The sequence below is a fragment of the Streptosporangium sp. CA-135522 genome, from assembly GCF_050949235.1.
Classification (GTDB): domain Bacteria; phylum Actinomycetota; class Actinomycetes; order Streptosporangiales; family Streptosporangiaceae; genus Streptosporangium.
Genome location: NZ_CP192026.1, coordinates 6,852,001 through 6,907,619, shown reverse-complemented (window position 1 = coordinate 6,907,619; position 55,619 = coordinate 6,852,001). Strand labels below are relative to the sequence as shown.

At 70.4% G+C, this 55,619-nt stretch carries 53 protein-coding genes, 4 tRNA genes and 1 riboswitch (2 of these 58 only partly in view); of the genes, 27 read left to right on the top strand and 30 right to left on the bottom strand.

The genetic code is table 11. The features are described from left to right. Positions 1-153, bottom strand: partial view of an AAA family ATPase gene (locus ACQPYK_RS33005; RefSeq protein WP_433239618.1) — the 5' portion only. The gene continues 2,487 nt to the left of window position 1, outside the view; 153 of the gene's 2,640 nt are visible here — the first part of the coding sequence; it begins with the start codon at positions 151-153; its stop codon lies off the left edge, out of view. Positions 154-223: 70 nt separating this feature from the next. Here ACQPYK_RS33005 and ACQPYK_RS33000 point away from each other — a divergent pair, with 70 nt between their 5' ends. After that, positions 224-562: a nuclear transport factor 2 family protein gene (locus ACQPYK_RS33000; RefSeq protein ID WP_433239615.1), complete on the top strand. Its 339-nt coding sequence runs from the start codon at positions 224-226 to the stop codon at positions 560-562. A 14-nt stretch (positions 563-576) separates the two neighbouring features. Further along, the gene (locus ACQPYK_RS32995; protein WP_433239612.1) at positions 577-1,785 is read left to right on the top strand and encodes an FAD-dependent monooxygenase; all 1,209 of its coding nucleotides are present in this window, start codon (positions 577-579) and stop codon (positions 1,783-1,785) included. Positions 1,786-1,792: 7 nt separating this feature from the next. Here ACQPYK_RS32995 and ACQPYK_RS32990 read toward each other — a convergent pair whose 3' ends face one another. Then, positions 1,793-2,143: a hypothetical protein gene (locus ACQPYK_RS32990; RefSeq protein ID WP_433239609.1), complete on the bottom strand. Its 351-nt coding sequence runs from the start codon at positions 2,141-2,143 to the stop codon at positions 1,793-1,795. A 208-nt stretch (positions 2,144-2,351) separates the two neighbouring features. Between ACQPYK_RS32990 and ACQPYK_RS32985 the strand changes: the two genes are divergently transcribed. Further along, the gene (locus ACQPYK_RS32985) at positions 2,352-3,215 is read left to right on the top strand and encodes a glycerophosphodiester phosphodiesterase (protein ID WP_433239606.1); all 864 of its coding nucleotides are present in this window, start codon (positions 2,352-2,354) and stop codon (positions 3,213-3,215) included. Between the two features lie 288 nt (positions 3,216-3,503). Here the strand turns inward: ACQPYK_RS32985 and ACQPYK_RS32980 are convergent, their stop codons facing one another. Continuing rightward, entirely contained in the window at positions 3,504-4,046 is a 543-nt protein-coding gene (locus tag ACQPYK_RS32980; protein ID WP_433258982.1) for an HD domain-containing protein, read from the bottom strand. A gap of 258 nt (positions 4,047-4,304) precedes the next feature. Between ACQPYK_RS32980 and ACQPYK_RS32975 the strand changes: the two genes are divergently transcribed. From ACQPYK_RS32975 to ACQPYK_RS32955, 5 genes are all read left to right on the top strand, one after another. Further along, a complete protein-coding gene (locus ACQPYK_RS32975) occupies positions 4,305-4,433 on the top strand; it encodes a hypothetical protein (RefSeq protein WP_433239603.1) in 129 nt (42 codons plus the stop codon). Positions 4,434-4,537: 104 nt separating this feature from the next. Beyond that, positions 4,538-5,866 carry a YcaO-like family protein gene (locus ACQPYK_RS32970; RefSeq protein WP_433239600.1) on the top strand — a complete coding sequence of 443 codons (1,329 nt, stop codon included), beginning with the start codon at positions 4,538-4,540 and terminating at the stop codon, positions 5,864-5,866. Between the two features lie 351 nt (positions 5,867-6,217). Beyond that, entirely contained in the window at positions 6,218-8,224 is a 2,007-nt protein-coding gene (locus ACQPYK_RS32965) for an NACHT domain-containing protein (RefSeq protein WP_433239597.1), read from the top strand. Positions 8,225-8,393: 169 nt separating this feature from the next. Continuing rightward, complete coding sequence (locus ACQPYK_RS32960; RefSeq protein WP_433239594.1) at positions 8,394-8,750, top strand: DUF485 domain-containing protein; 357 nt, start codon at positions 8,394-8,396, stop codon at positions 8,748-8,750. Beyond that, on the top strand, positions 8,747-10,357 hold the full coding sequence (locus tag ACQPYK_RS32955; protein WP_433239591.1) for a solute symporter family protein: 1,611 nt from the start codon (positions 8,747-8,749) through the stop codon (positions 10,355-10,357). Before ACQPYK_RS32960 ends, ACQPYK_RS32955 begins: the two co-directional genes overlap by 4 nt. A 200-nt stretch (positions 10,358-10,557) precedes the next feature. Here ACQPYK_RS32955 and ACQPYK_RS32950 read toward each other — a convergent pair whose 3' ends face one another. Next, on the bottom strand, positions 10,558-11,481 hold the full coding sequence (locus tag ACQPYK_RS32950) for an aldo/keto reductase (RefSeq protein WP_433239588.1): 924 nt from the start codon (positions 11,479-11,481) through the stop codon (positions 10,558-10,560). 104 nt (positions 11,482-11,585) lie between these two features. Here ACQPYK_RS32950 and ACQPYK_RS32945 point away from each other — a divergent pair, with 104 nt between their 5' ends. After that, positions 11,586-12,626: an alpha/beta hydrolase gene (locus tag ACQPYK_RS32945; protein WP_433239585.1), complete on the top strand. Its 1,041-nt coding sequence runs from the start codon at positions 11,586-11,588 to the stop codon at positions 12,624-12,626. Positions 12,627-12,724: 98 nt separating this feature from the next. After that, on the top strand, positions 12,725-13,318 hold the full coding sequence (locus ACQPYK_RS32940; RefSeq protein ID WP_433239582.1) for a TetR/AcrR family transcriptional regulator: 594 nt from the start codon (positions 12,725-12,727) through the stop codon (positions 13,316-13,318). 60 nt (positions 13,319-13,378) lie between these two features. On the opposite strand, the gene ACQPYK_RS32935 is transcribed toward ACQPYK_RS32940, so the two are convergent. From ACQPYK_RS32935 to polX, 3 genes are all read right to left on the bottom strand, one after another. Continuing rightward, on the bottom strand, positions 13,379-14,869 hold the full coding sequence (locus ACQPYK_RS32935; RefSeq protein WP_433239579.1) for a WS/DGAT/MGAT family O-acyltransferase: 1,491 nt from the start codon (positions 14,867-14,869) through the stop codon (positions 13,379-13,381). 259 nt (positions 14,870-15,128) lie between these two features. Continuing rightward, entirely contained in the window at positions 15,129-16,337 is a 1,209-nt protein-coding gene (locus ACQPYK_RS32930) for a sulfite oxidase (RefSeq protein ID WP_433239576.1), read from the bottom strand. An 81-nt stretch (positions 16,338-16,418) separates the two neighbouring features. Further along, entirely contained in the window at positions 16,419-18,101 is a 1,683-nt protein-coding gene (gene polX, locus ACQPYK_RS32925; protein WP_433239573.1) for a DNA polymerase/3'-5' exonuclease PolX, read from the bottom strand. A 157-nt stretch (positions 18,102-18,258) separates the two neighbouring features. Here polX and ACQPYK_RS32920 point away from each other — a divergent pair, with 157 nt between their 5' ends. Next, complete coding sequence (locus tag ACQPYK_RS32920; protein ID WP_433239570.1) at positions 18,259-18,648, top strand: VOC family protein; 390 nt, start codon at positions 18,259-18,261, stop codon at positions 18,646-18,648. 151 nt (positions 18,649-18,799) lie between these two features. Here the strand turns inward: ACQPYK_RS32920 and ACQPYK_RS32915 are convergent, their stop codons facing one another. From ACQPYK_RS32915 to ACQPYK_RS32890, 6 genes are read right to left on the bottom strand one after another with little or no spacing between them, the layout of a single operon-like run. Continuing rightward, positions 18,800-19,546 carry a copper homeostasis protein CutC gene (locus ACQPYK_RS32915; protein ID WP_433239567.1) on the bottom strand — a complete coding sequence of 249 codons (747 nt, stop codon included), beginning with the start codon at positions 19,544-19,546 and terminating at the stop codon, positions 18,800-18,802. After that, positions 19,543-20,529: an asparaginase gene (locus tag ACQPYK_RS32910; RefSeq protein ID WP_433239564.1), complete on the bottom strand. Its 987-nt coding sequence runs from the start codon at positions 20,527-20,529 to the stop codon at positions 19,543-19,545. The genes ACQPYK_RS32915 and ACQPYK_RS32910 overlap by 4 nt, the downstream gene beginning before the upstream one ends. Next, a complete protein-coding gene (locus ACQPYK_RS32905) occupies positions 20,522-21,346 on the bottom strand; it encodes an amino acid ABC transporter permease (RefSeq protein WP_433239561.1) in 825 nt (274 codons plus the stop codon). The genes ACQPYK_RS32910 and ACQPYK_RS32905 overlap by 8 nt, the downstream gene beginning before the upstream one ends. Next, positions 21,343-21,987, bottom strand: coding sequence for an amino acid ABC transporter permease (locus ACQPYK_RS32900; protein WP_433239558.1), 645 nt, complete (start codon positions 21,985-21,987; stop codon positions 21,343-21,345). Before ACQPYK_RS32900 ends, ACQPYK_RS32905 begins: the two co-directional genes overlap by 4 nt. Beyond that, positions 21,987-22,913, bottom strand: coding sequence for a glutamate ABC transporter substrate-binding protein (locus ACQPYK_RS32895; protein ID WP_433239555.1), 927 nt, complete (start codon positions 22,911-22,913; stop codon positions 21,987-21,989). The genes ACQPYK_RS32900 and ACQPYK_RS32895 overlap by 1 nt, the downstream gene beginning before the upstream one ends. A gap of 21 nt (positions 22,914-22,934) precedes the next feature. Next, positions 22,935-23,663: an amino acid ABC transporter ATP-binding protein gene (locus ACQPYK_RS32890; RefSeq protein WP_433239552.1), complete on the bottom strand. Its 729-nt coding sequence runs from the start codon at positions 23,661-23,663 to the stop codon at positions 22,935-22,937. A gap of 104 nt (positions 23,664-23,767) precedes the next feature. On the opposite strand from ACQPYK_RS32890, the gene ACQPYK_RS32885 reads away from it, so the two are divergent. The 4 genes from ACQPYK_RS32885 to ACQPYK_RS32870 all read left to right on the top strand — a co-directional run bounded on the left by ACQPYK_RS32885 (position 23,768) and on the right by ACQPYK_RS32870 (position 26,704). After that, complete coding sequence (locus tag ACQPYK_RS32885; RefSeq protein ID WP_433239549.1) at positions 23,768-24,925, top strand: ROK family protein; 1,158 nt, start codon at positions 23,768-23,770, stop codon at positions 24,923-24,925. 129 nt (positions 24,926-25,054) lie between these two features. Next, positions 25,055-25,654, top strand: coding sequence for a sulfite oxidase-like oxidoreductase (locus tag ACQPYK_RS32880; protein WP_433258981.1), 600 nt, complete (start codon positions 25,055-25,057; stop codon positions 25,652-25,654). Beyond that, positions 25,624-26,382, top strand: a complete 759-nt coding sequence (locus ACQPYK_RS32875) for a ferredoxin reductase (RefSeq protein WP_433239546.1) — start codon at positions 25,624-25,626, stop codon at positions 26,380-26,382. Before ACQPYK_RS32880 ends, ACQPYK_RS32875 begins: the two co-directional genes overlap by 31 nt. Positions 26,383-26,431: 49 nt before the next feature. Continuing rightward, entirely contained in the window at positions 26,432-26,704 is a 273-nt protein-coding gene (locus ACQPYK_RS32870; RefSeq protein ID WP_433239543.1) for a DUF6510 family protein, read from the top strand. A gap of 70 nt (positions 26,705-26,774) precedes the next feature. On the opposite strand, the gene ACQPYK_RS32865 is transcribed toward ACQPYK_RS32870, so the two are convergent. After that, a complete protein-coding gene (locus ACQPYK_RS32865; RefSeq protein ID WP_433239540.1) occupies positions 26,775-27,749 on the bottom strand; it encodes an aldo/keto reductase in 975 nt (324 codons plus the stop codon). A gap of 57 nt (positions 27,750-27,806) precedes the next feature. Here ACQPYK_RS32865 and ACQPYK_RS32860 point away from each other — a divergent pair, with 57 nt between their 5' ends. After that, positions 27,807-28,745: an MBL fold metallo-hydrolase gene (locus ACQPYK_RS32860; RefSeq protein ID WP_433239537.1), complete on the top strand. Its 939-nt coding sequence runs from the start codon at positions 27,807-27,809 to the stop codon at positions 28,743-28,745. Here ACQPYK_RS32860 and ACQPYK_RS32855 read toward each other — a convergent pair. The 3 genes from ACQPYK_RS32855 to ACQPYK_RS32845 form a co-directional block, all read right to left on the bottom strand. Then, positions 28,711-29,517 carry a methyltransferase domain-containing protein gene (locus ACQPYK_RS32855; RefSeq protein WP_433239534.1) on the bottom strand — a complete coding sequence of 269 codons (807 nt, stop codon included), beginning with the start codon at positions 29,515-29,517 and terminating at the stop codon, positions 28,711-28,713. The genes ACQPYK_RS32860 and ACQPYK_RS32855 overlap by 35 nt on opposite strands. A gap of 239 nt (positions 29,518-29,756) precedes the next feature. Further along, the gene (locus ACQPYK_RS32850) at positions 29,757-31,652 is read right to left on the bottom strand and encodes a S9 family peptidase (RefSeq protein ID WP_433239532.1); all 1,896 of its coding nucleotides are present in this window, start codon (positions 31,650-31,652) and stop codon (positions 29,757-29,759) included. A gap of 128 nt (positions 31,653-31,780) precedes the next feature. Further along, the gene (locus ACQPYK_RS32845) at positions 31,781-32,542 is read right to left on the bottom strand and encodes an SDR family NAD(P)-dependent oxidoreductase (protein ID WP_433239529.1); all 762 of its coding nucleotides are present in this window, start codon (positions 32,540-32,542) and stop codon (positions 31,781-31,783) included. Between the two features lie 31 nt (positions 32,543-32,573). On the opposite strand from ACQPYK_RS32845, the gene ACQPYK_RS32840 reads away from it, so the two are divergent. After that, complete coding sequence (locus tag ACQPYK_RS32840) at positions 32,574-33,080, top strand: carboxymuconolactone decarboxylase family protein (RefSeq protein ID WP_433239526.1); 507 nt, start codon at positions 32,574-32,576, stop codon at positions 33,078-33,080. Positions 33,081-33,221: 141 nt separating this feature from the next. On the opposite strand, the gene ACQPYK_RS32835 is transcribed toward ACQPYK_RS32840, so the two are convergent. Beyond that, positions 33,222-34,283: a zinc-binding dehydrogenase gene (locus ACQPYK_RS32835; RefSeq protein ID WP_433239523.1), complete on the bottom strand. Its 1,062-nt coding sequence runs from the start codon at positions 34,281-34,283 to the stop codon at positions 33,222-33,224. 279 nt (positions 34,284-34,562) lie between these two features. Here ACQPYK_RS32835 and ACQPYK_RS32830 point away from each other — a divergent pair, with 279 nt between their 5' ends. Further along, positions 34,563-35,996: a glutamate--cysteine ligase gene (locus ACQPYK_RS32830; RefSeq protein WP_433239520.1), complete on the top strand. Its 1,434-nt coding sequence runs from the start codon at positions 34,563-34,565 to the stop codon at positions 35,994-35,996. Positions 35,997-36,088: 92 nt separating this feature from the next. Continuing rightward, positions 36,089-37,135 (top strand): hypothetical protein, encoded by a 1,047-nt coding sequence (locus ACQPYK_RS32825; protein WP_433239517.1) that lies wholly within the window; start codon positions 36,089-36,091, stop codon positions 37,133-37,135. Positions 37,136-37,238: 103 nt separating this feature from the next. On the opposite strand, the gene pcp is transcribed toward ACQPYK_RS32825, so the two are convergent. From pcp to ACQPYK_RS32800, 5 genes are all read right to left on the bottom strand, one after another. Continuing rightward, on the bottom strand, positions 37,239-37,859 hold the full coding sequence (pcp, locus tag ACQPYK_RS32820) for a pyroglutamyl-peptidase I (RefSeq protein WP_433239514.1): 621 nt from the start codon (positions 37,857-37,859) through the stop codon (positions 37,239-37,241). Next, positions 37,856-38,233, bottom strand: a complete 378-nt coding sequence (locus tag ACQPYK_RS32815; protein ID WP_433239511.1) for a thiol-disulfide oxidoreductase DCC family protein — start codon at positions 38,231-38,233, stop codon at positions 37,856-37,858. The genes pcp and ACQPYK_RS32815 overlap by 4 nt, the downstream gene beginning before the upstream one ends. Positions 38,234-38,403: 170 nt before the next feature. Beyond that, complete coding sequence (locus tag ACQPYK_RS32810) at positions 38,404-39,279, bottom strand: hypothetical protein (RefSeq protein WP_433239508.1); 876 nt, start codon at positions 39,277-39,279, stop codon at positions 38,404-38,406. Between the two features lie 189 nt (positions 39,280-39,468). Further along, on the bottom strand, positions 39,469-39,981 hold the full coding sequence (locus tag ACQPYK_RS32805) for a DUF1772 domain-containing protein (protein WP_433239505.1): 513 nt from the start codon (positions 39,979-39,981) through the stop codon (positions 39,469-39,471). Between the two features lie 6 nt (positions 39,982-39,987). Further along, positions 39,988-40,827: an NmrA family transcriptional regulator gene (locus ACQPYK_RS32800; RefSeq protein WP_433239503.1), complete on the bottom strand. Its 840-nt coding sequence runs from the start codon at positions 40,825-40,827 to the stop codon at positions 39,988-39,990. A gap of 170 nt (positions 40,828-40,997) precedes the next feature. Here ACQPYK_RS32800 and ACQPYK_RS32795 point away from each other — a divergent pair, with 170 nt between their 5' ends. Further along, positions 40,998-41,903 (top strand): LysR family transcriptional regulator, encoded by a 906-nt coding sequence (locus ACQPYK_RS32795; RefSeq protein ID WP_433239500.1) that lies wholly within the window; start codon positions 40,998-41,000, stop codon positions 41,901-41,903. Between the two features lie 80 nt (positions 41,904-41,983). Here the strand turns inward: ACQPYK_RS32795 and ACQPYK_RS32790 are convergent. The 5 genes from ACQPYK_RS32790 to ACQPYK_RS32770 form a co-directional block, all read right to left on the bottom strand. Beyond that, positions 41,984-42,058: transfer RNA gene (locus tag ACQPYK_RS32790), tRNA-Val, on the bottom strand. Between the two features lie 14 nt (positions 42,059-42,072). Then, positions 42,073-42,144, bottom strand: a tRNA-Gly gene (locus tag ACQPYK_RS32785). A gap of 77 nt (positions 42,145-42,221) precedes the next feature. Next, a tRNA-Cys gene (locus tag ACQPYK_RS32780) sits at positions 42,222-42,292 on the bottom strand. Positions 42,293-42,317: 25 nt separating this feature from the next. After that, positions 42,318-42,389, bottom strand: a tRNA-Gly gene (locus ACQPYK_RS32775). A gap of 38 nt (positions 42,390-42,427) precedes the next feature. Next, entirely contained in the window at positions 42,428-44,380 is a 1,953-nt protein-coding gene (locus tag ACQPYK_RS32770; protein ID WP_433239497.1) for an N-acetylmuramoyl-L-alanine amidase, read from the bottom strand. A gap of 154 nt (positions 44,381-44,534) precedes the next feature. On the opposite strand from ACQPYK_RS32770, the gene ACQPYK_RS32765 reads away from it, so the two are divergent. The 6 genes from ACQPYK_RS32765 to ACQPYK_RS32740 all read left to right on the top strand — a co-directional run bounded on the left by ACQPYK_RS32765 (position 44,535) and on the right by ACQPYK_RS32740 (position 52,658). After that, complete coding sequence (locus ACQPYK_RS32765) at positions 44,535-44,810, top strand: hypothetical protein (protein WP_433239494.1); 276 nt, start codon at positions 44,535-44,537, stop codon at positions 44,808-44,810. An 11-nt stretch (positions 44,811-44,821) separates the two neighbouring features. Next, on the top strand, positions 44,822-46,642 hold the full coding sequence (gene glmS, locus ACQPYK_RS32760) for a glutamine--fructose-6-phosphate transaminase (isomerizing) (protein ID WP_433239491.1): 1,821 nt from the start codon (positions 44,822-44,824) through the stop codon (positions 46,640-46,642). A gap of 141 nt (positions 46,643-46,783) precedes the next feature. After that, on the top strand, positions 46,784-47,812 hold the full coding sequence (locus tag ACQPYK_RS32755; protein WP_433239488.1) for a tripartite tricarboxylate transporter substrate-binding protein: 1,029 nt from the start codon (positions 46,784-46,786) through the stop codon (positions 47,810-47,812). Next, positions 47,811-48,012: riboswitch (cobalamin riboswitch) on the top strand. It overlaps the preceding gene by 2 nt. Positions 48,013-48,295: 283 nt before the next feature. After that, on the top strand, positions 48,296-50,491 hold the full coding sequence (locus ACQPYK_RS32750) for a ribonucleoside-diphosphate reductase subunit alpha (protein ID WP_433239485.1): 2,196 nt from the start codon (positions 48,296-48,298) through the stop codon (positions 50,489-50,491). Positions 50,492-50,516: 25 nt separating this feature from the next. Continuing rightward, positions 50,517-51,512 (top strand): ribonucleotide-diphosphate reductase subunit beta, encoded by a 996-nt coding sequence (locus ACQPYK_RS32745; protein ID WP_433239482.1) that lies wholly within the window; start codon positions 50,517-50,519, stop codon positions 51,510-51,512. A 60-nt stretch (positions 51,513-51,572) separates the two neighbouring features. Then, positions 51,573-52,658 carry a mechanosensitive ion channel family protein gene (locus ACQPYK_RS32740; RefSeq protein ID WP_433239479.1) on the top strand — a complete coding sequence of 362 codons (1,086 nt, stop codon included), beginning with the start codon at positions 51,573-51,575 and terminating at the stop codon, positions 52,656-52,658. A 125-nt stretch (positions 52,659-52,783) separates the two neighbouring features. Here ACQPYK_RS32740 and ACQPYK_RS32735 read toward each other — a convergent pair whose 3' ends face one another. Together ACQPYK_RS32735 and ACQPYK_RS32730 are read right to left on the bottom strand one after the other, a co-directional pair. Beyond that, positions 52,784-54,355 carry a pentapeptide repeat-containing protein gene (locus ACQPYK_RS32735; RefSeq protein ID WP_433239476.1) on the bottom strand — a complete coding sequence of 524 codons (1,572 nt, stop codon included), beginning with the start codon at positions 54,353-54,355 and terminating at the stop codon, positions 52,784-52,786. A gap of 10 nt (positions 54,356-54,365) precedes the next feature. Further along, positions 54,366-55,454 carry a DUF5685 family protein gene (locus tag ACQPYK_RS32730; RefSeq protein ID WP_433239473.1) on the bottom strand — a complete coding sequence of 363 codons (1,089 nt, stop codon included), beginning with the start codon at positions 55,452-55,454 and terminating at the stop codon, positions 54,366-54,368. Between the two features lie 68 nt (positions 55,455-55,522). Here ACQPYK_RS32730 and ACQPYK_RS32725 point away from each other — a divergent pair, with 68 nt between their 5' ends. After that, on the top strand, positions 55,523-55,619 hold the beginning of the coding sequence (locus ACQPYK_RS32725; RefSeq protein WP_433239470.1) for an enoyl-CoA hydratase/isomerase family protein. It continues 659 nt past the right edge of the window; 97 of the gene's 756 nt are visible here — the first part of the coding sequence; it begins with the start codon at positions 55,523-55,525; its stop codon lies off the right edge, out of view.

Here is a 55,619-nt window from a genome sequence, read left to right as displayed (position 1 = left end):
TATCCCCTCGGCGGCCGCGACGGCGTGGTCGAGCAGCGCGGTCTTCCCGATTCCCGGCTCACCGCGGACGATGAGCGCTCCGCCGCCACCCGCGACCGCGTCACCCAGCAGCCGCTCGATGACCGACTTTTCATACCCTCGCCCGCACAGCATGGCATTAAGTATCGATTACCCAATTGATGACTGATTCGCAGGTCCGGTGCGCTGCGTAGCGTCCTCTCCCATGAGGAACACCAGGGAGTTGGTGGAGCGCTACTTCGCCAGCTGGAACGAGAAGAATCCGGCCGCCCGCCGTGTCGCGATCGACGAGATCTGGGACGAGAACGCGACCTATCTCGATCCCATGGGGCTGGCCAAGGGTCGAGACGCCGTCGACACCACCATCGCCACCCTGCAGAGCCAGTTCCCCGACTTCGCCTTCAGCCTCGCCGGCACGGTCGACGCCCACCACAACGTGGCCAGGTTCTCCTGGGAGTTCGGGCCTGTGGCCGGATTCAGCGTCGCCGTGATCAATGACAACGACCAGATCACCGCCGTCTTCGGCTTCCTCGACAACCTCTGAAAGCAGGGATTCCCTTGAAGAACATCCTCATCTCCGGTGGCAGCATCGCCGGGCTGGCCCTGGCTCACTGGCTTCCCCGCCACGGTTTCTCCGTCACCGTAGTCGAGCGGGCACCCGCCCCCCGGCCAGGCGGCCACGCCGTGGACCTGCGCGGAGTGGCACGCGAGGTGGCCGAACGTATGGGGGTCATGCCGCAGATCCTCTCCGCGCGGGTGGACGAGCGTGGCCTGGCCTACGTCGACGAGAACGGCCGGCGGCAGGCCAGCATGCCGGTCGATCTGTTCGGCGGTGAAGGCGCCGTCGCGGAGATCGAGATCCTGCGCGGCGACCTGACCCAGATCCTGTACGGCACGGCCCAGCAGGGCGTGGAGTACCTCTTCGACGACTCCATCACCGCGCTCACCGAGTCAGGCGACGGCGTCGTGGTCTCCTTCGAACGCGCGGCGCAGCGCAGGTTCGACCTGGTGGTCGGCGCTGACGGGCTGCACTCCAACGTCCGCAGGCTGGCCTTCGGCCCCGAGCAGCAGTTCGTCAAGCACCTCGGCGCCTACACCGCCTACTTCTCCATCCCGGTCGACGACCTCACGCTCGGCCACTGGTTCCTGCTGCACAGCGCGCCAGGCGGCCGCCTAGCCGCCATCCGGCCTGATGGCAGGCGCAGTGCCAAGGCGATGTTCAGCTTCACCGCCACCGACCTGGTCTACGACCGGCGCGATGCCGCCCAGCAGCAGCAGATCCTCCGTGAACGGTTCGCCGATGTGGGATGGCACACCCCAAGCCTGCTCGCGGCGATGCCGCAGGCGCCCGACTTTTTCTTCGACACGATCAGCCAGGTGCGCATGGAGAGCTGGTCGCGCGGGCGTGTCGTGCTGCTCGGCGACGCGGGATACTGCGGATCACCGCTGTCGGGCAACGGCACCGCGATGGCGCTGGTCGGCGCGTACGTGCTGGCCGGTGAGCTGGCAGCGGCCGGGGGCGAGCACCGTACGGCTTTCGCCCGCTACGAGGAGGTGATGCGGCCCTACGTCGCCGAATGCCAGAAGCTGCCGCCAGGCGGGGTCGGCGGATTCCTTCCCCAGAGCCATATGGCCATCCGGATGCGCAACCTGTCGGTCAGGATGATGACCTCGCGCCCCCTTCGCGGTCTGATGGCCAAGGCCGCGCAGAAGGCGGACTCCATCACGCTCGCCGACTACGGCCACAGCCCGGCGATGCGGCCATGAGCAGCATTTATCCGATCATCGGGTACAAGGACGCACCAGCCTGATCGAGTGGCTCTGCCGTACTTTCGGCTTCGCCAGGCACACGGTCCTGCCCGGTGACAACGGCCTGATCGCGCACGCCGAGCTGACGCTGGGCGGCGACGGCGACGTCCACCGCTATCGCCGCGATCCGGGCACGCCGCGGCGTGCCGCACCGGCCGACGGAACACAGCGCGCACGTCGCCGCCACGCCGGTCCAGGGGACCTGGCCGATCACGGCGGCCACAAGGTGGCAGGCCAACGTGAACGTCAGGACGGTGAACGGCCGGTCACGGCGCCAGAGCAGCGTCGCCGAAGCGGCGGTGTCGAGCATCGGCACGGCGAGCGGGGGCGCCTTCGTCCCGGCTCGCGGTCTCTCCTCGCGGACCCTGACCGCGCCCCGGCCCGTGAATCGAGCGAGGACGGTGGCCGGCCCGCAACGAATGCTCACCTGCCCGGCATCAACGGGTTACCCGGCCATCAACCAGAGGTCACGCATGACCGTCAAGTTCGAGTCGTAGGTCGTCTCCCCGAACCCGAGGAACCCCATGCCGCGACGACTCGGCCTCATCATCACGACCACACTGGCGGCCCTGGCGGCGCTCGTCCCCACGGCGACCGCCGCACCGCCACCGCCACCGCCACCGCCGATCGCCAATGTCGCCCACCGCGGGGCGTCCGCGTACGCGCCGGAGAACACCATCGCGGCCTTCGAGACGGCACACGAGCGACACGCCGACATGTTCGAGCTCGATGTGCAGGAGACCAGGGATCACGAGCTGGTCCTGATGCACGATACGACGCTGGCCCGCACCACCGACGTCGAAAGGGTCTTCCCGGATCGAGCGCCCTGGCGGGTCGGTGACCTGACGCTCGCGGAGATCCGCCGGCTGGACGCGGGCTCATGGTTCTCCTCGAAGTACAAGGGTGAACCGGTGCCCACACTCGGAGAGACGCTGCGCACGATGGGCGGCAGTCGGCTCGGTCTCCTGCTGGAGATCAAGGCGCCCCAGCTCTACCAGGGCATCGAGGCCCGTGTCGCCGACGAGCTACGGCGCAACCCCTCGTGGTTGAATCCCGGCCGGCTGATCGTGCAGTCGTTCGACTGGGACTCGATGCGCGTCTTCCACCGGGCCATGCCCCAGGTCGAGATCGGCCTGCTCGGCACGCCGACGACCGCGCGACTTCCGGAGCTGGCGGACTTCGCCGGCCGGATCAACCCGCCATACGACGATCTCACCCCGGACTACGTCCGGCGCGTCCATGACCATCACATGGAGGTCTTCGCCTGGACCGTGGACGATCCGGAGATCATGCGCCGCCTGATCTCCTATCGGGTGGACGGCATCATCACCAACAGGCCCGACGTGCTGCACGCGCTCATCCACGCCTCGAAGCGGCGCGCCGCCTGATCGAACGCGAAAGTCGAAGCCGGTCTCGGCGTCCCTTCCCGGAAACCGGCCCGGTACGGCGGCGCGTCTGGTGGCGTGGTGCGTCCGCGGGCTGGAGCCCGTCGTGGCCGCCGGGCTCGCCACCGCCCCCGATGCGGGCATGCTCCTGCGGCGCCGGAGCCGACACCGGCAGAGTGCGGTGGAGGCCCCGGCGAGCTCGCCGGTGTCGAGGTGTCGGGGTCTTTCCCGGGGAGGCGCAACTCCAACCGACGTCTCCGGGGAGACGGGTCGATCGTCCGGCCCCGGTGCTCAGGTGGGCCGGTCTCCGTTGAGGACGTGCGCCACCCACTCTGACGAGCCGGTACGGAGCGCCTCGTCCGCCAGGCGTTTGGCCGAAGCGGTCTGCAGGGCGGCCAGTGAGCTGTCGATCCACGGTTGGACGTTCTGGTGGCCCTGCTCGCGGTATTCGACGGCCTGCAGGAGGCACTCCAGCTTGTCGGCGTCACGGGCACAACGGGCCTCCAGGCTGGTCTTGTCCTCGTATTCGGCGACGGCGCCGGCGATGGCGTCGGCGACGGGCGAGGGGAGGCCGCGCATCTGGTCGGCGGTGACCGCCTCGTTGGACGCGGCTTTGAGATAGAGCTTGGCGAGGTAAGGGATGTCGGTGATCCGCGTCTCCTGTGAGTCGTGGAACAGGCTCATGAACGCCGCTCGCTCGGGATCGCCGCCTTCCAAGGCCGCGATCGCGCTCGCGATGACCGCTGCCCGGAAGGAGTGGTCGGCGATGCTCTCGGGGTCCCGCACCCCGGCGACCAGCCAGCCCGTGCGCTTGTAACGTTTGAGCAGCCCCATCTCGTACAGCAGGCCCGTCAGATTGGCCAGTTCCTCCTCCACGGCATCCCCTCTCCCTCGGTGACCGGGCACGGAGCCCTCTCGGTAGCCGGGCACGGAGCTCTCGGTAGCCATGCACAGAGCGTAGAACATCGCTCCCCGCCCCCCTCGGAGCCGCGACGCCACACCGGCCACATCGGCCGAAATTTGTAATAGATAAACTATTTGCCGCGTTTGTCTGGTATGTGCCCAGGGCACTCGTGAGCGGAGGTGAGTTTCATGGGGAAGATCGTGGACTACGCAAAATCCGAGTCGCTGGACAGGGGCGGCCAAGAACTGACCGAAATCGAGCGAGAGCAGCTGAAAGAGCTGCTTCGTGATACGGGAGCCGGTCGCGACGGCAGGTGAGAGAAACCGGAGAGCGGGCATGGGGCGGAATTTCCCGTGCCCGTTCTTCCGCGCCGGCCCAGGCGGGTGAAAAGCGAAAGCAAGGAAACGGGTGACGGGACGGAGTGAATGATTCGGGGAGCGGGCCGGGCGCGGCGGAGCGGACCCGTGAGGCGCTGTTCGAGACGGAGCGCACGGTATCGCTGCCGGAGGCCGCGCGGCGGGTGACGGCGGCGCTGGCGCACCTGGGCCTGGAGCCGGAGCTGATCGATGTGGGCCGGGAGAGCGATCCGACCGCCTGGTCGTGCCGGATGCTCACCCGTGACGGAGCCGTGCCGCCGATGGCCCGGGGGATGGGCAAGGGGCGACGCGAGGAGGCCCGTACGGGAGCGTTGTTCGAAGCGCTGGAGCACTACCTCACCGGGCCGGCGTTTTTCGACCCCACGGCCGTGGAACTGGTCGATTCCACGCGGATCGCGGCCGGGCCGTTGCGGGAGGAGGCCTGCGCCGTGCTGCTGGCCCGGATGTCCGCCCGACGTCTGGCCTGTCACCGATATCTGCCGGTGGCGGGGGAGGGGCGGGGGGTGCCGGTGCCGCTGTTTCTGTCGGCGCCCTGGTACGTGGAGACCCACGCCGGCCGGTTGCGCGAACGGGTCGCGGACACCTGCGACTACGGCCCGCTGATGCGCTACAGCTGCAACAGCGGCTCTGCGATCGGCGTCACCGCCGCCGAGGCGCTGCTGCACGCCCTCAACGAGACCATCGAACGCGACGCCTTCTCCCTGCTCCTGGCGCAGGCCTTCCTCGGGGCGGGCGGTTTCCGGCCCACCGTGATCGACCCCGCCACGCTCCCGGACGAGCTGGCGCGCGCCTACGCGGCGGCCGAGCGGCTCACCGGCTCCACGGTGTATCTGCTGGACATCGTCAGCGATCTCGGAGTGCCCACCGCGCTCGCCTACACCGCCCCCACCCCCGGGCGTCCGCACCGGCGAGGCGCCGGTACCTCGCTCAGCCCCGCCCGAGCCGCCTGGCGCGCCCTCACCGAACTCCTCCAGACCACCCTGGGTGAAACCCTGACCGAGCCCGGCACCTCCTCACCCCGGGACGAGCTGGCGGGACTCGCCGCCCACCCCGCCCTGCACGCCTGCGGGCGGTTCGATCTCACCGAGCCCCTGCGCGACGCCCGCACCGTTCCCTTCATCCCGGCCGCCGGGGTGCCCGAACATCCCCGCGCCCAATTGCGCAGGCTGATCGCCGTCCTTGCCGCGCACGGCTACATGGCCTACCGGCGTACGGTGGCCACGCTTCCCGGAGAGATCACCGCCGTGCACACCGTCGTGCCGGGTCTGGAACGCTTCATGCTGATCACCGACGGCAACCTCGTCCTGCCCGGACCCCGGGGACGGGCCGCCGCCCGGGGCCGTGGAGACCGGGCCGCCGTATCTCCCGCCTGATGCGGCGGACCTGTCTCCCGTCCGATGCGGTGAACCTGCCGCGCCGTCTCCCGCCGCGCGTCCACGGGTTCGACCTGGGCGACGCCGCCGACTTGACCCGTGTGTGGATAAGAGCGCGACTCTTTCCTCCTGACGAATCCTTTATTTGTGTTCGTTTAGCTCTGTTTTGATGGCCTCCTGGCGCATGATGGTCTTATGGAAGGACGACATGGGAAATGGAGGCCTCACGCGATATCACCAAAGGATTCACTGATTCTGGGAATCTTTTTCTTGATGCTCGGAGGCTTGCTTCTGGCGTTGACGGAAAACGTGTGGAAGATTCCGGTCCTCGAAAATGAAACGATCAAGACGGTGCTTGACATCTCAACGATCGTGGCGACGGTGGTCGGCGTGATAACGCTGGCGAACTGGCTGTTGTGGGTGTCGCCCCGATGGCTGGGCAGAAGGCCTGGCGGTCCCTCGTCCGGCCCCACGAGTGCCGAGGTCGACAAGGCCAAGGACGTCCTCGCGGGCCTGGTGACCGAGCAGTGGAGCAACGAGACGACCTCGTGGTCGCTCACCGATCCGGAGCCCATTCAGGTGCCCTGGCGACTGACCGAACACGAAGAGTTGATGGACCACCCCCACCTGGTCGGCGGGAAGGCCCCGGCCCTCGCCTGTCTCAGCGGTTGCGCGACCGACCTGGTCGACGTCTTCCGCACGCTGCGGTACCGGCGCCTGGTCGTCCTCGGCGGACCGGGGGCGGGGAAGACGACGCTGGCCGCGCAACTGCTCCTGGAACTCACGAGAACACGCCGTCCCGAAGATCCCATCCCGGTGCTGCTGTCGGCGGCGCGCTGGGACACCAAGACGCACCCCTGGCTACAGGACTGGTTGACGGCATGCGTGGACATGGACTATCCCGCCCTGCGTGCCGAAGGGCTCGCCCCGGACATCCCGAGAACGCTGGCGGCCCGCAGCGAGGTGCTGCCCGTGCTGGACGGGCTGGACGAGCTGCCCGCGGCGGCGCGGCGCGACATTCTCCGAGCGCTGAACCAGTCGATGAGGGAGTCGGACCAGCTGATCCTGACCTGCCGTACGGAGCAGTTCGGGGAGTCCGTCGAGGCGGCCGGCGACGTCATCACCGCGGCGGCGGTCATTGAGCCATGCGGCCTTTCCGCCGCCACGGCCGCCGACTATCTGGAGGAGTGCCTTCCCCCGCACCCCCCGATCACCTGGACGCTGGTTTTGGACGCCATGCGAGCAAGCGCTCTTCCCGCCTTGGCCGAGGTCACCTCGACGCCTTTGGGGCTCTGGCAGGTCCGCGTCATCTACGTCGCCTCCGGCAACGATCCGGAACCACTGCTGACCCTCGGGCGGGGGGATCCGTTCGTGCTGCGGGCCCACCTGTACGACCAGCTCATTCCCGCCCTCATCAGCTCGCGTCCTCCCGTCGGCAACCCGTCCCAGCTCTTCCGGCCCCACCATTTCTGGAAGCCCGAGCACGTGCGTCAATGGCTGACCTATCTCTCCCTCCAGGAGATGCCCGACGGCCAAGACCGCGATCGCAAGGGCGCCGGTGGCGAGGAAGCCCACTACGTGGCCTGGTGGTATCTGGCGCGCCAGACTCCCACGCGCCTGATCCTGTGGGCCGCCGTCGTGTGCGGGCTCGCGGTCGGAATCCTGATCGGCAGCCTGACGGTGCCCGTGGCCGGGGTGGTCATAGGCCTCGCGTCGGCGTTCGTGGCCAGGTTCACGATCAAGTCGTGGTTCGAGGAGCCACCCGGCTACGCCGACTTCCAGCTTCGCGGAAGGGTTCTGCTCCTGGTGCACTGTCTCAAGGACGGAGTGATAGTCGGGCTCCTGGGCGCGCTGGTGGGCTGGCTGATGAGCGGCACGGTCGGGGACGCCGAGATCAGCGCCGCGCTCCAGGTCGGGCTCCTGTCCGGAATCGGATTCGAGTTCGCGATCGGCCTGCTGCGGTGGGTCGAGCTCCCCGCCCCCACCACCGCGGCGAGGTCTCCGCGCTCGACCTGGCAGGCCGACAGGAACCTCAACCTCATCCGGATGTTCAGCGGGCTCGTGATCGGGCTCCTGGGCGGGTACGTCGCGGCGAAGGCAGGGCTGGATCCCGTGGCCGCGCTCGTGAGCGGCCTACTGTTCGGGCTGCTGTTCGGGCTCATGCTGGGAAGTCATCACGCCTGGCTGGCCTACAGCCTGACGGTTCCCCGGCTGTACGCCGGCGGGCGGCTGCCGCTGCGGACGATGGCCTTCCTCGAGGACGCCTACCGCCTGGGCCTGCTGCGGACCGAGGGGCCGTTGTATCAGTTCCGCAACGCGGAGCTTCAGAAGTATCTGTCTCAACAGCCCCGGTCGTAGACCGTCGCGGGAAGGGCCGGCGAACCGACGGACCGGTGAACCGCTCATCGTATGGAACGGACCTTTCACCGCAAGGTCTGACCAACTGGCCGCGACCCGGCACCACCTGGGCGAAGAGTCCACTCGCGGGCCTCCTCGCGGGATACGGTCCCCTCCTACGTTATCCGTGATGCAGATCACATTCGTGGGAGGTCCCGTGACCACCAGGCAACATGACCAATCGATCCATGAACAGATCCAGGGTGAGGAAAGGTTCCAGGAGCTGAAGCGGCGTTTCCGGTCCTGGGTGTTCCCGATGACCGCCGCGTTCCTGGCGTGGTACCTGCTCTACGTGGTGTTGTCCGCCTGGGCGCGCGACTTCATGGGCACCAAGGTGTTCGGCAACGTCAACGTGGCACTGATCTTCGGTCTCCTCCAGTTCGTGTCGACGTTCCTGATCGCCTGGGCCTACTCCCGCTACGCCGACAACAAGCTCGACCCGCTGGCCGACGAGATCCGCCACGAGGCGGAGGGGAAGACCGAATGAGCCACCAGACGCTGTCCACGATCCTGTTCCTGCTCTTCGTGGCGGTGACGCTGGTCATCACCTTCTGGGCCAGCCGCAACACCAAAGACGCCACCGACTTCTACGCCGGAGGCCGCTCCTTCAGCGGCGCGCAGAACGGCCTGGCGATCGGCGGCGACTACATGTCGGCGGCGAGCTTCCTGGGCATCGCCGGGACCATCGCCCTGTCGGGGTACGACGGCTTCCTGTATTCGATCGGCTTCCTGGTCGCCTGGCTGGTGGCGCTGCTGCTGGTCGCCGAGCTGATGCGCAACTCCGGCAAGTTCACCATGGCCGACGTGCTGGCCTTCCGGATGAGCCCCCGTCCGGTCCGCACCGCCGCGGGCGTCTCCACCATCGTCGTGTCGATCTTCTACCTGCTGGCCCAGATGGTCGGCGCGGGCGCGCTCGTCGGACTGCTGCTCGGTGTCACCTCCCCTCTCGGCAAGGCGCTCACGATCGTCGGCGTCGGCCTGCTGATGATCATCTATGTGGTGGTCGGCGGCATGAAGGGCACCACCTGGGTGCAGATCGTCAAGGCCGTGCTGCTCATGGGCGGTGCGACCCTGATCACCCTGCTGGTGCTCGGTAAGTACGGCTTCAACATCTCCGCGCTGCTCGGCGAGGCCGCCACGCGAAGCGGCAAGGGCGACCAGTTCCTGATCTCGGGTCTGAAGTACGGCACCGCGGCCCAGGGCATCGCGGGCAAGATCGACCTGATCAGCCTGGGCCTGGCGCTGGTGCTCGGCACCGCGGGCCTGCCGCACATCCTGATCCGCTTCTACACCGTCCCCACCGCCAAGGACGCCCGAAAGTCGGTCCTGTGGGGCATCGGCATCATCGGCGCCTTCTACCTGCTCACCCTCGTGCTGGGCTTCGGCGCCGCGGCCCTGGTCGGCGGTAAGGCGATCGTGGCGCAGGACAAGGCGGGAAACACCGCCGCGCCGATGCTCGCCGAGGCGATCGGCCGGGCCATCTTCGGCGAGGTGGGCGGCACGATCCTGCTGGCGCTCATCGCCGCGGTGGCCTTCGCCACGATCCTGGCGGTCGTCGCGGGCCTGACGCTGGCCTCCTCCTCGAGCTTCGCCCACGACCTGTACGCCCACGTGTTCAAGCGCGGCGAAACCAGCGACAGCCAGGAGATCCTGGTCGCCCGGATCTCCTCCTTCGTCATCGGCGCGATCGCCATCGGACTCGGCATCCTGGCGCAGGGCCAGAACGTGGCCTTCCTGGTCGCGCTGGCCTTCGCGGTCGCCGCCTCCGGCAACCTGCCGGCGATCCTCTTCAGCCTGTTCTGGAAGCGTTTCAACACCGCCGGGGCGGTCTCGGCCATCTACGGCGGCCTGGTTTCCGCGCTGATCCTGGTGATCTTCTCGCCGGTCGTGTCGGGCAGTGCCACCTCGCTGTTCCCGAGCGCGCACTTCGCCTGGTTCCCGCTGAGCAACCCCGGCATCGTCTCGATCCCGCTCGGCTTCCTGGCCGGGTTCGTCGGAACCCGGCTCAGCAAGGAGTACAACGCGCAGAAGTACGCCGAGATCGAGGTCCGTTCCCTCACCGGCATCGGCGCCGAGAAGGCCGTCCAGCACTGAACCGGTCGACCGGCGCCGAATCGAACGCGCCGGTCGACCGGCATCGAAACGGAACAGGGTGATCAACCGGCACGGAACCGTGACGAGGGGTCCGGCCGCAACGCGGCCGGGCCCCTCGCCGTGCGGGCCGTAGGCGATCCGCACGAGGACGTCTCATCGCACGGCGGCCGACGGGAGGTCCCGGCCCGAAGGCGGAGAGCTCAGCGGGAGGCCTCGTCGAGCGTCGCCAGCTCGTCCTCGCTCAGGGTCAGCCCGGCGACCGCGAGCAGCGGCTTGAGCTGCTCGACGTTGCGGGCGCTGGCGATCGGCGCGGCCACCGTGGGCTGGGCGGCCAGCCAGGCGAGCGCGACGGCGGCCGGGGCGACGCCGTGGGTGGCGGCGGCCTTGCCCAGGGCGTCGAGCACCCGCGGGCCTCGCTCGGTCGCCAGGTATTTCGACGCCTGGCCCGCCCGGGGACTGTCCACCTCGACCCCCGGCTGGTATTTGCCGGTCAGGAATCCGCGGGCCAGGCCGTAGTACGGCGTGCTGGTCAGCCCGGCCGAGACGACCACGTCGCGCAGCGCGCCCTCGTAGCCGCGTTCCATCAGGTTGTAGGGCTGCTGCAGCACCCCGTAGCGGGCCAGGCCGTCCCGTTCGGAGATCGACAGCGCCTCGGCCAGCCGCTCGGGGCCGTAGTTGGAGGCGCCGATGTTGCGGATCTTGCCCTCGCGTACCAGGGAGTCGAACGTGCCGAGGGTCTCCTCCAGAGGCGTCTCGGCGTCGTCGATGTGCGCCCAGTACAAGTCGATGTGATCGGTCCGCAGCCGTCGCAGCGAGTCTTCGACGGCCGCGCGGATGTTGGCCGCGGACAGTCCGGGACGGCTGTCCAGCATGCCGACCTTGGTGGCCACCACGATCCGGTCGCGGTTGCGGCGAGCGGCCATCCACTCGCCGATGATGGTCTCCGACTCTCCACCGGAATGGCCGGGAACCCACTGGGAGTAGACGTCGGCGGTGTCGACGAAGTTGCCGCCCGCCTCGGCGTAGGCGTCCAGGACGGCGAACGAGGCGTCGCGGTCCGCGGTCCAGCCAAATACGTTGCCGCCCAGACAGAGTGGGAAGAGGTTCAGCTCGGAAAAACTCATGTTCGCCACTCTATTCCTCGATAATCGCGCACTTCCTCGGCATCCCCGGCGACGGCCGGAACGTTATTATGTGCGGCGTCAATAGGGATTGCGGGAGGCATCTGATGGCGCCCGGTTCACGGCTACGCGGACTCTTCATCGGTGCTGTGATCGCGGGCGGGCTGTTCGTCCTGGTCGTGGCCGCCACGATCGCCCTGCTCACCAACCAGCGCCACCCGACCCCCCGACCGGCCGACGTCACGGCCTCCGAATCCTCCGAACCCTCCGGGCGGCCGTCGAAGACCCCCGGGGGCCTCGAGGTCGTCAAGGAACAGCGGCTCGACGAACGCCGGATGGAGTTGACCCTCCGCTCCACGGCCATCGACGACGTCACCAAGGTCCGGCTGCTGCTGCCCGAGGGGTGGTCCAGGGAATCCGGTAAGAGCTGGCCGACGCTCTGGCTGCTCCACGGAGGCCTGGACGGCTACCAGGCGTGGTCGAAGTCGGACATCGCGGAGCTGACCGAGAAGGCGCAGGTCATCGTGGTGATGCCCGACGGAGGCAGGTGCGGCAGCTACTCCGACTGGTACAACGGCGGCGACGGCGGCCCGCCCCGATGGGCGACCTACCATCTGAAGGAACTGCTGCCCCTGCTGGAGAGGCGGTATGCGGCCAACGGAGAGCGGGCCGTCGCCGGATACTCCATGGGCGGGCAGGGGGCGATGCTCTATGCCGCGACCGGAGAGTTCAAGGCCGCGGCGTCCTTCAGCGGTGCGGTGCACACCCTCATGCCCGGGGTCGATCTGGCCGTCATGCTCGGCACCACGGCGGGCTGCTTCGGCACCGACTGGAAGCGGATCTGGGGCGACCCCCACGGTGACCGTGAGATCTGGCAGGCTCACGACCCCTACTACCTGGCGGCCAGGCTCCGCGGGGTCCGGCTCTACGTGGCCGCCGGCGACGGCGGGAAGAAGCGGGGCGAGATCTTCGGCGACATCACCGAGGAACTCGCGGACAAGGCCGCCAGAGCCTTCGCGGGCCGGCTCAAAGAGCTCGGTGTTCCCGTCGAGACCCACTTCTACAGCGGCCGTCACAACATGACCTACTGGAACAGGGAGCTCCGTCGCGCGCTGCCGATGCTGCTCGGCTCCATCGGCGCCGGATGAGTGCGCCGGATGAGGCCGACGCGAACAGCGCGGACGCCTACGGCACTCTTCCCGTCACGGCATGGGAATCCGGCTCGGAGAGGGGCTATCGTCAAGCTGTGGGCAGCCTCAGACAGCGCTCCGGCAGGTCAGGGCGGGCGCGCGACCCCTCAGATCCCGGCGCGCGCACGCGCATTCTCGACGCCGCCGAGGAACTGTTCGCCGGAGGCGGTTACGAAGCGACCCCGACGGCGGAAATCGCCCGGCTGGCCGACGTGCCCAAGGGGCTCGTCTTCCACTATTTTCCCAAGAAGATCGACGTGCTGGTCGCGCTGATCGACGAGCGCACGCTCGTGGAGGAGTCTCCCGAGGTGGAGGCCGTCCCCGGCGACGCGGTGGGAGCCCTGTCGCGGCTGGCCCGGCGCCTGCCGCTCAGCGCCTCCCCGGCGATGCGCCGCATCCTGTTCCGCGAGGCCGACACGCACGGTTCGGTCCGTGACCGGCTCGGCCGGCTGAACGGCGAGATCATCCGGCGGGCCCGGTTCGCGCTGGAGCTGGCGCTGCCCACGGCGCGCGGCGACGCCGCCCGGCTGGAGGTGGCCGCGGTCACCTTCGCCGCGGTGCTGCTCTACCAGGAGAACCTCTGCCAGCTCACCGGCCACCACATCGATCCCGACGCGGTCGCCGAGCTGATCGCCCACGCCCTGGGATGAGGTTCCCGGCCGCCCGGTGAGCGCCGAAAACCCCTTGAGGGTGGGTTCGCCGCCGTAGCCTCAGGCCGGGACCATCTCTGCCGGCCTGGGAGCCTGCGGGTCCGGAACCGGGCCGGCCGACGCCGTCAGCTCATCCATGGCCTCCTGCAGATGACCCATCAGCCGCCACACGTCTTCCATCCGGCCGGGGCAGGTCAGGACGCCGAAGTTCAGTGAGCCGTCGTAGGAGAAGCAGGTGATGTTGACCCCGCCGCTCACGTCGGTGAGCACCGACATCGGGTAGTAGGCGAGCACCCGGGCGCCGCACAGATACAGCGGGAGCTGCGGTCCCGGCACGTTGGAGATGATCAGGTTGATCGGCGGCAGCACGATCGAGGCCAGCCGGAAGAGCGCGGGGGTGGCGAGGGCGGCGACGGCGGCGGGCAGCACCGAGGACAGCTCGCTCAGCCATGTGGCGGGGGCGCCGGCGAAGCGCCGCTTGGCCGTGCGCATCGTCTGTCCCATGGTCCGCAGACGGTCGAGTGGGTCGTCGACGTCGGTCGGCATCGGGGCGACCATGACGGACAGCCGGTTGCCGACCCTGTCCTGGGTGTCCGACGCGCGGACCGCGACCGGGACGGCGGCGATCAGCGGCTGGTCCGGCAGGGCGCCGTGCTCGCGCAGCCAGGCACGCAGCGCCGAGGCGCACAGCGTCATGACCACGTCGTTGACGCTCATTCCGAAGGTGGTGGCGACCCGCTTGACGTCGGCGAGCGGGATCGAGCCGTAGGAGAAGCGCCGTCCGGCGCTGATCGGGCCGTTGAACGGCGTCCGCGGGGCGGACAGGGAGGGCATCTCCGGAAGCTCTCCGGAATCCCCCCGGATCATCCTGGTCGCGGCGGCCACCGTACGGGCGCCGGGAAGAGCCGCGGCCACCGGGATCGCGTCGAGGTCGGCCACCATCCTGGCCAGCGAGCGCAACGCTCTCGCCGGATGGGTCACCGACCGGGTCACGGCCGCGGCGAGCATCGTCGCCGGCCCCGGAACGGTGGTCGCCGGCGCGGACGCGGGCGGTCGGACCGCCCGCGGTTCGGGGGTGAGGTCCAGGAGGGCCGCCAGGGCGTCGGCGCCCGACACCCCGTCGATGGCGCAGTGGTGGACCTTGGCGTAGAGGGCGGCCCGGCCGCCGGTCAGCCCCTGGATGAGGTGCATCTCCCACAGCGGGCGGCTCCGGTCCAGCCGCCGCTCGTGGAGCCGGGCGATCTCCTCGGCCAGTTGCGCCTCGTCGCCGGGCAGCGGGAGGGTCACCTCGTGCACGTGATCGGCGACGTCGAGGTCGGTGGCCTCCGTCCAGTAAGGGTGGTCGAGGCCGAACGGCACGCCGGCCAGGCGCATGCTCAGTGCCGGGGCGAGGTGCAGCCGCCCGCGCAGCAGCTCGATCAGAGCCTGACGTGTGACCACACCCGCGGGCGCTCCAGCCGGGTCCAGGATCGCCACCCCGGCGACGTGAGCCGTCGTGGTCGCCGATTCGGCATGCAGGAATTGCGCGTCGAGTGCGGTCAGCTGGCGCATCGATCGGGCCTCCAGAGGAAAAGCGGGCAGGGACGGTCTGGCCATCATCGCTCCGGTTCGTTTCCACCTCGTTTCCACCGGGCGATCTGGGGAGTCTTTCAGATGAAATCCGATGAACCGGTCGTCGATTTTGGCCTGGAGCCTTACTCGATCATCGAATATGAGCGCTGTTCAGGGGAAATGTCCGGCGCCTTTCGGGCGGGTAAGAGTTGTGTATGAAATTTCTCTGTGATTGATGTGGTTCGTGAGTGGTTTTCGATTATCCGTTCACGACCGTCACGGGATGGTGCACGACGCCGTCGAACATGTAGCCGTAGTCGTTGTGCGGGGTCCGCATCGGCTGGACGGCCCCGGTCTCGTCGGTGGCCCGGGACAGCAGGGTGTGCGGGCCGGGTCGCCCCGGGTTCCAGGTGATGTGCCAGCGGGTCCAGGCCGGCACGACATGCGGGCCGCGCAGTTGGGCGCGATGCCAGGTCTCGCCGCCGTCGAAGCTCACCTCCACTCCGGCGATCCGGCCGTGGCCCGACCACGCCCGCCCGCGCAGCACGTGCGGGCGCCCGGCCGCCAGTGTGGCGTTCCACGGCAGCTCGAAGGCGCTTCTGACCCCCTGGACGGTCAGCGGGGCGCTGCCCTCCGGCGGGTAGGCCTCGCCGAACATCCGGTAGAACTCGGTGTTCCACGGTGAGGCGAGCGGTGAGGCGGAGACCTCGATGTCGCCCACCCACTTGATCGAGGCCAGGCCGATCCAGGAGGGGACGACCAGCCGTACCGGGTAGCCGTGATCGGGTGGGAGCGGCCGGTCGTTCATCTCGTAGGCGAGGATCACGTCGTCGAGTGCTTTGGACACCGGAATCGGGCGGCGCACCCGGCCGTGGTTCACCCCGTCGCTGACGTATTCGGGATCGAGGCCGCGCGGCATGACGTCGACGGCGTCGGGGGTCAGGCCGGCCCGCTCCAGCACCGTCGCCAGCGGCACCCCGCGCCAGCGGGCCACTCCGATACCGCCCAGCCGCCAAGGGGTGCCGGAGATCTCCTGGTCCTGCTGGGTGGCGAAGAAACTCCGGCCGTTGCCCGCGCACTCGATCGCCGCGTCCCGCGTCACCGCGGGCAGCGCGAGCAGCTCTTCGTAACCGAAGCTGCGGGGATTGCTCAGGCCGGTGCCGTGCAGTTCCAACCGCCAGGTCGCCGCATCGATGATCGGCGTCGAGGTGTGGTTGCGCACGAAGAAACGATCGTTGGGCACGTGGTAGCCGACGTCGCGCATCGCCTCCCAGCGCATCTCGGCGTTGGTTCCGTGCGCGATGAACGTCTCCGCCGGCAGCGGCTTGACGATCCCCGGAGAGGAGACTCCGGGGACCGGCTCCCCGCCGACGGCCGCGAGGCGGAGCCGGTCGCGCCTGCCCGGAGCGGGTTGCCCCGCGCGTGCGCGCCGGTGAACGGCCTCGTCGTTCAGGTCCTCGTACGGCATGCGGCACCTCTCCTTCGCTTACATCTATTTCCTACCAAAAAACCATGTAATTTACGAAGGGGGGTGACGCCTTTGTTACTGTCAGCGACCCAAAAAGGTTAGCAGCCTCTCCACCGGCCAGGCGTTGATCACGTCGTCGGCGGTGAGCCAGGCGCGCTGGGCGATGCCGACGCCGAATCGCTGGTTGTCCAGGTGGGGCACCGCGTGGGCGTCGCTGTCGATGGAGAACTTCACGCCGTGGTGGCGCGCCAGCCGTACCAGGTCGGCGGGCAGATCAGAGCGGTCGGGGAAGGAGTCGATCTCCATCGCGGTGCCGGTGCGGGCGGCGGCGCGGAACACCGCCTCCCAGTCGGCGTCGACCGGCTGGCGCCTGCCGATCCTGCGCGTGGTGGGGTGACCGATGATGTGCACGTGCGGATTTTCGCACGCGGTGATGAACCGACGGGTCATCTCCTCACGCGACTGGGTGAAGTGCGAGTGCACGCTCGCCACGCACACCTCGAAGCCCGCCAGCACCTCGGCAGGCCAGTCGACCGAGCCGTCGGGGGCGATGTTGAGCTCGGTGCCGTGCAGCAGCCGCATGTCCGGGTGCTGCGACTGGAGCCGGCGCAGCCGCTCGCGCTGCTCCAGGGCCTTGTCCAGGGTCATCCGCTGCATCGCCAGGTCGGGCGCGTGGTCGGTCACCGCGTAATAGGAATGGCCGCGCGCGCGGGCCGCCGCGACCATGTCCTCCAGCGAGGCGATGCCGTCGGTCAGGTCGGTGTGGGTGTGCAGGTCGCCGCGCAGGTCGTCGGTGGTGATGAGCGCGGGCAGCTCGCCTTTGAGGGCGGCGGCGATCTCCCCTCCGTCCTCGCGCAGCGTCGGGGGGATCCACGGCATGCCGAGCGCCCGGTAGACGTCCTCCTCGTGCTCGGCCGCGATCAGCCGCTCACCGTCGAACAGGCCGTATTCGGAGAGCTTCCAGCCCTTCTTCACCGTGATCTCGCGCAGGTGCACGTTGTGCTCCTTGGAACCGGTGAAATACTGCATCGCGGCGCCCCACGACTCGGCCGGGACCACGCGCAGGTCCACCTGGACGCCCTCGGTGGTCCGGATCGAGGTCTTCTTGTCGCCCGAGGCGATGACCTCCGCGACGTAGGGGCTGCCCTTGAAGTCGTCCATCAGGGAGGTGGGGCCGACCGCGAGGATGTCGATGTCGCCGATGGTGTCCTTCATCCGGCGCAGCGATCCGGCATAGGCGATCCGCTCGGCGGGCAGCGAGGCGACGATCCGCTCGGCCAGGTCCATGGCCACGCCGATGTGCACCCTGGCGCTGGTCTGCTCGAGCTGCTCGATGCCTCTGAGCAGGTTCTCCTCGGTCTTGGGGCCGAAGCCCTTCAGACCCTTGAGCCGCCCCTGCCCGATGGCCTCGGCGAGCGACTCGGGGGAGTCGATGCCGAGCTCCTGGTAGAGGAAGATCGCCTTCTTCGGCCCTAGCGACGCGATCCGGGTCAGCCTCCGCACCCCTTCGGGGACCTTTCCGCGCAGGTCGTCGAGCTGCCGGAAGCTTCCCCTCCCGAGGTATTCCTCCACCTTCTTGGCGATCGCCTCACCCACCCCCGGCACGCTCCGCACCGCCGTGGTCGCGATGTCCTCGGGGAAGCCCGCGATCGCCTTGGCGGCCTTCTGGTAACTGCGCACCCGGAAGGCGTCGCCACCGCTCATCGCGAACAGCTCGGCGTATTCCTCCAGGGCGGCCGCCACAGCGTCATTAGCTCGTGCCATGGGGCCAGCCTAGAAGATCGCACCGACGTTTCCGGCGCCTCCGGCCGACGGATCGGGGGCCGTCGGGCGTAGGCCGAAGGTCTGATGTCCTCACGCGGCCTCCGGCCGTAGTGTTCGAAGCGCGAGCCCACTCCGAAGACGACCACCGGGAGGTCCCGTGCCAGCGCAGCTCGACCACACGATCGTGCACAGCAGCGACCGTTTCGCCTCCGCCCGCTTCCTCACCGGCCTGCTCGGCGCACCCGAGCCCCGGGCCTACGGGCCGTTCGCCGCCGTCCCGCTCGCCAACGGCGTGACCGTCGACTACGCCGACTTCATCTCCTCCGACCGGATCATCGCCCAGCACCTGGCGTTCCTGGTCTCCGAGGACGAGTTCGACGAGATCTACGCCCGGATCACGGCGCGCGAGCTGCCCCACTGGGGAGGCCCGGGCCATGCCGAGCCCCAGCAGATCAATCATCACCACCACGGCCGGGGCGTATACGTCGACGACCCCGACGGGCACTCCCTCGAATTCCTCACCCACCCCTACATCATGGATGAGTGATCGCCCTCGTCCTCGTGGCCGGCGGCACCGGCCACGAGGACGCGGGTGAGCGTCGTCGGCGGTGGAGCGGCGCCGGTGGCCACCGGCGCCGCTCAGTCGTCAGGCTCAGTCGTCAGGCTCAGTCGTCAGGCTCAGTCGTCAGGCTCGGTCGTCAGGCTCCGGAGGCCGAGATCACTTCGGAGACCAGGCCGGCCGAGGTGACCAGCCGGGCGTACTCGGGCTGACGCAGCTCGCCGCCCATGAACGGGTGCGGATTGCGGTGGACGGCGGGGCTGGGCGCGTCCACCAGTGCGGCGAAGTGGATCTCCTTGACCCTCGTCGCCTCCACCACGCGGCTCACGTTGCGGGGCGTGATGCCGCCGCCGGGCATGATGATCACACCGTCGCCCGCGCGCTCGACCAGGGAGGCGATCAGCGGCGCGCCCTCCAGCGCGGTGGTGTCCTGGCCGGAGGTGAGCACCCGGTCGACGCCCAGCGAGGCGAGCGTGTCGAGGGCGGCGAACGGGTCGGCGGTCATGTCGAAGGCCCGGTGGAAGGTGACCGAGAGGTCCCCGGCCGCGCCGATGAGCCGCTTGGCCACCTCGGTGTCCACCTCGCCGGCCGGGGTCAGCACCCCGATCACCACGCCGTGGGCGCCCGCTTCCCGGGCGGTGACCGCATCGCGTTCCATGGCCGCGATCTCGTGGTCGTCATAGATGAAGTCACCGCCCCGGGGGCGGATGATCACGTGGACGCGGATCGACGAGACCGCCGCGAGGGTCGCCTCGACGGTGCCGAGGGTCGGGGTGAGGCCCCCTTCGAAGAGCGCCGAGCACAGCTCGACCCGGTGCGCTCCGGCCTGTTCGGCCGCCAGCGCGCCTGCCGTGCTGTCAATGCAGATTTCATATGTAAGGCTCATTTATCCCTCAAAGCGTGGATTTCGCCGACCGGGAGACCCCCGCCCAGCACCGGAACACTCGCGAACTCCTCGGCCGCCGCGACGTCGCCTCCCGCCGCCCGGAGCGTGGCCAGCGCGATCGCGGTCGTGGCCCGCGGGCTGCCGTCGATGACCTTGACCGCGGCCGCGTGCCCGTCGGCGAGCGCGACGACGAGCACGCCTTCGGCTCCGCCCTTCGCCACCGCCCCGGGCAGCGCCCGCATCAGGGAGGTGTTGACGTGGCCGGTCCCGCCGACGTATTCGGGATGCTCGCGCATCGCGTCGGCGACCAACCGCGGCGCCGTCCCCGCCGTGGCGAGAACCAGGCGCTGCACGGCCCGCGCCAGCCCGGCCAATGACAACCCGAACAGCGGCGCGCCGCAGCCGTCCACGGCGACGTGGGCCGCCTTCTCTCCCGACAGCTCCTCCACCACTTCCCGCACCCGCCGCTGCACCGGATGGCCGGCGTCGAGGTAGGAGTCGACCGGCCACCCCGAGACGGCGCAGGCGGCGAGCATCGCGGCGTGCTTGCCCGAGCAGTTCATCCGCTCGCGGGAGGCCGGCAGGCCGTCGCGGATCAGCGCGTGCCGGGTCGCCTCGTCCTCCGGCCAGTCGGCGGGGCAGCCGAGGGCCTCCAGCCCCAGGCCCGCCTCGCCGAGCATCTCGGCGACCAGCCGTACGTGGAAGTCCTCGCCCGTGTGGCTGCCGGCGGCGATGGCCAGGCGCGGGCCGCGCAGGTCCGCGCCGGACAGCAGGCACGCCAGCGCCTGGAACGGCTTGGCCGACGAGCGCGGCAGCACCGGGGCGTCCACCAGGCCGCGGGCGACGGCGACGCCGCCGTCGGGGGCCAAGGCCACGGCGCTGCCGTAGTGCACGCTCTCCACGAAACCCGAACGCACCACCTCGGCGAGCGGAACGAAACCGGGACCGGAGCGCTCCCCGGCGAGCTGGACGAGATCAGGCACGGGCGAGTCTCCTTCGCGGTCGGCGGGTACGCGGCTGGCGGGCTTCGAGAGTGCGGGCGAGCTTGGACAACGACGCGTTGACCACCAGGTAGATCACCGCGACGACGATGTAGGTCTGGATGAGCAGGCCGTTGTAGGTGGCCAGGACCTTGCCGCTGTAGAGCAGCTCGGCGTAGCTGACCACGAAGCCCAGCGAGGTGTCCTTCAGCAGGCCGACCGACTGGCTGACGATCGAGGGCAGCACGCGCCGGGCCGCCTGCGGAAGCACGATCATGCGCATGGTCTGACCGTGGGTGAGTCCGACGGCCAGACCCGCCTCGCTCTGGCCGCGCTCGACCGACAGGACTCCGGCCCGGAAGATCTCCGCGAACGCCGCCGCGTTCGAGACCGCCAGCGGCACCACGAGCTTCCAGAACAACGGCAGGTCGAGCCCGTAGCGCGGCAGGGCGAACAGCACGACGTAGACCAGCAGCAGTGCCGGGACGGTCCGCACGACCTCCACGTACACGGCGGCGGGCGCGCGCACCCACCGGCGCAGCGACAGCCGTCCGAGGGCCAGCGCCAGCCCGGCCGCCATCGCCAGCGCGGCCGAGACGACCGCGGCCAGCACGGTGGACCACAGCCCGCCGAACAGGTAGCGCCACATCGGCCACGTCGCGTACGGCTGCCAGCGGTCGGCGCCGAGCTGGCCGTTGGCGGCGAACTGGCGTACGGCCAGCACCAGCAGGGCCACGACCGCGACCGCCCCCACCACGGTCGCGATCCGGATCCTGCGGCGGGCACGCGGCCCGGGCTCGTCGAAGAGCAGGTCGCTCACCGGACCATCACCAGCCGTCGTTCGAGCCGCCCGGTGACGAATCCGGCACAGGCGGCGATCAGCGCGTAGGCCAGGCCCGCCCCGACGAAGATCGGGATGGGCTGGGCCTCCATGAGGTTCACCCGGTTGGCCGCGGCGGTCAGATCGACCACGCCGACCGCGGCCGCGAGCGAGGTGTTCATCGTCAGCGCGATGAAGATGTTGCCCAGCGGCTGGATCACCGTGCGCAGTGCCTGCGGCAGGATCACATGGCGCAGGGACTGGCCGAAGGTCAGCCCGAGCGCGCGGGCCGCCTCACCCTGCCCGGTGGAGACGGCGTTGACGCCCGAGCGCAGCGCCTCGGCGATGTAGGCGGCCTCGTAGAGCGCGATGACGACGATGGCCGTCGCCAGCAGGCCGGCCTTGATCCCGATCTCCGGCAGGCCGAAGACGGCCAGCACCAGCAGCACCAGGAGAGGCAGATTCTGGAAGGTCTCCACGTAGGCCGTGCCGATCCCACGCAGGACGCCGACCGGGCTGACCCGCATGGCCGTGATCACGAGCCCCATGACCGCGGCGCCGGCGAACGACGCCGCGGTCAGCTGGAGGGTCACGATCAGGCCCTGCCAGAACTCGGGCAGGTGATCCAGGATCGCCGACATCAGGAACCCGGAACCGATCCGATCTGCGGCGGGGTGGGAGCCTCGCCCTGCACGACCGTGCCGAGAGAGCTCTTCCAGATCCCCTGCCAGAGTCCCTCACCCTGGATCTTCTTCAGCCAGTCGTTGACGAACTTCTTGAACTGGTCGTCGCCGTGCTTGAGGCCGATGCCGTACGGGTCGGTCGTGAACGGGCTGCCGACGACCTGGATCGACGGGTCCTTCTGGGCGTCGGCGACCAGGAGCGTCTCGTCCTGCACGTAGGCGTCGCCGCGCTCCTGCTTGAGCGCCTGGACGCACTCGGGGTCGCTGCCGAACGTCACGATCTTGGCTTGCGGGGCGATCTTCTTGATCGCGGGGATGGCCGGGGTGTTGGCTCCGGCGATGACGGTCTTGCCGTTCAGGTCCTCCGGCTTGGCGATGCCGCTCGTGCCCTTGCGGACCGCGAGGCTCAGACCCGAGGAGTAGTACGGCCCGGCGAAGGCGACCTGCTTGGCCCGTTCCGGAGTGATCGTGTAGGTCTGGAAGACGACGTCTACGGTGCCGTTGCTCAGCAGCGCCTCGCGGGTCTCCGAGGCCGAGTTGACGATCTTCACCTTGGGCTCGCCGATGATGTACTTGGCGAGCGCCTTGCCCATGGCGGCGTCGAATCCCTCGACCTCGCCGGTCGTCGGGTTCTGCTGGGACAGCAGCGGGGCGTCGAGCGACCCGCCGACGATCAGCTCGCCGCGCTGCTTGATCTTCTCCATCGTGGAGCCGGGCAGGATGTCGGCGGCGGCGGCCACCGGCGCCTTGGCGAGCAGGTCACCGCCCTTGGCCTCGCCTGGCACGCCCGGCACCGCCGAGCTGCCCGAGTCCGTGCCGGAACAGGCCGAGAGACCGACCATTGCCACGGCGGCGACAGCGGCCATCCGCTTCATGGACACCATCGGGCCCACCATCCTTTGCGATCAGTGAGTGAGTACCTTGGCCAGGAAGTCCCTGGCCCGGTCCGTCGTGGGAGCTTCGAAGAAGACGTCGGGCTCGCCCGTCTCGACGATCTGGCCGCCGTCCATGAACACCACGCGGTCGGCGGCCCTGCGGGCGAAGCCCATCTCGTGGGTGACGACGACCATGGTCATGCCGTCGGCGGCGAGCCGGACCATCACGTCCAGGACCTCGCCGACCATCTCCGGGTCGAGCGCCGAGGTGGGCTCGTCGAAGAGCATCACCTTGGGGCGCATGGCGAGCGCGCGGGCGATGGCCGCCCGCTGCTGCTGGCCACCCGAGAGCTGCGCCGGAAGCTTGCCGGCCTGCTCGGCGATGCCGACGCGCGCCAGCAGCTCCCGAGCGGTCCGCTCCGCCTCGGCGCGGCCGACGCCGCGCACCTTCATCGGCGCGAGCATGACGTTCTCCAGCACGCTCTTGTGCTGGAAGAGGTTGAAGGACTGGAAGACCATGCCGACGTCGGCCCGCAGCCGGGCCAGCTCGCGACCCTCCACCGGGGCGGGGACGCCGTCGATGAGGATCTCGCCCGTGCCCGCGCTCTCCAGCCGGTTCAGGCAGCGGCACAGCGTGGACTTGCCGGACCCCGAAGGGCCGATCACCACGACGACCTCGCCCTGCGCCACCTCAAGATCGATGTCGCGCAGCACGTGATGATCGCCGAACCATTTGTTCAGCCCTTGTACCTGAATCATTGCCGTCTTCCTTCGAAATCGAAGATAAAGCGGAACGTAATGGATGATTCTGAGTTAAGTCAACACGTTGCTGTAGTAAGTACAGACGTGGTATTCCTCTGTTCATGTCAGGCAAAGAGAGGTTGCCCGTGCGGGGCGCCCAAGGCGATCTCCTGCGCCTCGTCGCCACCGGCCGCGCCGAGTCGCGTGCCGAGCTGGCCCGTCTCTCCGGCCTCGCGGCGTCGAGTGTCTCGCTGCGCGTCGAGGAGCTGATCGGCGCCGGACTGCTCGTGGAGGAGGGAGCCGGCACCTCACGCGGCGGGCGGCGACCACGGCGACTGCGGGTCAGCCCCACCGCCGGGCTGCTCGCGGTGGCCGACCTCGGAGCCCACCACGCCCGCCTGGGCCTGCTCGACCTCAGCGGCACCCCACTGGTCGTCGAAGAGCGCCCCTGCGACATCGCGCTGGGCCCGGAGGAGACCCTCGACTGGATGGCGGCCTCGTTCGACGAGATGCTGCTGGCCCACGGCCCGCCCGGCGTCCCCCTGCGCGGGGTCGGCACCGGCATCCCCGGCCCCGTCGACCCCGCCAGCGGCCGCGTGGTGTCCCCCTCGCGGATGCCCGGCTGGAACAATTTCCCCGTCGCCGAGCACCTCGGCGCGCACTACGACCTGCCCGTGCTCGTCGAGAACGACGCCAACCTCCTGGCCGTGGGCGAGGCCCGCGCGTGGCCGGGCTGTGACAACCTCATGGTGCTCAAGGCCGGCAGCGGCATAGGGTGCGGCGTGATCGTCGACGGTCGCCTGCACCGGGGGCGCGGCGCGGCCGGAGACATCAGCCACGTCCGGGTCAGGACCGACTCCTCCGTCGTGTGCTCCTGCGGCCATCCCGACTGCCTGGAGGCCTACGCCAGCGGGGCGGCGCTGATGAGCGCCCTGACCGAGCAGGGCATCGTCATGCGGCGGCCCGCCGACGTCGTCGCCGCCGTCAACGACGGCGTGCCCGAAGCCACCGCCCTGGTCAGGAACGCCGGCCGGCTCATCGGCGAGGTGCTCACCGTCCTGGTGAACTTCCTCAACCCCGACGCCATCGTGGTCGGCGGCAGCCTGTCCACGGCCGAGCCGCTGATCTCGTCGATCCGGGCCGCCGTCTACGAACGATGCCTGCCCCTGGCCACCCGCGACCTGGAGATCTCCGTCACGCGCGCGGGCCCCGACGCCGCGCTGCTCGGCGCCGGATCCCTGCTCCTGGACGCCGCGCTCCTGGACGCCGTGCCGGCCTGACGGGCGCCCGGCCCGCCCCCGGCGCGGCCTGGCCAGGCGAGATGTGATGGGATCGAACATATTCGTGTGATGCGCTCTACCGGCGGGCCACGGTTGTATCGGCCTGTCTGAGATGGGGAGGTGGGCGTCATCGGTATCGTCTCGCCCGGATTCTTCGGCCGCCGCCGCGGCGGCACCCCGGACCTGCCGCCGGGGCAGTACCTTACCGAGGATTTCCCTGTCCTGTCGGCCGGGCCCACGCCCCACGTGCCCAAGGAGAGCTGGAACCTCACCGTCACGACCGAGGCCGGCGCCACGCGCCGGTGGGACTGGGCGGAGCTCACCGCCCTGCCCATGGAGCGGATCACGGTGGACCTGCACTGCGTCACCAAGTGGTCCAAGCTCGCCACCGCCTGGGAAGGCGTCTCGCTGGACACCCTGCTCGACGGGGTGGAGACCTCGGCGGAGTACGTCCTGGCGCACTCCTACGGCGGCTACACCACCAACCTCCCCCTGGAAGACCTGCTCGACGGGCGCGCGTGGATCGCCGTCCGCTACGACGGCGAGGATCTCACTCCCGAACACGGCGGTCCCGCCCGGCTGCTGGTGCCGCACCTGTATCTGTGGAAGAGCGCCAAGTGGGTGAGCGCCCTGCGCCTCCTCAACGAGGACCACCCCGGATTCTGGGAGAGCGTCGGCTACCACAATTACGGAGACCCATGGCGCGAGCAACGGTACTGGGGCGACTGACCTGGCGGGTCGCCACCGTCGCGGTCGTCCGCGACGAGACCGCGAGCGCGCGCACGATCGTCCTGGACGTGCCCGGTTGGCCCGGCCACCTGGCGGGCCAGCATGTCGACGTACGGCTCACCGCCCCCGACGGCTACTCCACCCAGCGGTCCTACTCCATCGCCTCGGCCCCGCAGAGGGACCGCCTGGAGCTGACCGTCGAGGGGCTGCCGGACGGCGAAGTCTCCTCCTACCTCACACAGGTGCTCTCCGCAGGCGACCCCCTGGAGGTGCGGGGGCCGATCGGCGGCTGGTTCGTCTGGCGCCCGGAGTCACCCGAACCGGTGCAACTGGTCGCCGGCGGCTCCGGGATCGTCCCGCTCATGGCGATGATCCGCACCCGCGCGGCGGACACGGCCCCGGCGCCGTTCCGGCTCCTGTACTCCGCGCGCGACCCCGAGGCCGTGCTGTACCGCGACGAGCTGAGCGGCTCGCGGCGCAACGGTTCCGGCCTGGACATCACCTACGCCTACACCCGCCGGACGCCGCGAGGCTGGTCCCGCCCGCCGGGGCGCGTCGACGCCGGCCTGCTGACCGCGGCCGTCTGGCCGCCCGAGCTGGAACCGGCCTGCTTCGTGTGCGGGCCGACCGGCTTCGTCGAGACCGTCGCGGACCTGCTGGTCACCGCCGGCCACGACCCGGCCCGCATCCGCACCGAGCGGTTCGGCCCCGGCGGAGGACGGCCGTGACCTCCTCCCCGGGACCGGCACTCGCAATCTTCACGCCCAAGGAGTCTCTATGACCGAGGACCATCTCGACGGGAACGCCGCCGGAGGAGGCCTGCGGGAGGTGTTCGCCGTCGACCTGACCGCCGCCACCGGTCAGTGCTCGAACTGCTCGCAGGCCCTCGTGCTGGCCGAGTCGCTCCTCTACACCCGCGCCCCGGGGCTGGTGGCCCGCTGCCCGGGCTGCGAGGCGGTCCTGTTCCGGCTGGTACGGGGACCGGGACGGGCATGGCTGGACCTGCGCGGGATGACGTGCCTGCAGTTCGCCCTGCCCGACGGGTCGTGACCGGTCGGCGCGCAGGCCCTCTCGTCCCGGGCGCGGGGCCGCGCCTCATCGCCCGGGACGAGGCCGTGCGTCAGTGGACGACGACGCGCGGGCGGTACGGCTCGGCGAGGAAGGCGAGCTCCTTGTCCGTCAGGGCCAGATCCACCGCGGCGACCGCGTCGTCGACGTGCCTGTCCTTGGTCGCGCCGACGATCGGGGCGGTGACGCCCGGCTGACGCAGCAGCCAGGACAGCGCCACCTGGGCCGGGGGAACCTGGCGCTCCCGGGCCACCTGGGCGACCCGGTCGAGGATCTGACCGTTGTTGTCGGTGTCGGCGTAGAGGGCGGCGATGCGCTCGTCGTTGCCGGCGCGGGTGGTGTCCCCGTCGGAGCCTGCGCGGGCGAGCAGGCCCCGGGCCAGCGGGCTCCACGGGATCAGTCCCACGCCCTGGTCGGCGCAGAGCGGGATCATCTCCCGCTCCTCCTCCCTGTAGAGAAGGTTGTAGTGATTCTGCATCGTCGCGAATTTCGTCCAGCCGTTGACCTCGGCCACGTGCTGGGCCTTGGCGAACTGCCAGGCGTACATGCTGGAGGCGCCGATGTAGCGGGCCTTGCCCGCGCTGACCACCTCGTGCAGGGCACGCATGGTCTCCTCGATCGGGGTCTCGGAATCCCAGCGATGGATCTGGTAGAGGTCCACGTAGTCGGTTCCGAGACGGCGCAGGGAGTCGTCGATCGCGGAGTGGATGTGCTTGCGCGACAGCCCGTGGTCGTTGACGCCCTTGCCCATGGGAAAGAACACCTTGGTGGCCAGCACGTAGTCGTCCCGGCGGGGGAAGGTCGCGCGCAGCAGACGGCCGGTGACCTCCTCGCTGCTGCCGGCGGAGTAGACGTCGGCGGTGTCGAAGAACGTCACCCCCGCCTCGGCGGCCCGGCGCACGATCGGCTGCGCGCCGGCCTCGTCGAGGACCCACTCGCTCCACTTGGCGGGGTCGCCATAGCTCATCATGCCGAGGCAGATCCTCGACACCTTCATGCCGGTGGATCCCAGGCGCACGTATTCCATGATGAAACCTCCCGATCTTCATGACCAACGCCCAGCCTACGGCCGACAATTCCAGTCATGAGCTCATCTCGGCACGACCGTTCCCTGCCCCCCGCCCGCGTCCAGGAGGTCGCCGACGGCGTCTACGCCTACATCCAGCCCGACGGGAGCTGGTGGGTCAACAACACCGGCTTCCTGGTAGGACGGCGCGGAGTGATCAGCGTGGACTCCTGCGCCACCGAGCGGCGCACCCTCGCCTACCGCGAGGCGATCAGGTCGATCACCGACCGGCCGGTGACCACGCTGATCAACACCCACCACCACGGCGACCACACCTTCGGCAACTTCGCCTTCCCCGAGGCGACGATCGTCGGGCACGAGCGGACCCGGGAGACGATCCTCGCCGAGGGGATCCCGGAGTACCGCACGCTGGCCTGGACCGAGGTGGACTGGGGCAACCTGGTGGCCTGCCCGCCGTTCCTCACCTACACCGACGGGGTGACCGTCCACTCCGACGAGCTGCGCTGCGAGGTGCGGCACGTGGGCGGCCCGGCGCACACGACCAACGACTCGATCGTCTGGATCCCCGAGCGGTCGCTGCTGTTCGCCGGTGACGTGGTGTTCAACGGCGGCACGCCGTTCGTGATGATGGGCTCGGTCCAGGGCTCGATCACGGTCCTCGACAGGCTCAGGGAGCTCGGCGCCGAGACGATCGTGCCCGGTCACGGTGGGGTGTGCGGGCCGGAGGTCATCGACCATGTGCAGGGATACCTGAAGTTCGTGATGGCCACCGCCGAGCTCGGCCGGGCGGCCGGTCTGTCGCCGCTGGAGGCGGCGCGAGAGACCGACCTCGGCGAGTACGGCGAGCTGCTCGACCCCGAGCGCATCGTCGGCAACCTGCATCGGGCCTATGCCGAGCTGGACGGCCTGCCCGCCGGGGAGCCGATCGACATGATCGCCGCGATGTTGGAGATGATCGACTTCAACGGGGGCGCACCGTTGACCTGTCTGGCCTGACCGGGCCGCGACCGGCGACGACGACCCGCATCCCGCGCGGTCCGATCTCGTCGCGCCGGATCTCCAGCCCGGCGTTGCGGCACTGGCCGGCGAGCCAGTCCGGGCTGATCCGCAGCTTCGGGTAGGCGCTCGCGCGCAGGGTCCAGGTGTCGCCGGAACGGGTGTGGAGCAGGTCGTGGACCATCACCGTGTCTCCGTCGTCTCCGTCGTCCCCGTCCGGGTATTCGAGGAAACAGGTCATCACCCGGTCCTCGGTGCTACGGAGGGGGATGAACCGGTCGGTGCCGTGCAGCGGTTCGGTGAGGTCGCGGTAGGTGATGACGAGCTTCCCGTCCTCGGCGAGCGCCTCGGCGACGTCGCCGAGCAACGCCGTCACCTCCTTCTTGCCGGGCAGGTGGGTCAGCGTGTCACCCATGCAGACGATGACGGCCGCGCTGCCCGGCTGGACGATCTCGGGCAGGACACCGCGGATGTCGGCGCGGACGGTGCGGATCGCCGTGTCGCGGCCCGCGTGGCCGGACAGCTCGTCGAGCAGGATCCGGCTGGTGTCGACGGCGATCACCGGGGCGAATCCCAGTTCGGCCAGGGCGAGGGTCTGGGCGCCCGAGCCGCAGCCGAGGTCGACGGCGGGTCTTCCGGTGCGCTCGGCCACCGTGCCGAGGTCGCGCAGGAGATGTGCCTGCCCCGCGACGAGAGCGTCCAGGTCGCCGCCGAGCATCCAGGTGTAGTGCTCGGCCAGCAGGTGTTCGTAGTGTTCGTCGGCGGTGCTCATCGGTGTCTCCCGTGTCGGGGTGGTGGAGTGCCGTCGCGCTCGGCGCGCCACCGGCGGCGAAGAGCGCCGTCAGGCCGAGCATGAGACCTTTCCCCGGCGGCCGACGGTGAAGACGGCCGCGCACAGGGCGACGAGGGTGGGGACGCTCTTCCTCATGCCCGAAGGCTAAGGTCTCACATGGATGTGAGAGTCAAGGGGAGACCGCCACGAAGATGGGAGAGCCGTCCCGCGGCGCCGGTTCAGGACAGGTGGCGTGCCCACCATTCGAGGACGGCCTCGAAGCGCTGGAGACGGTGCCGGGGACGCCCGCTTCGGCTGAGCTCGTGGCCCTCACCGGGAAACAGCAGGAACTCCGCCGGGACGCCGTTGCGGCGCAGGGCGACGAACATGCGCTGGGCCTGCTCGACCGGGCAGCGCCAGTCCTCTTCGGAGTGGACGACGGCGAACGGCAGGTTGATCCGGTCGGCATGGTAGAGCGGGCTCATCGCGCGCTGGGCCTCGACGTCGGAGCCGCAGTAGGCGTCGGCGAAGAACCAGCCGATGTCGGAGGAGCCGGTGAAGGAGTCCCAGGCGTTGACCGCCCGCTCGCTCCAGGCCGCCCTGAAGCGCTCCCCGTGGTGGGCGGCCAGCCAGCTTGTCATGAATCCGCCGTAGGAGCCGCCCATCACGCCCACCCGTTCGCCGTCGCACTCGGGGCGAGCGAGCGCCGCGTCGAGCAGGGCGAGCACGTCGTCGGCGTCCACGGTGCCGAAGGCGCCGATCACCGACTGGCCGTGGGCCTGGCCGTACCCGCTGGAACCGCGCGGGTTGGGCAGGACCACCGCGTATCCGGCGGCGGTGTAGACCTGGGTCTCGTCCAGGAAGCCCCACCCGTGCTGGTGGAACGGGCCGCCGTGCACGTTCAGCAGGACCGGGTAGGGGCCCTCGCCCTCCGGCAGGGCCAGCCAGCCGTGGACCGGGTAGCCGTCGGCGGACACGGCGGTGATCTCCTGAATCGGGCGGACGCCGGCCAGCGGCCCGCAGAAGTCCGTGAGCGTCCCGGCCGGGGTGACCACCTCCCCGGGGCTCTGCGGGGTGGACGCCACCGCCACGACCTGTCCGCCGTAGGAGGTGAACGCCTTGACGCTCGCCCGCTCCCCCAGCACCGGGGCGAGCTTCTCCAACGGGGTCCCGGGGGCGTCGGAGGGGGCCAGGCGCAGCTCGACCGCGCCGCGCACCCGTACCGCGACCAGGACGCCGTCCTCGGTCGCGATGGGGGGCAGCGGCTCGATGTCCACCGACTCCTCCTCGGTCAGCCGCACCCCGTTCGCCGGCTCGCCGCCGATCCGCAGGGGAGCGCGGTAGAGGCCGGTGTTGCGGGCCACCGCGTGGATGCCGGAGAAGGCCGTGCCGAGGTAGAGCACGTCCCCGCCGGGGAGCGCGACGGGATGTCCGGCCGATCCGGCGCTGCGCACCACCAGAATCGGCGCGCCCCCGGCGGCCGGCACCGCGTACAGGTCCGTGTGCAGGCTCTCGGCGTCGAGGTCGCGACCGGCCGAGACCAGCAGGTGCTCGCCGTCGGGGGTCCAGCCGGGGGAATCGACGTCGTAGGGGCCGTCGGTGAGCCGGACCGGCTGGGGGACGTCCGCCAGGGCGTTGACGACGAACAGGGCGGGCCGCCGGTCCAGGGTGAAGCCGACGCCGTCGTGCCGGTAGCGGAACCCGGTGATCCGCCGCGGCGCCTCGGCCGCGGCGCTCACGTCCTCCTCGGTGCCGTAGCGGCCGGCTTCGGGGACCCGGGCGACGAAGGCGATCCGGCGGGAGTCGGGAGCCCAGACCGGGGCGCCCGCGCCGAGCGGCAGGTCGGTGAGCGGGCGCGCCTCGCCGCCGCCGGTGGGCATCACGTGGAGTTGTGGTCTGTCGCCGGCGTTCGCGCGCAGGAAGGCCACCCAGGCCCCGTCGGGGGAGATCCGCGGTGAGCTGTCGTGGTCGCCGAAGGTGAACCGGACGGGCGGGCCGTCCTGGGGGAGTCGCCACAGGCCTCCGCGATAGGCGTCGGCCTCCAGGTCGGGGTGGGCCACATCGACGAGGATGAGGTCCTCGTGCAGGGTGACGCTACCGGGGACGTGCAACAGGGAGAGATCTTCTGGACGCATGTCCAGGGACGTTATCACCGTGTTCATTGCGTTTTGTGGGACCTCAAAATGGCTTTTCGGCACCGGCGAGTCCCCGTCCGGCCGGTCGCCCCGAGGGCGGCGGACCGGTCCTGCGACAGGCCCCGGCTCTACAACAGGGTGAGCCCGCCGTCCACGGCGAGGACCTGGCCGGTGACGTAGCTCGCGTCGTCCGAGAGCAGGAAGACCGTCACCTTCGCCACCTCCCGGGCGCTGCCCTGGCGGCCCATCGGGATCATCACCTGCCCGCGGTGCTCCCAGAGTTTGGCCGCGTCCCGGCCGAGCGGGGTGTCGATCAGGCCGGGGGCGACGAGGTTGGCGCGGACTCCCCGGCCGGCGCCCTCCAACGCGACATGCTTGGCCAGCCCGACCAGTCCCGCCTTGGAGGCGTCGTAGGCCGGGATCAGGCTGCCCGGACGCAGCCCGGCGACCGAGCCGATGAAGACGATGGAGGCGCCGGAGCCGAGCAGGGGCAGCGCGCCCCGGCAGACCAGGAAGTGGCCGCGCAGGTTGACCGCGAACACCCGGTCCCAGTCGGCGGCGCTGGTCCCGGCCAGGGCCAGCCCGAAGCCGATCGCGGCGTTGAGCACGATGCCGTCCACCGCCCCGGCCCGCCCGGCCAGCGCCTCGCAGGCGTCTCCGTCGGCGAGGTCCACGGTGATCACCTCGGCATCCCCGCCCTCGCGGCGGACCATCTCGGCGGTCGCGACGGCCGCCGCCTCGTCCACGTCCGCGCAGATCACCGTGGCGCCCTGGCGGGCCGCCTCGACCGCGATCGCCCGACCGTTGCCGATCGGCGGCCGCGGGTCGGAGGACGGGCGGGTGCCCGCCCCCACGACCAGTACACGTCTACCTACCAAGCGACCGTTCACAAACGTGATCCTAGTAAGTAACCTCTGATCGGTGAATCCCCGAGTCGAACCGTTGCCGCCGGAGCAGTGGGACGGGTTCCTCGCCCGCGTGGTCGAGGGCACCGGCCCCTACAACGTCTTCACCACCCTGGCCCGCCACCCCACGCTGTTCCAGGCGTGGATCGGGTTCGGCGCCGCGCTGCTGTACGGCACGCTGCCCGCCCGCGACCGGGAACTGGCCGTCCTGCGCACCGCGCACCATCGCGCGAGCGCCTACGAGTGGGCCCAGCACGCGCGGCTGGCCCGGCAGGCCGGGCTGACCGAGGCCGAGATCGAGGCCGTCCGAGGTCACGGGCACGAGTGGGGAGCCGACGATCGGCTGGTGCTGGACGTGGCCGATGAGATGTACGGATCCGGAGATGTCACCGATGAGACGTGGGACTCGCTGTGCGCCCGCTACGACGAGCCCGGCCGGATCGAGCTGGTCATGCTCGTCGCCCACTACGACATGCTCGCCGTGGTCCTGAACACCCTGCGCGTCCCGCTGGAAGAGCCCTGAGAGGGCTTTGGCGAGGCCCACCGCGGCGTTCTACCGGCGGCGGGCCGCGCCGGACCCGGCCCGCCGGCCGGGGACGCTCTCATCTCGCCGGTGGGATCGGCGGCGGGATGGAGGAGGGGTGGCCGCGCGATCACGGTGGAATCACGGCAGGGTCGACGGTGGAGTCGAGGGCGGGATCGACGGCAGGATCATCGTGACGCCGGGGACCGAGCCGATCGCGGCCAGCGCGGGGCCCGCCTCGTCGAGGCCGATGGTGCGGGTGATCAGCAGATCCGGCCGCAGGAGCCCGCCGGCGACCATCTCCAGCATCGCGGGATAGGCGTGGGCGGCCATGCCGTGACTGCCGAGGATTTCGAGCTCGTGGCCGATCACCCGGTTCATCGGCAGCGAGGTGAGGCCGGGCAGCAGGCCGACCTGGACGTGCCGGCCCCGGCGCCGCAGGCTCTCGATCGACGACGCGCACGTCTGCGGGCTGCCGAGCGAGTCGATCGAGACGTGGGCGCCGCCGCCGGTCAGGTCCTGGACGCGCGCGGCGACCTCGCTCCCGCCTCCGGCGGTGACGCCTGCGACGGCGCCGAACCGCTCGGCCAGGTCCAGGGCCTGGGCGGAGACGTCCACGGCGATCACCCGAGCCCCCGCGGCGGCGGCGATCATCACGGCCGACAGGCCCACGCCGCCGCAGCCGTGCACGGCCACCCACTCGCCGGGCCGCACCCGGCCGACCGCCACCACGGCGCGGAAGGCGGTGGCGAAACGGCAGCCCAGGCTCGCGGCGGTGGAGAAGGCCATCTCGTCGGGCAGCCCCACCAGGTTCACGTCCGCGTTCTCGATCGCCACGTACTCGGCGAAGGAGCCCCAGTGAGTGAAGCCCGGCTGGGTCTGGCGCTCGCAGACCTGCTGGTCACCGGCCGCGCACGCCGCGCAGGACCCGCAGGCGCACACGAACGGGACCGTCACCCGGTCACCGGGCCGCCACGAGCCGACACCCGCCCCCACGACCTCGACGACCCCCGCCAGCTCGTGCCCCGGCACGTGCGGCATGACACGGATGTCGGGGTCGTGGCCCTGCCAGCCGTGCCAGTCGCTACGGCACAGCCCGGTCGCCTCCACCCGGATCACCGCCCCGCCGGGCGGCGGCGCCGGGGCCGGCACCTCCCGCACCTGTAGATCGGACCCGAAGGCGTCGAAGACCACCGCTCGCACCGGCGCACACTCCCTGACTCGTCCGGCGTGGCCGGCCCGCTCGTGCGGGCCGGCGACCTCTGCAGCATTCTCGGCACACCCGGCACGTCATGGGAAATCCGCAGGGAGCCACGGGAGGGGCGGCCCGCTCGGAGCGCTCCGCGACGGTGCCACGGGGAGAGGCGAGCGCCGCCGTCCGCCCCGATCCGCCGCCCAGCCCGTCACTTGCCGCGCGGACTGATTAGAACCCGCGACCTGGGACAGAGGGAGGGGCACAGGGACCGACGATCGGATGGTGAGATGGGTCAGCAAGTCGACAAGGACCGGTTCTCCGAGGCGGAGTTCGCCCGCTTCGGAGAGCGGCTGGCGGAGCAGCTCGCCGCGTTTCGCGAGCTGCTCGCCAGGCCGGGCTTCGGCACCGGGCCCGCGACCATCGGGGCCGAGCTGGAGATGTTCCTCATCACTCCTGACGGCCGGCCGCTCCCGCGCAACCAGGAGGTGCGCGACGCCGCCGACGACGACCGGCTCGTGCCGGAGCTCGGCCGGTTCAACCTGGAGGTCAACCTGACCCCGCGGCCCATCGCCGGGCGGCCCTTCAGCGCGCTGGCACGGGAGTTGCGCGAGACGATGGCCCTGGTGGACGCGGCGGCGGCGACGCAGGACGGGCAGGCCGTGGCGATCGGGATCCTGCCCTCGCTGAGCGAGTTCGACTTCACCCACGAGGCGCTCAGCGACGAAAGCCGCTACCGGGCGCTGAGCCGGGGCATGCGACGGCTGCGCAACGAGCCGTTCCGGGTGCGTATCGAAGGGGTCGAGGAGCTCGAACTGGAAGTCGAGGGGGTGATCCTGGAGAGCGCCAACACCTCCTGGCAGGTTCATCTCCGCACGGCTCCGGCCGACTTCGCCCGCGTCTACAACGCCGCCCAGCTGGCCACCGCCCCGGTTCTCGCGGTCAGCGGCAACTCGCCGGGCTTTCTGGGCAGGCGATTGTGGGAGGAGACCAGGATCGCGCTGTTCGAGGAGTCGGCCGACGACCGGGACATGGAGCGGCGCGACCGCAGGGACCGGCGGGTGGCCTTCGGCTCCGGGTGGGTGAGCGGTGTCGAGGAGATGTTCGAGACGTGCGTCCGTGACTACGAGCCGCTGCTGCCGATGACCTCCGAGGAGATCCCGGAGACCGGCGAGACGCCTGACCTGGCCGAGCTCCGGCTGCACCAGGGCACGGTCTGGCAGTGGAACCGGCCGATCTACGACCCGGCGGACGGCGGCCACCTGCGGGTGGAGATGCGCGCCCTGCCGGCCGGGCCGACCGCCGCCGACATGGCGGCCAACGCGGCGTTCCTGCTCGGACTCACCGTCGCCATGTCGGCCGAACCGGTCGAGGAGTTCCCCTTCGCCGCGGCCTACCGCAACTTCTACCGCGCCGCGATCCACGGCCTGGACGCGCCGCTGTCCTGGCCCGGCCGGCGGGAGGAGGTCCCGGCCGCGCAGCTCGCCCTGGATCTGCTGCCGGTGGCACGGGCCGGGCTCGACCGGGCGGGCGTGGATCCGGTCGAGGCCGACTGGGCGCTGGGCATCATCGGAGAGCGGGTCCGGCTGCGCCGTACCGGAGCGATCTGGCAGCGGGAGACCGTCGAGCGCCTCGGCGGCGACCAGGCGGCGCGGGCCCGCATGGTGACCCGCTACCGGGAGCTGTCGTTCAGCGGAGAACCCGTGCACACCTGGCCCATATGATCAAAAAAGGTATTCGAGTAGCGGCATACTCATGAGCTCCACATCTTGATCCGCCCGTCCAAGGGCGTGACCGGAGAAGGAGAGAACCCCCCATGAGTGGGATGACGGCCGTGGCGGCACAACCGTTCCAGCTGAAGCGAGACGGCGGCGACCTCGCAACCGGGGTCCATGCCCTGGAGAAACAGCTCAAGCGCGTGACGCTGGACACCGTCCTGGCCAAGGCGAACCGCGTCATGGCCAGGAAGGGAGCCACCGGATCCGGGGCCTTCGGCGCGATGAAGCCCCGGCCGGTGGACTGGTACTGCTTCGACGCCGACGACAACGCCGTCCGGGAGTGGTACCCCCAGGGGCTGACCTGCGCCTCGGACGCGGGAACCGGCGCGGGCGTGTTCGTGGTGAGCTGGTACTACAAGCCCGAGACGGGAGCCGAGCGGGGCGTGCGCCTGTCCTTCCTCAACACGGCGACGCTCCGCTACCGGCACGTCCTGCTCGTGGGGGCCCGCCCGGACGGCGACATCACCCCGATCGACATCCACGCCGGCGGCGTCGCGTGGTACGGCGGCCTGCTCTATGTCGCCGACACCACCCGGGGCATGCGGGTCTTCGACACCCGGCACATCTTCGAGGTGGACGGGGACGACAAGACCACGATCGGCCGCAAGGGCGGGGTGCACAACGCCTTCGGCTACCGCTACGTGATGCCGCAGACCGGTGCATGGACCTCGATGGGGGGAGGCGCCCGGTTCTCCTTCGCCGCGATCGACCGCACCACCGCGACCGACACCCTGATCTCCGGCGAGTACGTCGACACCCCCGGGACGTCCGGCCGGGTGGCCCGCTGGCCGCTCAACCCCGACGGCTCCCTGCAGGCCGACGCCGGCGGCGTGGCCGCCGCCCTGGACGCCTACCGCCTGCCCGAGGCCAAGATCCAGGGCGCGCTCTCCCACGAGGGCACCTGGTATCTCAGCCAGGCGGCGGGCGCGACCAGGAACGGCAGCCTGATCGTGGTCGGCGACACCGTCGCCAAGCGTCCCTTCCCGGTGGGGCCCGAGGACCTCACCTGCGTCCGCGACAGGAACACGCTGTGGAGCGTGACCGAGTTCGCCGGCCGTCGCGTGGTGTACGGCGTGCCGCTGTAGCGGCCGCCCATCGGGCGGCCGACGGGTCTTCGGCCGCGGGACTCCCACAGCGGGTTCTCAACGGGGTTCTCAATGGGTCTTCAGCGGGTCCTCAGCGAGGCCCTCAATGGAGGGAGCCGCCGATCAGGCGGAGATCGCCGTCCACGGAGACGGCGGCCGCCACGATCGCCGTCAGCGCCTGCGCGACCGTCGCCACCGGCATGGACGGCCCCGCCCGATCGAGGACCTGCTCCGGGGCGAACGGCACGTGCACGAAACCGCCGCGCACGCCGGGCCGCTCGGTGGCGATCAGGTGCATGAGGCCGTAGAAGACGTGGTTGCAGACGAACGTCCCGGCGCTCTGCGACACGCTCGCCGGGACCCCGGCCGTCCGGGCCGCCGCCACACACGCCTTCACCGGCAGCGTGGCGAAGTATGCGGCGGGGGCGCCGCGCACCACCGGCTCGTCGATCGGCTGCCGTCCGGCGTTGTCCGGGATGCGGGCGTCGTCGAGGTTGACGGCCACCCGCTCGACCGTGACGTCGGGTCGCCCTCCGGCCTGCCCGACGCAGACGACCACCGCGGGGTCGTGCTCCAGCACCGCCGCGCGCAGGTGCTCCAGCGCCTGGCCGAACACACACGGCAGCCGTACGGCCCGCACCCCGGGCACCAGCCTGATCGCCTCCCACGACGGGTTGACCGCCGCGCCGTCGAACGGCTCGAACCCGGTGAGCAGGACCGTCATCGCCGGTCCGCGGGAAGGGCGCAGGCGGGGGTGCCGCCGGGCAGGCGGTGCCGGTTCCTGGAGATCAGCAGGTAGAGCGCCTTGGCCAGCCAGCGCACCGGCGGGACCCGCAGCAGGAGGCCCGGCAGGCTCCACGGCGGACCGGCGGCGATCAGCAGCTTGGCGACGGCCTGCGCCCCGCCGTACACCTGGCCGTCCTGGACCCAGAGAACTTCCCGGTCCGCCCGCTCGCGCGTGGTGCCGAGCGCGGCCAGGTCGGCGAACTGCCAGGGAGTCGCGCGGGCTCGCAGGCCGATCCGGCGCTCGGCGAACCGGACGCTCGTCGTGCAGAACCCGCAGTCACCGTCATAGATCAGGACCGGTCGTTCTCTCATGGGACAGACCCTACACAGACGGTTCGATCATGGTCGCGGGACCAGGGTGACGGCGATCGGGCGGTGGTCGGATCCAGCCGGTCGGCGTCCTCGGGTACCTCCGGATCCATCACCACGCGTTGCGCACGTGCCTGTCCCCTTTTGCCGCCGGCCGGACGTATGCGTTCAGATCATCCTTCCAGGTAGCGGAAGGCCTCGTGGGCGGAGCGGACGCTGTCGTGCAGCGCCCGCCGCAGCAGGGCCGCGTCCTCGCTGAGATTGCCGATCTCCGGCGCGGAGAACCGGGCGGCCCCCGTCTCGGCGACGAGCTGCTCATACTCCGGCAGGTGGGCCAGGAGGGCGTCGATCTGACCCTGGGACCTGAGGGCGCGGTCGGCGTCGGAGACGTGGCGCGCGTAGCGCTCCAGGGCCTCCACCCGGGCGACCACGGCGGCCTCGCTGGCGGTCAGCGCCCGCTCCAGCGGAGCCATCGCGGCGGCCACCTCCGGCGTCCTGCCGCCGCGGGCGAGGTCGCGGTGCTTGGCCCGCAGGGCCGACAGCTTGGTCAGCAGCCGGGCGATCTCCCATTCCTCGGCCGGCAGCATCACCGAGTTGCGCACGCTGTCGAGCATGCCCAGGGCGTTGACCCGGGATCCGAGGATGTGGTCCATCGCCCGCTGGACCCGGCCGAGCAGCTCCCTGGAGCCGAGGTCGAAGTCCTCCAGGATCAGGTAGCCGCCCCTGTACCACTGCGAGTGCCGGTACACCACGCGCTCGACGGAGTCGGCGGGCGGGGGCTTCTTGGCGATGTAGACGCAGGTGAGGATCACGAGGTAGACGCCGAGCAGGGTCAGGACGAACACCCCCGCCCCCAGGCCGCCCAGGGCCGCCGAGGTGGCGACCAGGGCGGCCGACCCGCCGAGCGAGGCCAGCAGGGCCGTGCGAAGCCCCGAGCCGTCCCTGTCCGGATTCCAGCCGGCCCGAAACCGGGAGAGCAGCGGTCCGTTTCGCCGGAGGAGGTTGGCTATCTCCGCGGGCACCTCCGGATCGACCACCACGCGCTGCACAGGCCGGCCCTCCTCACCATGGTCAAACAACATAGGGGTTGAGCTATTTCGCGTTACGCGTCCCTCTATGTTGCATCTTTGTGGTGATGCGCCGTGTGTCAAAAGGATGATCGTGTTGATCGGAGGAGAGCGGGCGCCGAGTCGGTGACCCCGGCGACCCTGGGTGACCGCCGCCCGCCTCCCGAGGGGTTATCGCCCGGCGGCGAGGGCCGCGGCGCCGGCGCGCCCGTGGAGGACGAGAGCCCAGGAGAGGGCGGCGAAGGCGGCGACGTTGGCGAGGGCGCGGATGATGTTCCAGGTCACCCAGGCGGACTCGAAATGCCGGCGGGCGGCCGCGACGGCGCCGTGGCCGGCCTTGGCGAGCTGGTCGTTGAGGGGCACGTTGAAGAAGCTGGTGACGACGAACATCGCGCCGTACAGGACGAGCCCGGCGACGATCCAGGGCAGGACGCCCCGGCCGGATCGCCTGTGCAGCACCACGGCCGCGATGGTCAACAGCAGCCCTCCCAGGAAGCACGACATGAACCAGCCGTTGAGGATGGCCACATTGATCTTCTGCATCGCCTCGACGAAGGTGCGGTCACCCGCGTCCGCGAGACCGGGCATCACCGCGTAGGCGAAGGCGGCGAACAGCCCGGCCATGAGCCCGGTGGTGACCGTCGCGGCGAGAAGCGAGGCCGTCCGGAGGAACCCGAGGTTCATGTGAGATTACTTTCCGTTCCAGATACCGGTGGCGGCGGTGTCGCGGGCGTAGTCGGCGAAGTCGCGGGGCGGGCGCCCCAGGGCGCGCTGCACTCCGTCTCCCAAGTGGGCGTTGCGGCCGTCCAGCACGGTGTCGAACAGATAGGTCAGCAGGTCGATGACGGCCGGGGGGACCTGCTCGGCGACCAGCGCGGCGGCGTAGTCGGCCGTGGCGACCCGGGTGAACCCGATGTCCCGCCCGGTGGCGTCGGCGATGGCGGCGACCGCGTCGGCGAAGGTGAGCAGCCGGGGGCCGGTCAGCTCGTAGACCTGGCCGGCGTGGCCGTCCTCGGTGAGCGCGGCGGCCGCGACGTCGGCGATGTCGTCGGCGTCCACGAACGGCTCGGCCACCTCTCCCGCCGGCAGGACCACCTCGCCGGACTGCACCGGCTCCAGCAGGTAGCTCTCGCTGAAGTTCTGGCTGAACCAGCTGCAGCGCAGGATCGTCCACTCGGCGCCCGCGTCGCGCAGCGCCTGCTCGCAGGCGCGGGCCTCTTCCTCGCCCCTACCCGACAGCAGCACCAGCCGGCGCACTCCCTGGGCCACCGCCAGCTCGGCGAAGGAGCCGATCGCCTCGGGCGCCCCGGGCACCGCCAGGTCGGGGTAGTACGACACGTACACCGCCCGCACGCCCTGGAGCACGGGCGCCCAGGTCGTCCGGTCGTCCCAGTCGAAGGGCAGCCCGCCGGAGCGGGAGCCGATCCGCACCGGGAGGCCGCGCTCGGTCAGCCGCTGCACGACACGGGCGCCGGTCTTGCCGGTGCCACCCAGGACCAGCGTCGGCGTGTGCTCGCCATTGATGTTCATATCCGCCTCTTACTTGATCGCTTGGAAGGAAGGCCTCCGTCGAGCCGGCGGCTCGGGCGGGGCGTCCGGCTCTCGGCCGGACTCTTCAAGGATCGGGCCGGGGCGGATCGGCAACAATGATCAGCTGTGCAACAATCGTTAACCCAGGGGTTCACGAATGAGGGGTCACCATGGAGCGGCGTGACATCGAGATCTTCCTGACGTTGGGGAAGGAGTTGCACTTCGGGCGCGCCGCCGAACGCCTGCACGTGTCCACCGCGCGGGTCAGCCAGACGATCGGGAAGCTGGAACGCCGGATCGGGGCCCTGTTGTTCGAGCGGACCAGCCGCCGGGTGGAGCTGACTCCGATCGGCCGCCGGCTGTACGACGAGCTCCAGCCCGCCTACCGGCAGATCCTTGAGGCGATCGACCGGGCCGTCGCCGCCGGCCGGGGCATCGACGGCGTGCTGAGAGTCGGTTTCATCGGCACGGCCATCGGCCGGTTCGTCCTCGAGGTCGCCGACATCTTCCACGCCCGGCACCCCACCTGCCAGGTGCAGATCCGGGAGAACTCCTACAGCGACGGCATCGCGCCGTTGCAGGCCGACGAGATCGACGTCCTGCTCGCCGTGGTGTCACCGCCCCGCGACTCCGATCTGACCGCGAGCCCGGTGCTGTTCCGCGAGGCTCCCATGCTCGCGGTCTCGGCTCGCCACCCCTTCGCGCGCCGCGCCTCGGTCCTCCTCGACGACCTCGCCCGCGACAAGGTCCTGCGTCCCCGCTCGATCCCCGACCACATCGACGAATCGGTCGTCCCCCGCCAGACTCCGGACGGCAGGTCCGTCGAGCGCGGGGCCGCCTTCGGCACCATCCAGGAGATGCTCGCCCTGGTCGGCGCGGGCAAAGGCGTCTTCCCCGTCCCCACGCACGCCGGTCAGTATGACGCGCGACCGGATGTCACCTACGTTCCCATCCTCGACGCCCCGGACTTCGAATGGCGGCTCGTCTGGCGAACCGCGGCGGAGTCCAACCGGATCCGCGCCTTCGCTCAGGCGGCCGGCGACTTCGTCGCCGCCCGGGGAAATCCACTGCTCTAGAAAACCAGAAGGCCGCCAGGAACCCGATGCGGGATCTTGGCGGCCGTTCGACCTGATCAACCCCTGGACGCCAGGGGCGATGGTGGACGATACAGGGATTGAACCTGTGACCTCTTCCGTGTCAGGGAAGCGCTCTCCCGCTGAGCTAATCGTCCTCGGGTGAAATCAGAGCGGAAGACGGGATTCGAACCCGCGACCCTCACCTTGGCAAGGTGATGCTCTACCACTGAGCCACTTCCGCGTGTCTGCTTAGGGTTTCCCCTCTGCGGCACATGCGCTACTTTACCGGATTCCGGAGAGTCCGATGTCCGTGCACTGAGGTGGAGACGGGATTTGAACCCGTGTACACGGCTTTGCAGGCCGTTGCCTCGCCTCTCGGCCACTCCACCAGCCAGACCCCGAAGGGTCTGCCGGAGCGGAAGACGGGATTCGAACCCGCGACCCTCACCTTGGCAAGGTGATGCTCTACCACTGAGCCACTTCCGCGTGTTTCCCGGAAAGTCGCTCCGGGGCACGTGAAAACTCTAGCGCTTCTCAAGCGCTGATGCGCGCAACCGGGCAGCCTCCTCGTTGGAGAGCACCCGGACGTCGGCGGCGCGGACGAACATGATCCGGTGGCCGAACTGGATCTGCCGGTAACGGACGTCTCCCCTGACGACCCGGCGCATCGACGGGTCGAAGGCGCCCGACCGGAGATAGGCGGCGCGGCTGGTCATGCCGAGGCTGTAGAACTGCCCGGCCGGAACCGAATACTGCAGGGGCGTGAGCTCCTGTGGCGAGACACCTCGGGGGTAGGCGGACGCCTCGGGGTAGGCCCTGCCGTACACCTTGACGGTGGCGAGACCGGGTCTGGGCGTGACCACGCGGCCCATGGCGGGCACGGACGTGCGAGCGGTCTCCGGATCGTAGAACCACGCCTTCTGTCCCAGGTACCAGATCGCCGTCCAGTCGCACCTGCGCTCGGCGAGCGCGTAGCGCTGGCCGGTGGAGGCGCGGGCCGCGTGGTCGTAGACGCTGTAGGTGGAGTCGCCCTTGGGGTGCTTGCCGATGTCCTTGACCAGCGGGGCGTCCTCCGAGGGGCGGGTGTGCAGCCAGACCGAGGCGGCACCGCGCGGGGGGCACTCGCCGGACTTGCCGCAGCCGGTGAAACGCGGCTGGTTGAGGGCGTAGTCCGGCTTGATCATCACTGAGCCGGCGTCGGGGTTCGTGGAGCCGGTCAGCGGGCTGCCCAGCAGCTCGAAGTAGTGGCTCCAGTCCCAGTAGGGGCCGGGGTCCTGGTGCATGTCGCGCACGCTCTCCGGGGTGGTGCCCGGCACGTTGTCGTGACCGAGGATGTGCGCCCGGTCCAGGGGCACCCGGTATTTGCCCGCGAGGTGGGCGACCAGCTTGGCCGAGGAGCGGTACATCGCCTCGGTGTACCAGGCGCCGCCTTTGGCGAGGTAGCCCTCGTGCTCCAGGCCGATGGAACGGGAGTTGACGTACCAGTTTCCCGCGTGCCAGCCGATGTCGCTGCCGCGCAGATGCTGGGCGATGTGCCCGTCGCTGGAACGCAGGGTGAAGTGCCAGCTCACATAGGTGGGGTCCTTGGTCAGCCGGGTCATGGCGTCGTAGCTGGTCTCGCCGTCGTGGATGACGATGTAGTCGATCCGGCGGGGACCGTCGTAGCGGTCGTGGTTGCCGTAGCCGCCGTTCCTGAGCCGCCGGTAGGCGGCCGGCATCCACTCGCAGGAGACGGTGGGCGGGCAGTCGGGCGCCGGCGCGGCGGAGGCGGCGCGGCGCAGCCCGGCCGAGTCGGGCAGCCGCAGCGGCGACAGGACCGGGGTCGCGGGCAGGACCACCCGCTCGCCGTCGTCGGTCACGCGCGCGGCGCCGGTGCGGATCGTCGCGTAGACCTCGTCGGCGAAGGAGCTCGCCGCCCCCGCGTCCGGCGTGCCCGGGTAGCGGGCCACCGCGCCGTACCAGCGCGCCGGATCGGCGCTCAGCGGCTCGCCGATGCGCCGCTGGTCGTCGGCCAGCAGGGCCGCGCCGCCTTCGATGTTGGCGGCCGGGTCCCGGCGCAGCAGCTCGGGGGCGATCCCGGTCAGCCGCGCCGCCCGGCGCAGGGTGTCCTCGGGCGTGGGCGCGGTGATCTGCGGGGCGGTGGGCCGGTACGGCCGGCTGTCGTCGCCACGCGGGTCCTGCGCGCCCTGGAAGTCGTGGGAGCCGTGGCGCCGGTGTCCCTGGTGGACGCCCGGATCGATCCGGGCGTCCACCAGGTGCATGGGGCCATAGCCCGCCGAGACGCTGGGCAACCCGTCGTGGGCGTCCCATCGGGATTCCAGATAGGAGACCGCCAGTAGCACGCTCTCCGGCACGCCGTACGTCCGGGCCGCCCGGGTGAAGGCCGCCTGCCTGCCCTCCGGCGGCTGCTCGGCGGGAACGGGCGTGGTCAGCGCGGTGAGAGCGGCGGCGAGGGCGATCCCCGGCAGACAGTGCATAGTGGTTCCTCCCGGCCGAGTGAGTACACAGAGTGATCGACGATTACCGAATGTCTCACGATTGGCACGGCTTGGGACCGACTGGAGCAATTCTTGCCCGAAATCGGGCAGAAAACTTGGTGAAGGCCATCGATGCTGCGTATGGTCCTGCTCTGTGTCCACGACATGGCATCCGCATGAGGATCTGATTACCCACCTGACCCGGACGAGCGCGCTCGGTCCGGGCGAGGCGGCGCGGGTGGTGGCGGACGTGCTGGCCTACTTCTCCGAACCCGTCGAGGAGTTCGTCCGGCGGCGTCATGCCGAGCTCAAGGCCAAAGGGCTGGTCAACGACGAGATCTTCCCCCGGATCGCCGCCGAGATCTCGGCCCGCCGTGTCGCGGCACCCGAACTCTCCCTGCGCCAGCTGCGCCGGATCGTCTATGGATAAGGAGCGGTCAAATGTGCGGAATCGTGGCCTATGTGGGGCCCAAGGATGCGGGGCCGATCCTGCTGGAGGGCCTGCAGCGGCTTGAATACCGGGGCTACGACTCGGCCGGCGTGGTGATCTCCAACAAGGGCCTGAAGATGCGCAAGGTCAAGGGCCGGGTGGCCGACCTGGCGGCCGCCGTGCCGGCGCGGTTCAAGGGCACCCTGGGCATCGGGCACACCCGCTGGGCCACCCACGGGGCGCCCAGTGACGTCAACGCCCATCCCCACCTGTCCGCCGACGAGCGCATCGCGGTGGTGCACAACGGCATCATCGAGAACGCCGACGAGCTGCGCGCGAAGCTGGAGGCCGACGGTGTGGTCTTCCTGTCCGAGACCGACACCGAGGTGCTGTCACACCTGATCGCCCGCACCGTCGAGGAGACCGAATCCCTGGAGGAGGCGGTCCGGCTGGCGCTCAAGCGGATCGTCGGCACCTACGGCATCGCGGTGATCGACGCCCAGCGGCCCGGCGAGGTCGTGGTGGCCCGCAACGGCAGCCCGATCGTGCTGGGCATCGGCGAGAAGGAGATGTTCGCCGCCTCCGACGTCTCCGCGCTGGTCCGCTACACCCGCCAGGTGGTCCACCTGGAGGACGGCGAGCTCGCGGTGCTGAAGGCGGACGGCTTCCACACCTTCGCCAGCGACGCGCGCGAGACGGCCAAGGAGCCGCTGACCGTCGACTGGGACGCCGGTCACTACGACACCGGCGGTTACGAGCACTACCTGCTCAAGGAGATCTCCGAGCAGCCCGACACTGTGGCCCGGACGCTGCGTGGGCGCCTGGACGACCGCTTCCACATCGCCCACCTGGGCGGCCTCAACATGGACGCGCGCGAGACCCGGTCGTTCCGCCGCGTAAAGATCATCGGTTGCGGCTCCGCCTACTACTCGGGCCAGATCGGCGCCCAGCTCATCGAGGAGCTGGCGCGGATTCCCGCCGACGCCGAGCCGGCCAGCGAGTTCCGCTACCGCAGCCCGGTCGTGGAGCCCGACACCCTCTACGTGGCGATCAGCCAGTCGGGGGAGACCTACGACACCCTCGCCGCCGTCCAGGAGCTCAAGCGCAAGGGCGGGCGGGTGCTCGGCATCGTCAACACCGTCGGCAGCGCCATCGCCCGCGAGTGCGACGGCGGCCTCTACCTGCACGCCGGCCCGGAGGTCTCGGTGGCCAGCACCAAGGCGTTCACCTCGACCGCGGTGGCCTTCGCGCTGCTGGCGCTGCACCTGGGCCGGGTGCGCGACCTGTCCCCGGCCGACGGCCGCCGCATCTGCGAGGGGCTGCGCCGGCTGCCCGAGCAGATCAAGGAGATCCTGGCGCTGGAGCCGCAGATCAAGGAGCTCGCGCACAAGTACGCCGACTCGCCGAGCATGATGTTCGTCGGCCGGGTCCGGGGCTATCCGGTGGCCCGTGAGGGCGCCCAGAAGCTCAAGGAGATCTCCTACGTGCACGCCGAGGCCTACCCGGCCAGCGAGCTCAAGCACGGGCCGCTGGCGCTGATCGGCCCGGAGATGCCGACCGTGGCGATCGTCCCCGACGACGAGCTGCTGGACAAGAACCTCACCACGCTGGGCGAGATCCGCGCGCGCGGTGGCCGGGTGCTCATGGTCGGTCACCGTACGGCCGACCCCAAGCTGGCCGACGACTGCGTCGTGGTGCCCAAGAACGAGACGGAGCTGGACCCGATCCTGCTGTCGATCCCGCTGCAGCTTCTGGCCTACCACGCCGCCGTGGCGCTGGAGCGTGACGTGGACAAGCCGCGCAACCTGGCCAAGAGCGTCACGGTGGAATGAGCCGGAGCCGTCCCTTCCCTCCGGAATGAGCCGGAGCCGTCCCCTCCCTCTCGGCCGATAACGGCAAGACCCCCAATGTGTGACAGAAAGTGATGTGTCTGTAACCTGGGGTATTGATAGGTCTTGGGGGAAGGGGCGCTTATGTACCGTAGGCGGTTCTTGGTGCTCGCCCTGGGACTCCTGGCCGCCGGCGGCTGTGACGGGGGCCGCGGCACCCACACGCCGGTGGCGGGCCGGTTGACCGTCGTCGCGCCCGCCGCGCGGGGGCAGGGGTGGGATCGGGCCGCGCGCGCGCTGGCCATGGTCATGATCGGCGAAGGGATGGCCCGGACGGTCGAGGTGAGCGACCAGCCGGGCAGCCTGGGCGCCGCGGCGCTGGGATCGTTCGCCGCCGTCCGTGGCCCGTTCACGCGGGAGGGCCGGCTGCTCCTCACCGGGATGCCGATGATCGCGGGGGTGGAGATCGCCAACGCCGCCTCCGTGGTGGATTCCACCACCCCGCTGGCCCGCCTGGTCGGCGACTGGGCGGCTCTGGTCGTGTCGTCCGGCTCCCATCTGCGCACCTTCGAGGACTTCGCCGCCGCGCTCCGCCGCGACCCGGCCGAGCCGACGGTGGGCGGCCGGATGGAAGGCGGCTCCGACCACGTGCTCTACGGCATGATCGGTAAGTGTCTGGGGGTGGACACCCGGCTGCTGGACTACGCCGGCTACTCCGGTGGAACCGAGGCCGAGCAGGCGCTCTACGACGGCAGGGTGACCGCGCTGCTGGGCTCCGCCCGTTCCTTCGTGCCCGGGATCGCCGCGGGCCGCCTGCGCCCGCTGGTGGTCTCCTCCGGCGAGCGGATCGACGGGATCGACGCGCCGACGCTGATGGAGCTGGACGTTCGCCTGGAGTACACCGACTGGTGCGGGGTGCTCGGCCCCCGCGGCATGAGCTCCGAGGACAGGGACGCGGCCGTCGCCCTGTGTGATCGCCTCGACGCCTCGCCCCGATGGCGGGCCGTCTGCGCGGCCAACGGCTGGAACCGGGTCTATCTGAGCGGGGAGGACTTCCGCCAGTGGCTTGTCACGGAGACCGGCCGTACCCGGGAGGTGCTCAACGATCTTGGCCTGCTGAGCACTTTCGGCACAAGCTGTTGGGGTAGTTGCGTCCACCGGCCCTACATGTAGGATCCTGCTCGTTGCTGGTTCGCCCCTGACGGGGCGAGGCAAGAGGGAACCCGGTGAGATTCCGGGACTGCCCCGCAGCGGTGAACGGGAACGACCGCCGTCATTGAAGCACTGGGTGCGCCTTGCCCGGGAAGCGACGGCCAGTAGGCATGTGCGAGACGCCCGTGAGTCCGAAGACCTGCCGGCGACGTGTGGAGAGGGAGCCGAACCGGGCACCGGGGGACGCGTGGAGCGGCCCGGCGTGTGCCAGGTGAGGCGGACTCGACCATGCGTGTGGAGAGGGAGCCGAACCGGGCACCGGGGGACGCGTGGAGCGGCCCGGCGTGTGCCAGGTGAGGCGGACTCGACCACGGAAGCTGTCCAGGGCCTCGAGGGAGGGCTCGCGGAACGAGGCGGTCCGGCGTGTCCGGAGCCGCTCTTGGACGCGTGCGCCCTTCCGGCGAGAGCCGTACGGGGAATTCGAGCGCGCGAGGGGTAGCACACGTGACACAGACCTTGGTCGACGCCGCCAAGGAGACCGGCGACGGTCTGGCCGACCGCCGGTTGGCCATCGAGGAGGCGGCCGCCCGGGTGATCACCGATCCGGAGAACTCCCGGATCGCCGCCGAGCTGCTGGCGGAGCTGATCGCCGATGAGACGGCCGAGCACGGGGTTCGGACCTTCTCCGAGTCCGTCGCCGCCACCCACGCGGCCGGGCTCGTCCAGGACCGCCTGGCGGACTTCGTGGCCGCCCACGCCGAGGCGCTGGACGCGCTGGTGGAGCGGGACGCCGACGGCCGGTTCGAGTATTTCGGGCTGCGCACGGTCTACGACCGCTACCTGCTGCGCCACCCGCGGACCCGTAAGGTCTTGGAGCGCCCGCAGCACTTCTTCCTGCGCGTGGCGTGCGGTCTGTCGGAGACGGTGGAGGAGGCGGCCGAGCTCTACGCGCTCATGGCCACCCTGTCCTACCTGCCGAGCTCGCCCACCCTGTTCAACTCCGGTTCGCGCAGACCCCAGTTGTCGTCCTGCTTCCTGCTCGACTCGCCCCGTGACGAGCTGGAGGCGATCTACGAGCGTTACGGGCAGGTCGCGCGCCTGTCGAAGTACGCCGGGGGGATCGGTATCGCCTGGACCCGGGTGCGCTCGCGCGGTTCCCTGATCCGGGGCACCAACGGCCACTCCAACGGCATCGTGCCCTGGCTGCGCACGCTGGACTCCAGCGTCGCCGCGGTCAACCAGGGCGGTCGCCGCAAGGGCGCGGCCTGCGTCTACCTGGAGTCCTGGCACGCCGACGTCGAGGAGTTCCTCGAACTGCGCGACAACACCGGCGAGGAGGCTCGCCGTACGCACAACCTGAACCTCGCCAACTGGGTTCCCGACGAGTTCATGCGCCGGGTCGAGGCCGACGGCGTGTGGTCGCTGTTCGACCCCAAGGAGGTCCCGCACCTCACCGACCTGTACGGCACGGCGTTCGAGGAGGCCTATCGGGTCGCCGAGGCCGAGGGCCGCTTCGTCAAGCAGATCCCGGCGCGGTCCCTGTACGGCCGGATGATGCGTACCCTCGCCCAGACCGGCAACGGCTGGATGACCTTCAAGGACGCGGCCAACCGGACCTCCAACCAGACGGCGCGTCCCGAGAACGTCATCCATCTGTCCAACCTCTGCACCGAGATCCTCGAGGTCACCAACGACGCCGAGACGGCCGTCTGCAACCTCGGTTCGATCAACCTCGCCGCGCATCTGGACGGCCGGGACGTGGACTGGGCGCGGCTGCGCCGGACCGTCCGCACCGCCGTGCGGTTCCTTGACCGGACGATCGACCTGGGCTTCTACCCGACCCCCGAGGCGGAGACCGCGAACAAGAAGTGGCGGCCGATCGGCCTGGGGCTGATGGGCCTGGCGGATGTGTTCTTCGCGCTGCGCCTGCCGTTCGACTCGCCCGAGGCGCTGGAGCTGTCCACCCGGATCTCCGAGGAGATCGCGCTCGCGGCCTACGGCACCTCCGCGGACCTGGCCGTCGAGCGGGGCCGTCACCCCTCCTACGAGGAGACCCGGGCCGCCGGCGGCGTGCTGCACCCCGACCACTACGGGGTCGCGCGGTCGGCGGAGTGGACGGCGCTCAGGGAGCGGATCGCGACGACCGGCCTGCGCAACTCGCTCATGATCGCGATCGCGCCCACGGCGACCATCGCCTCCATCGCGGGCTGCTACGAGTGCATCGAGCCCCAGGTCTCCAACATCTTCAAGCGTGAGACGTTGTCGGGGGAGTTCCTCCAGGTCAACCGCTACCTGGTTCGCGACCTCACTGCCCGGGGGCTGTGGACCCCGCAGATCCGGGATGCGATCAAGCGGGCCGACGGCTCGATCCAGGACGTTCCCGGCATGCCGGAGGACCTCAAGGCGCTCTACCGGACCGCCTGGGAACTGCCGCAGAAGGCGCTGATCGACCTGGCCGCGGCGCGCACGCCGTACATCGACCAGTCGCAGTCGCTGAACCTCTTCATGGCGACGCCGACCATCGGCAAGCTCTCCTCGATGTACGCCTATGCGTGGAAGTCCGGCCTCAAGACGACCTACTACCTGCGCTCGCGCCCGGCGACCCGGATCGCGCAGACCACCGTGGCCCCGGCCACGCCCGATCCGGAGGCCGTCGCGTGCTCCCTGGAGAACCCCGAGTACTGCGACGCCTGCCAGTAGGCCTCTCCCCGAAAGGCTTTCCCTGATGTTGCTCGACCCTGGCATGGACCTGACGCTGCGGCCCATGCGGTATCCGGAGTTCTACGAGCGCTACCGGGCCGCGATCCGCAACACCTGGACCGTCGAGGAGGTGGACCTCAACTCCGACCTGGCCGACCTGGCCAGGATGACGCCGGAGGAGCGCCATCTGATCAACCGCCTCGTCGCGTTCTTCGCCACCGGCGACTCGATCGTGGCCAACAACCTGGTGCTCAACCTCTACCAGCACGTCAACGCGCCCGAGGCGCGGCTGTATCTCAGCCGGCAGCTCTTCGAGGAGGCCGTGCACGTCCAGTTCTACCTGACCCTGCTGGACACCTACCTGCCCGACCACGAGGAGCGGGTCAAGGCCTTCGCCGCGGTCGAGCACATCCCCTCGATCCGGGACAAGGCCGAGTTCTGTTTCCGATGGATCGACTCGCTCGGCGGGCTGAACCGGCTGGAGTCGCAGGAGGACCGGCGGGCCTTCCTGCTCAACCTGATCTGCTTCGCGGCGTGCATCGAGGGATTGTTCTTCTACGGCGCCTTCGCCTACGTCTACTGGTTCCGCTCCAGGGGCCTGCTCAGCGGCCTGGCCACCGGGACCAACTGGGTCTTCCGCGACGAGTCCATGCACATGGAGTTCGCCTTCAGCGTGGTGGACACCGTGCGGGCCGAGGAGCCGGAGCTGTTCGACGACAAGCTCGGCGCGCAGGTCACCCGGATGATCGAGGAGGCGGTGGAGGCCGAGCTCGCCTTCGCGGCCGACCTGTGCGGCGACGGCATGTCCGGGATGAGCGTGGAGCAGATGCGGCGGTATCTGGAGTACGTGGCCGACCAGCGCCTGGTCCGGCTCCGGCTTCCCGTCCGGTACGGCACCGCCAACCCGTTCGCGTTCATGGAGTTGCAGGACGTGCAGGAGTTGGCCAACTTCTTCGAACGGCGTGTTTCTGCCTATCAGGTAGCCGTTGAGGGAAATGTGACTTTCGACGAGTCGTTCTGATTATGCGGTGAATCCCCGGGCACCCCGTCTGGTAACGGACGACGAAGGGGGACGCCGTCAGTGTCCAGATGGATCATCCTGCTCACGTCGATGATGGCCGCCGCGGCATGCGTGGAGATGGTGCGGCGGGCGTTGCGGTGGAGGTTGATCGGCGAGAAATGGGTTCTCGCCGCTCCGCTCGTGCGCCGCTGCACCTGGCCGGGCTTCGCCACGGCGGTCGTGGTGACCGCCAACACGCTCTACCGGCCGGGCATGGCCCAGGGGCAGGTCGAAGACGCGATCGAGCAGACGCTCAGCCTGGCCATGATCGGCTGCGTCACCTGGTTGGTCATCCAGGCCGCCTACGCGGTCACCGATGTGGTCCTGGACCGCCTGGTCACCATCCAGGGCGAGCGCAACCGGCGGGCCCGGCGGATTCGCACCCAGATCACCCTGGTCCGCCGGGTGGCCTCGGCGGTGGTCATCGTGCTGGCACTGGGCGCGATGCTCTTCACCTTCCCGCAGGTGCGCGCGCTCGGCGCCGGGCTGTTGGCCTCCGCCGGAATCGCCGGTGTGGTCGTCGGCATCGCGGCCCAGTCCATCCTGGGCAACCTTCTCGCCGGGCTGCAGCTGGCCTTCAGCGACGCGCTGCGGCTGGACGACGTCTTGGTGGTCGAGGAGGAGTGGGGCCGGATCGAGGAGCTCACCCTCACCTACGTGGTGCTGCGCCTGTGGGACGAGCGCAGGCTGGTGCTGCCGGTCTCCTATTTCACGAAGATGCCGTTCGAGAACTGGACCCGGCACGGTAGCCGGGTGATCGGCGCGGTGATCCTCCGGCTGGACTGGTCGGTCCCGGTGGACGAGCTCCGGGCCGAGCTCTACCGCGCCCTGCGCGAGCACCCGCTGTGGGACCAGAAGGACTGGGTCCTCCAGGTCGTCGACACCCTTCCCGGCGGGCTGCTCGAACTGCGCGCCCTGATGAGCGCCGCCGACTCGCCCAGCGCCTGGGACCTCAAGTGCGACATCCGCGAGCACATGGTGAAGTTCATCCAGGAGAAATACCCCGAGTCGCTGCCCCGGTTCCGGGTGGTGGACGACCGGCCGGTCTCCCGGTTCGCCGCGGGGCGGCCCGAACCGGCGTCCCGGCTCGGACCGGGGGAGCGTTAGGAGACCCGGCCCGAGCCGCAGGAGCACCGAAAGGTCCCGGCCCGGGAGGCCCTGAGACGGCGCCCCGAACCGGCCGGTGTCGGGCACGGCCGGTGTCGGGCGCGGTCGGCCAGGAGGCGGGCCGGCTAGGAGGTGTTGCCGGGACGCAGCACCCGGGTGGCGCCGGCGACCAGGGCGGTGGCCAGGATCCAGCCGGAGGCGACCAGGGTCCAGGCCAGCCACTGGGTCCAGCCGACCGGCTCCCACGCCCCCCGCTGCTCGAAGACGCTGACCGGGGCCAGGAGGTCCAGCGTGTAGACGAACGGCTGGAAGCGGCGCACCTCATCGGGGTCGATCTGCGCCGGGGGCACCGCGGCGAAGACCGCGGTGCCCGCGATCAGCAACACGGCCACCCAGAGTCCGGCCAGCCAGGGGCGGTAGCCGTACCCGACGACGAGGTCGAGCAGCCGGCCCCAGACCCGGCCGGTGGGCTTGAGCGTGCGGCGGCGCTGGCGCTGTTTGGCCAGCAGCACCCGCCGGGCGTCCGGCTCGTGGCCGATCCGCCGGAACCAGGCGGCGAGCTGCTCGTACGGCTGCGGCTTGTAGCCGTCGGGGTCCAGGCGCAGCCAGTCCAGCCGTTCGGCCACCGTCCAGTGGCCTCGCAGTGACTCGTAGGTCAGCCCGGTGAGCTGGACCCTGTCCGTACAGGCGGCGGGGCTGTCGAGCAGGACGCCGAGCCGGGAGTAGCCGAGGTTGACCTCTCCCTTGATGGAGGCCGGGGTCAGGATCAGCTCCTCCACCTGGGCATGGCTCAGGTGGAGCACCCGGTCGGGCGCCTCCAGCGTGGCCCCGTCGAAGGAGAGCACGCCGTTGACGCGCGCGCCGCGCATCCGGATGGTTCCCGTCGCGGTGAACCCCGCACTGAACTCCGCCGCCCCGGACTCCATGAAATCGGCCTGCACGGCGTGCGGGCCGGTCGCGGTGATGACCGACCTCTGCAGGTAGACCCCGCCGTGGAATTTCGCCCCGATCAGCCTCAGTCCGCCGGTGACGCGCATGTCACGCAGGAAGGCCCCGCCCTCCACGGTCAGCCCGCCCGCCCACACCGCCCACTGGCTCTGATCCAGCCCCCGCTCCAGCAGCTCCCTCTCGGTGAACGGCCGCCGGACGTCCTCCAGCCGGCTCTCGCTCGCCCTGGCCTCCTTGCCAGGGGCGTGCAGGCATGCCCGGGAGAGCCGGAACTGGCCGGTCACGTGCGCGTTGTCCAGCCGGATCCCGCCGTGGATCGTGGAACCGTCGAACTCCAGCAGGCCGTTGACCGTGCACCGGGCCGCCCGGACCCGTCCCATCTCGCATCCCCGGAACCGCACCCCCACGGTGGTGGCGTCGGTGAGGGAGACCATCTCGGGGAGATGGCAGTTGAGCAGGTGGAGCTTGCCGGTCAGGGTGGCGTCGGAGACGTCGAGCTTCCCCGCCACGTGGGCGCCCGCGAGCCTCAGGCCCGCGGTCCTGCCCGGTTCGGGTTCTCGCGCGCCGAGCAGCAACGCCGCGATGACCTCCGCCCGGATCGTCCGCTCCGGCCCCCATTCCGCGCCCCTCGCAGGATCGTCCGCGTCCGCGTCCCCGGTTCGCAGGTCCACCCAGGCGCCGGCCGGATAGGCGTTCCAGACCTGTCGCTCGGCGGGGTTCAGCCGCCGGATGGATCGCGTCAGCCGCATTCTCGTCCTCTCACGATCCGCAGTCGCAACAGCATCCGTCGCAGCCGTCGCAGTCTTCACAACATTTGCAGCACTGGCAGCAGGGGTTGCAGATCTCGCAGGCCTCGCAGCCGCGCAGATAGCAGCGGTCCTCACAGGGCCGCCCGTCCTTGCTGCTCCACTCGGGACGCCACATTCCGCAGGTGAGGAAGGTTCCGATCCCGGCCACCGACTTGCGGACGATCCCGGGCCGTTCGTAGGAGAGGCCGACCGTCCGGCGGTGGCCGAACGCCCGCTCGACGGCCCGGCGCACCTCGGTGCCGAGCAGTACCTCCGCCAGGTGCCGCTCCGCCAGGTCGAGTTCGCCCAGCGCGAGCGCCAGCCCGTGCGCGGCGTCGTCGCACAGCCGCCGCGCCTCCTGCCGGGTGGTGCCGGTGGCGGTCAGCGGGTTGAAGGCTCCGCGCGCCGCGTCCTCGTCCTGGTCTTCCACGGCGTCCAGCAGATGGGCGATCCGGCCGAAGAACCGGCCCGCCTCCGCCAGCGCCCTGGCGTTGCCCGGCCTGCCGGCCAGCGTCGCCGTGTGCGCGAACGCGACGGCGACCGCCTCCTCGGTGGGGGCGGTCAGCTCCAGCAGCGTGGTTCCCCGGACGCCCTCCAGTTCGAGCTGGCGCTCGACCGTGGCGGCGAGTACGGCCGTGTCGAACCCGATCGCCGTCCCCATCCGGGCTCCGGCCGCCTCCCACCGGGCCGCCAGCCTCCTGCGGGCCGGGCCGGTGCCCGGGACGGAGTCACCGTCGGCCACGTGGTCGCGCAGCTTGCCCGCGGCGAGGACCAGCGAGACCGTGGCCGCCAGCCGTACTCCCTCGGCTCGCGCGTCCACCACGTCCGCCTGCCTGAAGCCGCGCAGCGCGCAGGGTCCGGCGGTCCGGTGCGGGGAGCGGGACGGGCTCTGTGCCTCGGCCAGCACCGAGATGATCAGTCCGTCGTAGTTGGTGGCCAGCCGTGCCCCCTGTCCCTGTCCGTCGCGAAGGGTCAGGCAAAGCCCGCACAGGTGCGCCATCCAGGCCTGGTGCAGCGACGGGCAGGAGTGGTCACGGCAGGGGCGAATGATTCCGAACATCCGGCCTCTCTGGCTTGGGGGGTGAGCTGCCCGCATGGTCAAAGGGATGTCCCGGGAGAATCTATCTTGTGCAGATCTCTGATGGTTTCGAGCTGTCCGTCGACCGCCATGTCGCCACGTTGCGGATCAACCGTCCCGGCAAGCGCAACGCGATGAGCGTGGCCA

Bases quoted from the DNA above. Each gene is read 5' to 3' on its own strand.
- ACQPYK_RS32890 (WP_433239552.1), bottom strand. From the start codon at position 23,663: ATGATTCAGGTACAAGGGCTGAACAAATGGTTCGGCGATCATCACGTG.
- ACQPYK_RS32980 (WP_433258982.1), bottom strand. From the start codon at position 4,046: ATGGGGCTGCTCAAACGTTACAAGCGCACGGGCTGGCTGGTCGCCGGG.
- ACQPYK_RS32770 (WP_433239497.1), bottom strand. From the start codon at position 44,380: ATGCACTGTCTGCCGGGGATCGCCCTCGCCGCCGCTCTCACCGCGCTG.
- ACQPYK_RS32805 (WP_433239505.1), bottom strand. From the start codon at position 39,981: ATGAACCTCGGGTTCCTCCGGACGGCCTCGCTTCTCGCCGCGACGGTC.
- ACQPYK_RS32815 (WP_433239511.1), bottom strand. From the start codon at position 38,233: ATGAGAGAACGACCGGTCCTGATCTATGACGGTGACTGCGGGTTCTGC.
- ACQPYK_RS32860 (WP_433239537.1), top strand. From the start codon at position 27,807: ATGAGCTCATCTCGGCACGACCGTTCCCTGCCCCCCGCCCGCGTCCAG.
- ACQPYK_RS32865 (WP_433239540.1), bottom strand. From the start codon at position 27,749: ATGGAATACGTGCGCCTGGGATCCACCGGCATGAAGGTGTCGAGGATC.
- ACQPYK_RS32955 (WP_433239591.1), top strand. From the start codon at position 8,747: ATGAGCCACCAGACGCTGTCCACGATCCTGTTCCTGCTCTTCGTGGCG.
- ACQPYK_RS32915 (WP_433239567.1), bottom strand. From the start codon at position 19,546: ATGAGCCTTACATATGAAATCTGCATTGACAGCACGGCAGGCGCGCTG.
- ACQPYK_RS32800 (WP_433239503.1), bottom strand. From the start codon at position 40,827: ATGAACATCAATGGCGAGCACACGCCGACGCTGGTCCTGGGTGGCACC.
- ACQPYK_RS32735 (WP_433239476.1), bottom strand. From the start codon at position 54,355: ATGCGGCTGACGCGATCCATCCGGCGGCTGAACCCCGCCGAGCGACAG.
- ACQPYK_RS32935 (WP_433239579.1), bottom strand. From the start codon at position 14,869: ATGCGCCAGCTGACCGCACTCGACGCGCAATTCCTGCATGCCGAATCG.
- glmS (WP_433239491.1), top strand. From the start codon at position 44,822: ATGTGCGGAATCGTGGCCTATGTGGGGCCCAAGGATGCGGGGCCGATC.
- ACQPYK_RS32975 (WP_433239603.1), top strand. From the start codon at position 4,305: ATGGGGAAGATCGTGGACTACGCAAAATCCGAGTCGCTGGACAGGGGC.
- ACQPYK_RS32985 (WP_433239606.1), top strand. From the start codon at position 2,352: ATGCCGCGACGACTCGGCCTCATCATCACGACCACACTGGCGGCCCTG.
- ACQPYK_RS32945 (WP_433239585.1), top strand. From the start codon at position 11,586: ATGGCGCCCGGTTCACGGCTACGCGGACTCTTCATCGGTGCTGTGATC.
- ACQPYK_RS32950 (WP_433239588.1), bottom strand. From the start codon at position 11,481: ATGAGTTTTTCCGAGCTGAACCTCTTCCCACTCTGTCTGGGCGGCAAC.
- ACQPYK_RS33000 (WP_433239615.1), top strand. From the start codon at position 224: ATGAGGAACACCAGGGAGTTGGTGGAGCGCTACTTCGCCAGCTGGAAC.
- pcp (WP_433239514.1), bottom strand. From the start codon at position 37,859: ATGACGGTCCTGCTCACCGGGTTCGAGCCGTTCGACGGCGCGGCGGTC.
- ACQPYK_RS32850 (WP_433239532.1), bottom strand. From the start codon at position 31,652: ATGCGTCCAGAAGATCTCTCCCTGTTGCACGTCCCCGGTAGCGTCACC.
- ACQPYK_RS32960 (WP_433239594.1), top strand. From the start codon at position 8,394: ATGCAGATCACATTCGTGGGAGGTCCCGTGACCACCAGGCAACATGAC.
- ACQPYK_RS32795 (WP_433239500.1), top strand. From the start codon at position 40,998: ATGGAGCGGCGTGACATCGAGATCTTCCTGACGTTGGGGAAGGAGTTG.
- ACQPYK_RS32730 (WP_433239473.1), bottom strand. From the start codon at position 55,454: ATGTTCGGAATCATTCGCCCCTGCCGTGACCACTCCTGCCCGTCGCTG.
- ACQPYK_RS32930 (WP_433239576.1), bottom strand. From the start codon at position 16,337: ATGCCGTACGAGGACCTGAACGACGAGGCCGTTCACCGGCGCGCACGC.
- polX (WP_433239573.1), bottom strand. From the start codon at position 18,101: ATGGCACGAGCTAATGACGCTGTGGCGGCCGCCCTGGAGGAATACGCC.
- ACQPYK_RS32875 (WP_433239546.1), top strand. From the start codon at position 25,624: ATGGCGCGAGCAACGGTACTGGGGCGACTGACCTGGCGGGTCGCCACC.
- ACQPYK_RS32830 (WP_433239520.1), top strand. From the start codon at position 34,563: ATGGGTCAGCAAGTCGACAAGGACCGGTTCTCCGAGGCGGAGTTCGCC.
- ACQPYK_RS32825 (WP_433239517.1), top strand. From the start codon at position 36,089: ATGAGTGGGATGACGGCCGTGGCGGCACAACCGTTCCAGCTGAAGCGA.
- ACQPYK_RS32855 (WP_433239534.1), bottom strand. From the start codon at position 29,517: ATGAGCACCGCCGACGAACACTACGAACACCTGCTGGCCGAGCACTAC.
- ACQPYK_RS32895 (WP_433239555.1), bottom strand. From the start codon at position 22,913: ATGGTGTCCATGAAGCGGATGGCCGCTGTCGCCGCCGTGGCAATGGTC.
- ACQPYK_RS32755 (WP_433239488.1), top strand. From the start codon at position 46,784: ATGTACCGTAGGCGGTTCTTGGTGCTCGCCCTGGGACTCCTGGCCGCC.
- ACQPYK_RS32885 (WP_433239549.1), top strand. From the start codon at position 23,768: ATGTCAGGCAAAGAGAGGTTGCCCGTGCGGGGCGCCCAAGGCGATCTC.
- ACQPYK_RS32900 (WP_433239558.1), bottom strand. From the start codon at position 21,987: ATGTCGGCGATCCTGGATCACCTGCCCGAGTTCTGGCAGGGCCTGATC.
- ACQPYK_RS32745 (WP_433239482.1), top strand. From the start codon at position 50,517: ATGTTGCTCGACCCTGGCATGGACCTGACGCTGCGGCCCATGCGGTAT.
- ACQPYK_RS32870 (WP_433239543.1), top strand. From the start codon at position 26,432: ATGACCGAGGACCATCTCGACGGGAACGCCGCCGGAGGAGGCCTGCGG.